Source organism: Streptomyces sp. NPDC015130 (assembly GCF_043080005.1).
Lineage (GTDB): Bacteria > Actinomycetota > Actinomycetes > Streptomycetales > Streptomycetaceae > Streptomyces.
The window spans coordinates 1-56,518 of the sequence record NZ_JBIBVC010000020.1; the positions used below are offsets into that span (position 1 = coordinate 1).

Below are 56,518 nucleotides of genomic sequence, written 5' to 3' on the forward strand. Positions count from 1 at the left end.
CGCCCGGTTACATTCCGAACCCGGAAGCTAAGCCTTTCAGCGCCGATGGTACTGCAGGGGGGACCCTGTGGGAGAGTAGGACGCCGCCGAACAATATTTCAGGACCCCTGGTCCCAGCGTTCACGCTGGGACCAGGGGTCCTTTTGTTTTTGCTTGATTTTCCCGATGCGCGGCTGAGTGCCGGCTGCGCGAGAATGACTGCAGTACCCGAAGACAGGAGTCACCCACATGTCCACCAACTCTCCCGACGGCCGTCCGGAGCGCGAGCCGCGTCGCAACGATGGTGGCGGTGGCGACCGGGGCGGCTTCCGTGGGCCGCGCCGTGACGACAACCGGGGCGGCGGTGGCGGCTTCCGTCGCGACGACCGGCCTTCGTACCAGCGCGATGACCGTCGGGACGACAACCGCGGTGGCGGCTTCCGCCGTGACGACCGTCGTGACGACAACCGCGGTGGCGATAGCCGCGGTGGCGGCTTCCGTCGTGACGACAACCGTGGCGGCGGTTCCGGTGGCGGGTTCCGTCGTGACGACAACCGCGGCGGTGGCTTCCGCCGCGACGACCGTGGTGGCGACAACCGTGGCGGTGGCTTCCGCCGTGACGACCGTGGTGGCGACAACCGCGGTGGCGGCTTCCGTCGCGATGACCGTCGTGATGACAGCCGTGGTGGCGACAACCGCGGTGGCGGCTTCCGTCGCGACGACCGGCCCTCGTACCAGCGTGACGACCGTCGTGACGACAACCGCGGTGGCGGCTTCCGCCGTGACGACCGTGGTGGCGACAACCGTGGCGGTGGCTTCCGTCGCGATGACCGTCGTGATGACAGCCGTGGTGGCGACAACCGTGGCGGTGGGTTCCGCCGTGACGACCGTCGTGATGAGCGTCCTTCGTTCCGTCGTGACGAGCGGCCCTCCTCGTACCAGCGTGACGACCGTCGGGACGACAACCGTGGCGGCGGCTTCCGCCGCGACGACCGTCGTGACGAGCGGCCTTCCTTCCGTCGTGACGACAACCGCGGTGGCGGCTTCCGCCGTGACGACCGCGGTGGCGGCTTCCGTCGCGACGAGCGGCCCTCCTCGTACCAGCGTGACGACCGTGGCGGCGACAACCGTGGCGGCGGCTTCCGCCGCGACGACCGTCGTGATGACAGCCGTGGTGGCGACAACCGCGGTGGCGGCTTCCGTCGCGACGACCGGCCTTCGTACCAGCGTGACGACCGTCGTGACGACAACCGCGGTGGCGGCTTCCGCCGTGACGACCGCGGTGGCGACAACCGCGGCGGTGGCTTCCGCCGTGACGACCGTCGTGATGAGCGGCCTTCGTTCCGTCGTGACGAGCGGCCCTCCTCGTACCAGCGTGACGACCGTCGGGACGACAACCGTGGCGGCGGCTTCCGCCGCGACGACCGTCGTGACGAGCGGCCTTCCTTCCGTCGTGACGACAACCGCGGTGGCGGCTTCCGCCGTGACGACCGCGGTGGCGACAACCGCGGTGGCGGCTTCCGTCGCGACGACCGGCGTGACGGTGGCGACCGCGGTGGGTTCCGCGGGCGGGACGACCGTGACCGGGACCGGGGCGACCGCGCGCCGATCAAGCGGCTGCCGATCCCGCCGGAGGTCACCGGTGACGAGATCGACGCGGACGTGCGTCAGGAGCTCATGAGCCTGCCCAAGGGGCTCGCCGAGGACGTCTCGCGCAACCTCGTCATGGTCGCCCAGCTGATCGACGAGGAGCCGGAGAAGGCCTACGAGTACTCCAGGGTCGCCCTGCGGCTCGCGTCGCGTGTCGCGGCCGTGCGCGAGGCCGCCGGCTTCGCCGCGTACGCCACGCAGAAGTACTCCGAGGCGCTGGCCGAGTTCCGTGCCGCGCGCCGGATGAGCGGTGGCGTCGAGCTGTGGCCCGTCATGGCCGACTGCGAGCGGGGCCTGGGCCGCCCCGAGCGTGCGCTGGCGATGGCCGGCGAGCCCGAGGTGCAGAAGCTGGACAAGGCCGGACAGGTCGAGATGCGGCTCGTGGCCGCCGGCGCCCGTCGTGACCTGGGCCAGCTGGATGCCGCCATCGTGACGCTGCAGAGCCCCGAGCTGGCGTCCGGCGCCGTTCACCCGTGGACCGCGCGCCTGCGGTACGCCTACGCCGACGCGCTGCTCGCCGCCGAGCGTGAGGGCGAGGCGCGGGACTGGTTCGCCAAGGCCCTGGAGGCCGACAAGGACGGCGTCACGGACGCCTCGGACCGGCTCGCCGAGCTGGACGGCATCGAGTTCGTGGACGCCTTCGACGACTCCGACGAGGACGAGGACGACCTCGAAGAGGGCGACGTCGAAGAGGGCGACTCGGATGTCGAGGACGCTGTGGACGTCGAGGACGACATCGACGACGTCGACGACGTCGAGGGCGACTCGGACGTCGAGGACGTCCAGGACGTCGACGGCGACGACCGTTGATCCTTTGAGGATGTGAGAAGGGCGGTACCCCTCGGGGTACCGCCCTTTCGCGTTTCCGGGATCAGTCCAGCGCGAGGCTTCTCAGGACCAGGCCTGTCGCGGGCTTCGGGCCGAACGAGGTCGACTTGCGGGGCATCGTCACGCCCTGCCGTGCCAGGTCCCGTACGACCTCCTCCCGTACCGGATGCATGAGGACGGCCGTACCGCCGCGGCGCTCCGCCTGGGCGACCGCGGCCTCGGTGTCGTGGATGTAGGCGATGTCCTCGGGCGCGTCCGGGATGTGCCAGAGCTGCTCCAGAAGAGTGGAGTGCAGGACCGTCGCGTCCAGGGTGCGCCAGGTCTCCGGGCGGTCCGCGCGGATCGTCCGGTCGAGGAGGGTGGGGTCCGGGCGGTCCAGGAGGTGGAAGGCGCCGTCACCCGCGAGGAGGAACGCGTTGCCTTCGGCCGCCGCGTCGGCCAGGGCCTCCAGCGCCATCGGCAGGGGGCGCTCGATCCGGCGGACCCGGAAGGAGTCGCCGAGGGCCGCCAGGGCGTCGGCGACCGGCAGGCGGTTGAGGAGGCGGTGGATGGCGCGGACCCGCAGGGGGTAGCGGGCGGTGTCGATGAGGAGGACCAGGCCGTAGTTCCAGGGGCCGGGAGCGGTGTGCTCCTCGCGCAGGCGCAGATAGGTCGCCCAGCGGTGGTGGCCGTCGGCGATGAGGGCCTGGTGGCGGCCGAGTTCCTCGGCGACGGCGGCCTGTTCGGCCGGGTCGGTGACCGCCCAGAGGCGGTGCTGGAAGCCGTCCTCCGTGGTGGTGGAGAGCAGGGGCTCGCGCTGCACGGCGCGCTCGATGACGGCGTCGGCGCCGCCGTCGTCCTCTCCGACGTAGGTGAGGAGCAGCGGTTCCAGATTGGCGGCCGTGGTCCGCATGAGGGCGGCGCGGTCCTCGACCACGTGCGGCATGACGTCCTCGTGGGGGAGGACCACGCCCTCGTCCGGGGTGGAGAGCTCCAGGGCGCCGATGATGCCGCGTTGGAGGATGCCGTCGCCGCTCTGCTCGTACACGTAGAGCGCGGGTTCGGGGTCCGGGGCGAGGACGCCGTCGGCGAGCCAGCGGTCGAGGGTGACGGCGGCCTTGCGGTGGCGGGTGCCGGCGGTGATGGCCTGCGGGAGGATCAGCCGGACGATGTTGTGGGGGTCGGCCGACTCCAGATGGAGGAGTCCGTCAGGTCGTACGACGACGTCGTAGGGAGGGGACGTCACGGCTGCGAGGCTGCCGACCCGCTCGGGGACGTAACGGAGTCCGCGGAACGGGGCCAGACGCAGTCCTGCGTCGTCGTCGCGGACAGCGTCGGCCGCGTGACCTGAGGTGTTCATCTCGACATCGTATGTGTGCGCGGGCATGAGCGATGATCGGGGGAGCGGGGCGGATTCACCCGGCGAGGCGAGGAGTGAGCGGTGACGGTGCGGAACGGCCAGGAGCGGCACGACGGTGGCGGCAGGAGGCTTCCGGGGAGCAGCGCGGTGGCGTTGGGCTCGGCGTACGACACGGCGCTCCTCGACCTGGACGGTGTCGTGTACGCGGGCGGGGAGGCCATCCCGTACGCCGTGGAGGCGCTCGGGGTGGCGCGCGAGGGCGGGATGCACCTGGCGTACGTCACCAACAACGCGCTGCGGACGCCGGAGGAGGTGGCGACGCACCTCACCGAGCTGGGCGTGCCCGCGGTGGCGGGGGACGTGGTCACCTCGGCGCAGGCGGTCGCTCGGCTGATCGCGGAGGAGGTGCCGCCGGGTTCGCGGGTGCTGGTCGTCGGGGGCGAGGGGCTGCGGGTGGCGCTGCGCGAGCGGGGTCTCGTGCCGGTGGAGTCGGCGGACTACGAGCCGGCGGCGGTCGTCCAGGGGTACGGGGGGCCGGAGCTGCCGTGGGGGCGGTTCGCCGAGGCGGCCTACGCGGTGCAGCGGGGGGTGCCGTGGTACGCCTCGAACACCGACCTGACGATTCCGGGCGCGCGGGGGATCGGGCCGGGGAACGGGGCCGCGGTGGAGGTTGTGCGGATCGCCTCCGGGGGCCGTGCGGAGCCGAAGGTCGCGGGGAAGCCGCTGCCGCCGATGCACCGGGAGACGGTGCTGCGGACGGGGGCCGCGCGGCCGCTGGTGGTGGGGGACCGGCTGGACACGGACATCGAGGGCGCGTTCAACGGTGGCGTGGACTCGCTGCTCGTCCTCACCGGGGTGACGGATGTGGCGCAGTTGCTGACGGCGGTGCCGGAGCACCGGCCGACGTATGTGGCGGCGGATCTGCGGGGGCTGCTGGTGGGTCAGCCGGAGGTTGTCGAGGGGGCGGGGGGAGTCGTGGTCTGCGGGGCGTGGCGGGCGTCGGTGAGCGGGGGCGAGCTGGTGCTGGAGTCGGTGCCCGGCGCGGGTGCGGACGTGACGGATGTGATGGACGGGGTGCGTGCCCTGTGCGGGGCCGCGTGGTCGGCCGCCGGGGACGGGGTGTGCGGGGCGGATGCGGGGAAGGCGCTCGCCCTGTTGGGGATGTGACGCGGGCGGGCCGGTGAGGGTGGGGTGCGGGTGCCGCTCCGGCGCGGGGCAGAAAATTGGGTAGGCTAACCTAACTCCGTGTTGGTTGAGAGTCCTTCCCGAGCGAGCGCGGATCCGACGCCCGCCGCCCCGACTCCTACGCGCCGGAATTCCGTGCGTGCCGTCGGGTTGGTGGTGGCCGTCGCGGTCCTGCTGCTGGTCTGTGTCCTGAGCATCATGATCGGTGCCAAGCCGGTGCCGCTCGGCGACGTGTGGCACGGGCTGTTCGAGAACAGCGGCGTGGGCAACGACGTCGTCATCCACGACGTCCGCGTCCCCCGCACCCTCCTCGGGCTGCTCGTCGGGCTCGCCCTCGGGCTGTCCGGGGCCGTGATGCAGGGGCTGACCCGTAATCCGCTCGCCGAGCCCGGACTGCTCGGGGTGAACGCGGGCGCCGCCGCGGCCGTCGTCTCGGCCATCGCGTTCTTCGGGGTCGTCGACGTCGAGGAGTACGTCTGGTTCGCCTTCGTGGGCGCCGCCGTCGTGGCCGTCGCCGTCTACCTGCTGGGGGGCAGCCGCAGCGCCACCCCCGTGCGGCTGGCGCTCGCCGGCACCGCCGCGACCGCCGCGCTCTACGGGTACGTCAACGCCGTCGAGCTGCTCAACTCCGCTGCCCTCGACCGGATGCGGTTCTGGACGGTCGGCTCGCTCGCCTCCGCCGACATGGCGACCATCCGTCAGGTCGCCCCCTTCATCCTGACCGGGGCCGTCCTCGCGCTCCTCATCGCGCGCCCCCTGAACGCGATGGAGATGGGCGACGACACCGCCCGGGCCCTCGGTGCGAACATCAACCGGACCCGGGTCGTCGCCATGGTGGCCGTCACCCTGATGTGCGGAGCCGCCACCGCGGCCTGCGGGCCCATCGTGTTCCTCGGGCTGATGGTCCCGTACATGGTGCGGGCGATCACCGGGCCCGACATGCGCTGGATCCTGCCGTACGCGGCCGTCCTCGCACCGGTCCTGCTGCTCGGCTCCGACGTCGTCGGGCGGCTCGTGGCCCGGCCCTCCGAGCTCCAGGTCGGCATCGTGACCGCCCTCATCGGCGGACCCGTCTTCATCCGACTCGTACGCCGCAAGAGGATGGCCCAGCTGTGACCACCAAGACCCTGCGGGCCGGCGGCGGGCTCTCCGTACGGTACGAGCCCCGGGCCGCGCTCTCCGTCCTCGGCCTGATCGTGCTCACCGTCGCCGTCGCCGTCGTCCTCATCGGCACCGGGGACTTCCCCATGACGCCCGCCGAGGTCGTCGACACGCTCCTGGGCAAGGGCACCGTCGTCCAGGAGTTCGCCGTCATGGACCTGCGGCTGCCGCGGGTCCTCGTCGCCGTCTTCGTCGGCGCGGCGCTCGCCGTCGGCGGGGCCGTCTTCCAGTCCGTCTCCCGCAACCCGCTGGGCAGCCCCGACGTCATCGGCTTCGGCCAGGGCGCCACCGTCGGCGCTCTCACCGTCATCGTCCTCTTCCAGGGCAGCGCCGCCGCAGCGGCCGGCGGGGCCGTCGTCGGCGGGCTCGTCACCGGTGTGACGATCTACCTGCTCGCCTGGAAGAAGGGGGTGCACGGCTACCGGCTCGTGCTCGTCGGCATCGGCGCCGCCGCCATGCTCACCTCCGTCATCCACTACCTGATCACCAAGGCCAACCTGGTGGACGCGACCCGCGCCACCGTGTGGATGACCGGCTCCCTCGACGGCCGTGACTGGTCCCGGTTCTGGCCGCTGTTCGCCGTCTGCTGCGTCCTGCTGCCGCTCGTCCTCGGCCACGGCCGGGCCCTGCGCATGCTGGAGATGGGCGACGACGCCGCGTACGCCCTCGGGGTGAAGGTCGAGCGGACCCGGATCGTCCTGATGGCCTCGGCCGTGGTGCTCGTCGCCGTCGCCACCTCCGCTGCCGGGCCGATCGTCTTCGTCTCGCTGAGCGCGCCCCAGCTGGCCCGCCGGCTGACCCGGGCGCCCGGCCCCAACCTCGCCGCCTCCGCCCTCATGGGCTCGGCACTGCTGCTCAGCGCCGACTGGGTCGCCACCAACGCCTTCGGCGAGCGCCAGCTCCCCGTCGGCGTCGTCACCGGCATCCTCGGCGGCTGCTATCTGCTCTGGCTGCTCGTCACCGAACGCAAGGCGGGCCGGATATGACCACGAACAAGGACAACAGGAGTACGGGAATGACCGGTCGGCAGAAGCAGCGTCTGAGCGCGGAATCGGTCACCCTCGCGTACGAGCAGCGGGTCATCGCCCGCGAGCTGTCCGTCGAGATCCCCGACAACTCCTTCACCGTCATCGTCGGGCCCAACGCCTGCGGCAAGTCGACCCTGCTGCGCGCCCTCTCCCGGATGCTCAAGCCCGCCGAGGGGCAGGTCCTGCTCGACGGCGCCTCGATCCACTCGCTGCCCGCCAAGAAGGTCGCCAAGACCCTCGGCCTGCTGCCCCAGTCCTCGATCGCGCCCGACGGCATCACCGTCGCCGACCTCGTCGCCCGCGGCCGCTACCCGCACCAGGGACTGCTGCGCCAGTGGTCGCCGGAGGACGAGCGGATCGTGCAGGAGTCGATGGCCTCGACCGGCGTCGCCGAACTGGCCGAGCGGTACGTCGACGAGCTCTCCGGCGGACAGCGCCAGCGCGTCTGGATCGCCATGGCGCTCGCCCAGCAGACGCCGCTGCTGCTCCTCGACGAGCCGACGACCTTCCTCGACATCCAGCACCAGATCGACGTCCTCGACCTCTGCGCCGAGCTGCACGAGACGCAGGGCCGGACGCTCGTCGCCGTCCTGCACGACCTCAACCACGCGGCCCGGTACGCGACCCACCTCATCGCCGTCCGCGGCGGCGAGGTCGTCGCCGAGGGCCCGCCGTCCGAGGTCGTCACCGCCGAGCTCGTCGAGCGGGTCTTCGGGCTGCGCTGCCAGGTCATCGAGGACCCGGAGACCGGTACGCCGCTCGTCGTGCCGGCCGGGCGCAAGGCGCGGGCCAAGCGGGCCGAGGCAGCCGAGGTGGCCGCGAGCCCGGCCTGACGGCAGGGCGCTCCCTACACTCCCTACAGGAGCGAGCGCAGTTTCAGCAGGTCGCGGAAGCCGGCCTCCAGCCTGACCCGGCCGGAGGCCCAGGCCTTCGCGAAGTTCAGCTCGCCGCCCACCATCGCCAGCAGGTCGTCGCCGGTCATCGCGAGCCGGATCTGCGCCTTCCACGGCGGCGGGCCCGGGACCGTGTCCACGACCTCGATCCGGCCGTCCGCGAGACGGCCGGTGAAGGTCGTGTCCAGGTCCGTGATGTGGCAGCTCAGGGTGCGGTCGAGCGCGGCCGCGCTCCGCACGTCGCCGTCCGCCCGCGCGAAGCTGTCCGAAAGTCTGTCGAGTGCGCCACGGCACTCAGTGATCGTCGCCATCGCCGTCGACCGTACCCCAGGGCTTCGCGATAGCGTCGGGGGATGAACGACGCGACGACCGAGCCGGGGCCCGACGAGCGAGAGCCCGCGCGGGCCGTCGAGGAGCGGGAGGCGGGGCCCGTCGAGGACCACGAGCCCGCCGCGCCCGCTCCGCTCGGCGTCGCCCGGGAGCTCACCGGCCACGCCGCCGTCGACGCCCACCTGGCGCGTCTCGCCGAGGTGGACCACCTCCCGGCCGACGGACACCTGGAGGTGTACGAGGATGTACACCGTGGACTGCGCGCCGAGCTGACCTCGCTCGACGCGCATCCCGCCCCCCGTCCGCACGACAACAGGAGCTGAACCGAACGTGGCAGGAGTGGCACGCCGCCGTCTCGACGCCGAGCTGGTACGGCGCAAACTCGCGCGCTCGCGCGAGCACGCCAGCCAGCTGATCGCCGCGGGCCGGGTGACCGTCGGCAAGACCGTTGCCACCAAGCCCGCCACCCAGGTCGAGACCGCCGCGGCCATCGTCGTCGTCCAGGACGACTCCGATCCCGACTACGTCTCGCGCGGCGGCCACAAGCTCGCCGGGGCCTTCGAGGCCTTCGTGCCCCAGGGCCTGCGGGTCGAGGGCCGGCGCGCCCTGGACGCCGGGGCCTCCACCGGCGGCTTCACCGACGTCCTGCTGCGCGCGGGCGCCGCCCATGTCGTCGCCGTCGACGTCGGCTACGGACAGCTCGCCTGGTCGCTGCAGAGCGACGAGCGCGTCACCGTGAAGGACCGGACGAACGTACGCGAGTTGACACTCGACGCCATCGACGGCGTCCCGGTCGACCTCGTCGTCGGCGACCTGTCGTTCATCCCGCTCGGCCTCGTCCTGCCCGCCCTCGCGGCGTGCACGGCCCCTGACGCGGACCTCGTCCTGATGGTGAAACCGCAGTTCGAGGTGGGTAAGGAGCGGCTCGGGACCGGCGGAGTCGTACGGAGCCCCGAACTCCGCGCCGACGCCGTGAAGAACGTGGCCCGGCGCGCCGCCGAGCTCGGACTCGGTGTCCTCGGCGTCACCGCCAGCCCGCTGCCCGGCCCCTCCGGGAACGTCGAGTACTTTCTGTGGCTGCGGGCAGGCGCGCCCGCGCTGGATCCGGCGGATGTGGACCGCGCCGTGGCGGAGGGACCTAGTTGAGCTCGACAGCAGCACCATCGGGAACATCACGCACCGTCTTCCTGCTCGCGCACACGGGCCGGCCCGCCGCCGTGCGCAGCGCCGAACTGGTCGTCCTGGGGCTGCTGCGCTGCGGCATCGGCGTCCGCGTCCTGGAGGCGGAGGCCTCGGACCTGCCGCTGCCGCCGTCCGTCGAGAAGGTCCCGGAGGCCTGCTCCGACGCCCTCGACGGCTGTGAGCTCCTCGTCGTCCTCGGCGGCGACGGCACGCTGCTGCGCGGCGCCGAGTTCTCCCGCGCCTCCGGGGTGCCGATGCTCGGCGTCAACCTGGGCCGGGTCGGCTTCCTCGCGGAGGCCGAGCGGGACGACCTCGACAAGGTCGTCGACCGGGTCGTGACGAAGGCGTACGAGGTCGAGGAGCGCATGACGCTCGACGTCGTCGTGTACGAGAACGGCGACGTCCTGCACCGCGACTGGGCGCTCAACGAGGCGGCCGTCCAGAAGGTCTCCCCGGAGCGGATGCTGGAGGTCGTCCTCGCGATCGACGGCCGCCCGGTGACCGGCTTCGGCTGCGACGGGGTGATCTGCGCGACACCGACCGGCTCCACGGCGTACGCCTTCTCGGCGGGCGGACCGGTCGTCTGGCCGGAGGTCGAGGCCCTGCTCATGGTCCCCATCGGAGCCCACGCGCTCTTCGCCAAACCACTCGTCACCACCCCCGAGTCGGTCCTCACCGTCGAGGTCGAGCCGCACACCCCGCACGGCGTGCTGTGGTGCGACGGGCGGCGGACCGTGGAGCTCCCGGCGGGTGCGCGGGTCGAGGTGCGGCGGGGCGCCGTGCCCGTCCGGCTGGCCCGGCTGCACCACGCCTCCTTCACGGACCGGCTGGTCGCCAAGTTCGCCCTCCCTGTGTCGGGCTGGCGGGGCGCTCCGCACTGATCGACCGCTCCCCGGTCCCTCCGGCGGTCCCGAACGATCGGCGCGCCGGAGAGTTACGGCCGGGGCGATGTCGCATCGGACCGGAGAAACCTCGTATGGTCTGGGGCGTGCTGGAGGAGATGCGGATACGGTCGCTCGGGGTCATCGACGACGCGGTGGTCGAGCTGTCGCCCGGCTTCACCGCGGTGACCGGTGAGACCGGCGCGGGCAAGACCATGGTCGTGACCAGTCTGGGCCTGCTGCTCGGTGGACGGGCCGACCCGGCCCTGGTGCGGATCGGCGCGGCCTCGGCCGTCGTCGAGGGACGGATCAGCGTGCCCGCGGGCGCGCCCGCCGCCGTACGCGCGGAGGAGGCTGGGGCGGAGCTCGACGAGGGCGTGCTCCTCGTCAGCCGCACCGTCTCGGCCGAAGGACGCTCACGGGCCCACCTCGGCGGGCGCTCCGTGCCCGTCGGGCTGCTCGCCGAGCTCGCCGACGAGCTCGTCGCCGTCCACGGCCAGACCGACCAGCAGGGCCTGCTCAAGCCCGCCCGGCAGCGCGGCGCGCTCGACCGGTACGCGGGTGAGGCCGTCGCCGTACCGCTCGCCGCCTACGGCGAGGCGTACAAGCGGCTGAGGGCCGTCACGGTCGAGCTGGAGGAGATCACCACCCGGGCCCGGGAACGGGCCCAGGAGGCCGATCTGCTGCGCTTCGGGCTGGGGGAGATCGAGGCCGTCGCCCCGCGCGCCGGGGAGGACGTCGAACTCGCCGCCGAGGCGGAACGGCTCGGGCACGCCGAGGCCCTCGCCTCCGCCGCCGCGCTCGCGCACGGCGCGCTCGCGGGCGATCCCGAGGACCCCGAGGCCGTCGACGCGACGACCCTCGTCGCGGGCGCGGGCCGGGCCCTGGAGGCCGTACGCTCCCACGACCAGGCGCTCGCCTCGCTCGCCGACCGGATGGGGGAGATCTCCATCCTGCTCGGCGACGTGGCCGGGGAGCTCGCCGGATACGCCGACGACCTGGACGCCGACCCGCTGCGGCTCGCCGCCGTCGAGGAGCGACGCGCGGTCCTCACCCAGCTCACCCGGAAGTACGGCCAGGACATCGCCGCCGTCCTCGCCTGGGCCGAGGAGAGCGCGGCCCGGCTCGGCGAGCTGGACGGCGACGACGACCGCGTCGACGAGCTGACCGCCGAGCGCGACCGGTTGCGCGACGAGCTGTCGGTGCTCGCACAGCGGCTCACCGACGCCCGTTCGGAGACGGCCGAACGGTTCGCCGCCGCGGTCACCGCCGAGCTCGCCTCGCTCGCCATGCCGCACGCGCGCGTGTCCTTCGCCATCGCCCAGACCGAGGACGAGGAGGGCGTGGAGGTCGGCGGCCGCCGGGTCGCCTACGGCCCGTCCGGGGCCGACGAGGTCGAGCTGCTGCTCGCCCCGCACCCCGGCGCGCCGCCGCGGCCCATCGCCAAGGGCGCGTCCGGCGGTGAGCTGTCCCGCGTGATGCTCGCCGTGGAGGTCGTCTTCGCCGGGGTCGACCCCGTGCCCACGTACCTCTTCGACGAGGTCGACGCGGGCGTCGGCGGCAAGGCGGCCGTGGAGATCGGGCGGCGGCTCGCCAAGCTCGCCAGGACGGCACAGGTCGTCGTCGTCACCCACCTTCCGCAGGTCGCGGCCTTCGCCGACCGGCAGCTGCTCGTCGAGAAGACCAACGACGGCTCCGTGACCCGGTCCGGTGTCACCGTCCTGGAGGGCGAGGAGCGGGTCCGGGAGCTGTCCCGGATGCTCGCCGGCCAGGAGGACTCCGAGACGGCCAGGGCGCACGCGGAGGAGCTGCTCGCGACGGCCCGGGCGGACGGGTGAGGCGTCTCGCCTCGTTCGGGACCGCCGCCGGGGTGACCCGGGCCGCGTACGAGGGGCTGCGCCGGGCGGTGGGCGGTTCCTCGCCGGCCGGTGGCCCGTGGACGCGGACCAACCACGCCGGGCGTGCCGTCGACCTGTACGCCGGGCCCGCCACCGCCCTCGGGGCGGCGGCCGGCAGCGGCAGCGGGCCCGTGGCGTTCGCCGTGCTGGCCGCCGCCGCGTGCGGCGCGTACGACGACGTGAGGGGCGATCACCGGCGCGGCTTCCGGGCGCACCTGGCGGCCCTGCGGGAGGGCGAGGTGACCAGCGGGTCCGTCAAGCTCCTCGGTATCGGCGCGGCCTCGCTGGCGGCCGGGGCGCTGCTCAAGGAGCGGCCCGTGGACAAGGTCCTCGCCGGGATCGTCATCGCCGGCACCGCCCACCTGGTGAACCTCGTGGACGTACGCCCCGGGCGGGCGGGCCTGGCCGTGCTCGCGCTCGGCGCGCCCGGGCTGCTCCGCGGGTCGAGCGCCGCCGCCCCGATGGGCGCCGCCGCGGCGGTCCTCGGGGACGATCTGGGGGAGCGCACCATGCTCGGTGACACCGGCGCGCACGCCCTCGGCGCGGCCGTCGGCGGCGCGATCGCCGCCGGTAACGGGCGGTTCGGGCTCGCCGCGCACGCCGTGGGACTGATGGCCGCCGCGGTGTGGGGGGAGCGCGAGGCCGCCTCGCGCGCTCACCCGGGAGGGTGAACCCTGGGGCGGGTCCGAACGGCGGACGCCCTCCGTACAAGGGAACGACGCCGTTTCGGGTGCCGGAACGTGCGTACGGTCGGCGGTACGGGCTGGCATCCTTGGGCGCGTGACACAGCTCCGTACGGTCCAAGTGCTGGGCGGCGGCAGCGCGGGCAGCAGCTCTCACGTCCGATCACTCGCCTCGGGGCTGGTGGCGAGGGGCGTGCGGGTGACCGTGTGCGCCCCGGCGGAACTCGACCGTCTCTACGACTACCTCGGCGCCGGGGCGCACTTCGTGCCCCTGCCGCGCCTCGGCGACCCCGCGACGGTCACCGCGCTCCGTAACGCCTGCATCGGCGCGGACGTGGTCCACGCGCACGGGCTCCAGGCCTCCGTCCGGGCCACGCTCGCGCTGTCCGCGCCGTCCTGCGGGGCCTCCTCCGGGGGGCTGGGGCCGGGGGGAACCGGCCTCGGCGGATCGGGCTTCGGCCGGCCCGGCTCCGGCGGCGGGCGCACCCCGCTCGTCACCACCTGGCACAGCCGGAACCACCTGGACGGGGCCCGGGGCGGGGTCCAGCGGCTCCTGGAGCGGAGGACCGTGCGGGCCGCGTCCGTCGTCCTCGGCACGTCGTCCGAGCTCGTCGACCGGGCGCGGCGGCGCGGGGCCCGGGACGCCCGGCTCGCGCCCGTCACCGTCCCGGCCGCGCGCGGGCCCGTCTGCCTCCACGACGGCAAGGCCCGGGCCGAACTGGGCGCGGTCGACCGGCCCTTGCTGATGGCCGTCGGAGCGCTCGAACGGGGGCGGGGGTACGGGACGCTGCTCGACGCGGCGCGCTCCTGGCGGGACCTCGACCCGCAGCCGCTGCTCGTCATCGCGGGCGAGGGGCGCGAACGGGCCGCGCTGCAGCGGCGGATCACCGCGGAGCGGCTCTCGGTGCGGCTGATCGGGCGGCGCGACGACGTCGCGGAGCTGCTGGCCGCCGCGGACGTCGCGGTCCTCCCCTCACGCCGGGAGGCCCGGTCCCTGCTCGCGCAGGAGGCGCTGCGGCTCGGTGTGCCGCTGGTCGCCACGGCGGTCGGCGGAGTGCCGGAACTCGTCGGGGACGCGGCGGAACTCGTGCCGTACGGGGACTCGGTGGCGCTCGCGCGGGCGGTGCGGGGGCTACTGGAGGACGCGGACCGGCGGATGGACCTCGCGGCGGCGGGGCGGGTGCAGGCGGGGACGTGGCCGACGGAGGACCAGACGATCGCGCATGTGCTGAGCGTGTACGACGAGTTGGCGGGGCGCAGGTAGGGAGGGCGGGGGGGTTTCCCCCATCCCGCCCCACCCCACCCCACCCCACCCCACTCCACCCCGCCCCTTCCCGAAACCCTGCCGGGGGCTGTGGGCCGGAGCGGGCCGGTGGTGGGCACGAACCGGCAGGGGTGCATGGACGGGTGGCCGCGAATCGGGTGGGGTGGACCCGGCTCCTACGTCGTGTGGCGGCGGGCTCTCAGGGCCAGGGAGAGGGCCAGGACCGTCTGGGGGTCGTCCAGGTCCGTGCCCAGGAGTTCGGAGATGCGGGCCAGGCGGTTGTAGAGGGTCTGCCGGTTGAGATGGAGCTCGCGGGCCGTCTCCGCCTTGCGGCCCGCGTGCGCCAGGTACGTCTCCAGGGTCGGGAGCAGCGGCGGGCGCGAGGCGCGGTCGTGGTCACGGAGCGGGCCGATCGCACGGTCCACGAAGGCCGCCAGGTCCGGATGGTCGCGCAGCCGCCACAGCAGCAGGTCGATGTCGAGGCGCCGCGCGTCGTACCAGGGCCGGTCCGAGAGGCCCTGCGCCGCCGTCGCCGTCTCCGCCGCGTGCCGCAGGCCCGCCGAGGCCGCCGCCCAGCTTCCGGCGACGCCCACGACGACCACGGGCGGGTGGACGCCCGCGCGCTCCAGGCCCGCTCGCTCCACGCCCGCGCGGAGCGCCGCCGCGACCCGGTCCGCGACGGCCGTGCGCTCCGACTCCGAGCGCAGGCCCAGGAGGAGCGGGACCCGCCCCTCGACCGGGCGGACGCCCAGGAGGACCGGGACTCCGACGGAGGAGAGCTCTTCGAGGACCGCCCGGGCGAGGAGCGCCCAGTTGCCCGAGGGGGAGAGTTCCGAGGCCAGGCGCATGACCACCGGCAGCAGCGGGCCCTCGCCCGGCTTGAAGCCGAGGACGCGGGCCTGGGCCGGTGCCGCCTCGGCCGTGATCCGGCCCTCCGCCAGGTCCGTCAGGAAGTCGCCCCGGCCGCGCGCGGCGAGTTCCTCCTCCTGACGCGCCTGCATGAGGACCACCGCGAGGATGCCCGCCGCCCGCTCGGCCGCCATCCGGTGGACGGGGGAGAGGGCGCCGGAGACCGCCAGGAGGACCAGCCGGGCCCGGACCGAACCCGTACCCGGCCCGCCGCCCGGCACGTCCACGAGGACCGTGCCGGTGGGCGGGCCGGACTCGCGGGCCGCGCGCTGGCCGCGCAGGCCGTCCCAGACCTGGAGCGGGTCGGCGGGGCCGGACTCGGTGCCCGCCGCGTACAGGAGCTGGCCGTCGGCGGTCTCCAGGAAGACCGGGTTCGCGGCGAAGTCGGAGAGGATGCGCAGGACCTGCGGGACCCCGCCGCCGCCGAGCAGGGCCTCCGTGCACTGCCGGTGGACCTCCTCGGCCTGCCGGAGGAGTGCGTAGTGGCCGTTGACGATCTCGGTGTGGATCTCCTCCGTGACGGCCACGAAGGGGACCTCCCGGTGCAGTTGCACCAGGGGCAGCCCGGCGGCCCGCGCGGTCTCCACTATCGTCGCCGGGAGGCGGGCGAAGCGCGGTCCGAGCTCCACGACGAGCGCCGCGATGCCCCGGTCCGCGAGCCGGCGGACGAAGGCCCGCTGCTCGGCCGGCCGGGTCCCGAGCCCGAGGCCCGTGGTCAGCAGCAGCTCGCCGCCCTTGAGGAGCGACGCGATGTTCGGCACCTCGCCCGCGTGCACCCAGCGCACCGTGCGGTGCAGCCGGTCCGCGCCGGCGACGACCTCCGGGAGCCCGCTGCGCAGCCCCGGGAGTTCGAGCGCCCGCTGCACGGTGATCCCGCCCTGATTGTCCATGGGGCCGGACGCTACCGCGCGTCCGTGTTCCGGTGACATCACCGCACGGTCACGGCACCGGACACTTCGTACATCGGGGCGACAACTCGTCGCCCCATGGCGGGAATTGTGCGACCCGATGTCGATTGTGGCCTGTGTCACACGCGAGGATGCTCTCGCGCCATGGCAGAGAACCCCACCCCAGAGGTCCACCGGCTGAAGGCCAACTCCGTCGGTCTCGTCGGCGTCGTCTTCATGGCCGTGGCCACCGCGGCCCCGATCACCGCGATGACCGGAAACCTTCCCATAGCCGTCGGCTTCGGCAACGGCACCGGCGCACCCGCCGGGTACCTGTTCGCGACGCTCGTCCTGACCGTCTTCTCCGTCGGCTACGTCGCCATGGCGAAGCGGATCACGGCCGCGGGTGCCTTCTACGGCTACATCTCGCACGGCCTCGGCCGGATCGCCGGCATGGCCTCCGGGATGCTCGCGGTCCTCGCGTACATCGTCTTCGAGGCCTCGATCGTCGGCGTCTTCGCGTACTTCGCCAAGACGACGGTCGCCGACCAGCTCGGCGTCGACATCCCCTGGATCCTGTACGCCGCCGTCATGCTGGCCGTGACGGCCGTCCTCTCGTACTTCGACATCAACCTGACGGCCAAGGCGCTCGGCGTGATGCTCATCGCGGAGATCGCCGTCCTCTTCGCGGTCGCCACCGCCGTCCTGATCGCCGGCGGCGGACCCGAGGGCATCCCGGTCGAGCCGATCAACCCCGTCAACGCCTTCACCGGCACCTCGGCGGGGCTCGGGCTCTTCTTCGCCTTCTGGTCCTGGGTCGGCTTCGAGTCGACGGCCATGTACGGGGAGGAGTCCCGCGACCCGAAGCGGGTCATCCCGCGCGCCACCCTCATCTCCGTCATCGGCGTCGGGCTCTTCTACATCTACGTGTCGTGGATGACGATCGCCGGGAACGGCCTCGCCGGCTCCGTGAAGCTGTCGGCGTCCGCCAGCCCGCTCGACCTGTTCTTCGCGCCCACCCAGTCCTTCATCGGCGCCTGGGCCGTCGACGCCTTCCAGTGGCTGCTGCTGACCGGCTCCTTCGCCTGCGGCATGGCCTTCCACCAGTGCGCCTCGCGCTATCTGTACGCGATCGGCCGCGAGGGATTCCTCCACCCGGCGCTCGGCCGCACCCACGCGCGGCACGGCTCGCCGTACATCGCCTCCTACGTGCAGAGCGCGATCGCCGTCGGTCTCGTCGGCGCCTTCTGGCTCACCGGCCAGGACCCCTACATCCACCTCTACACCCTGCTCGCGATCCTCGGCACGATGGCGATCCTCATCGTCCAGACCCTCTGCTCCTTCGCCGTCATCGGCTACTTCCGCAAGAACCACCCCGAGGACCGGCACTGGTTCAGGACCCTCACCGCACCGCTCCTCGGCGGCATCGGCATGATCGCCGTCGTCGTCCTGCTGATCGTCAACATGGAGACCGCGGCCGGGCTCGCCGCCGACTCCCTCTTCTTCAAGGCGATCCCGTGGATCGTCGGCCTGGTCTTCTTCGGCGGCCTCGGCCTCGGCTTCTACCTGAGGGCCAAGCGGCCCGAGCGCTACGAGATCATCGGCCGGATCGTCCTGGAGGACGCGGCCGAGCGCCCCGCCGAGGCGGCCCCCGCCCCCGCCGCCGTACCGCAGAGCTGAATCCCCGCCGTACCGGCCCCGGACCCGCACGTCCCTCGCACCACCGGCCCCGGACCCGCACGTCCCTCGCACCACCCCGGACCCCGCACTCCCGTCGTACCGCAGAGCCGATTCCCCTTACCCAAGGAGCGCTCCATGGCACGCACCAACCCGATGCACCTGCTGAAGCGCCTCGCCGCCGAGCACGCCCACGCCCGGCGCCTCGGCGTCCCCGTCGACGAGCTCAGAGGCATGAGGACCGACGCCCTCGGGCGCCGCGCCCTCCTCACGTACGCGGCCGCCGCCGGTGTCGCCGTCGGCGCCGCCGGTCTCGGCGGGGCCGCCACCGCCCGCGCCGCCACCCCGTCCCCGCCCGTCAAGACCACCGCCAGGGTCGCCGTCGTCGGCGCCGGGATCTCCGGCCTCACCGCCGCCCTCACCCTCCAGGACGCGGGCCTCAGCCCCGTCCTCTACGAGGCGAACCCCACGCGCGTCGGCGGCCGCATGTGGACCCAGCGCGGCCACTGGGCCTACGGCCAGACCTCCGAGATCGGCGGAGAGCTGATCGACACCAGCCACAAGAAGATCCTGGAACTCTGCCGCCGCTTCGACCTCGACGTCGAGGACTTCCTCGGCGGCGGACCCAACGGGGCCGAGGAGGTCCTCTGGTTCGACGGCGCCTACTACCCGCGCCACCAGGCCGACGAGGACTTCAACGCGGTCTACCAGTCGTTGCGCCGCGACCTCTCCGAGGCGGGCGAGGTCTTCTGGAACCAGACCACACCCACCGGCACCGCCCTCGACAACATGTCCGTGTACGAGTGGATCGAGACCCGGGTCCCCGGCGGCCACTCCTCACCGCTCGGCAAGTTCATCGACGTCGCCTACAACGTCGAGTACGGCGCCGAGACCACCGAGCAGTCCTCGCTCGCCCTCGTCCTCCTCATGGGCTACCAGACCAATCCGGGCAACTTCAACATCTGGGGCCTCTCCAACGAGCGCTACCACATCGTCGGCGGCAACGACCTGCTCCCGAACGCCATCGCCGGCGCCCTCACGGCCGGCACCCTGCGCCGCGGCTGGTCCCTCACCGCCGTACGGGCCAACGCCGACGGCACCCAGACGCTGACCTTCACCGAGGCCGGCGCCGTCCGGACCGTCACCGCGGACCACACGATCCTCTGCCTCCCGCTGCCGATCCTCCAGCAGCTCGACCTCTCGCTCGCCGGCTTCGACCCGCTCATGAGGAACCTCCTGCGGGACGCCCGCATGGGCCACTGCACCAAGCTCAACATGCAGTTCGGCACCCGCCCCTGGCGCGGCACCGGCCCCTGGCCCGGGGTCTCCGCCGGAGACTGTTTCACCGACTCCGAGGTCCAGCAGACCTGGGACACCACCAAGGTCCAGGGCGGCACCGGCGGCATCCTCATCCAGTACGGCGGCGGCAGCCTGGCCAGGAACCTGAACCCGGCCGGGCCGTTCTCCACCGAGTCCGACCCGTACGTACGGAACCTGGTCACCCGATACCTGGCCGGCATCGACGCCTTCTTCCCCGGCACCTCCGCCACGTACACGGGCCGCGCCCAGCTCTCCGCCTGGCACAAGAACCCCCACGCCCTCGGCGCGTACTCCTGCTGGCCCGTCGGCTACCTCCACCGGTACGCGGGATACGAGGGCAGGGCCCAGGGCAACGTCCACATCGGCGGCGAGCACTGCAGCTACGACTTCCAGGGCTTCATGGAGGGCGGGGCCACGGAGGGCGAGCGGGCGGCCAGGGAGGTGATCGCCGCCCTGCGGTGAACCTCAGTCGGCCGGCGCGATGTTGTGGTTGTGGCGGAAGACGTTGTCGGGGTCGTAGGAGGCCTTGACCCGGGCCAGGCGCCGGTAGTTCTCGGCGCCGAAGCCCTCGACGACCCGTCCCTCGCCCTCGGAGCCGATGAAGTTCAGGTACACGGCTCCGGTCGACCACGGCCTCATGTCGGCCCGCACGTCCCGCACCCACTGGATCGCCCGGTCGTCGTCGGCCGGGTCGACCCAGGTCGCGAAGGGGTGGACGCCCCAGGGCGCGGTACGCCACGGAATCGGGTGGTCGGACGGCCCGGCCGCCACGGCGCCGCCCAGCGGGAACAGCACGTGCTGGCAGGCGGTGGGCGGCGGGATCAGCTCCGCGCGGGCGCAGAAGGCGTCCACCGCGGGGTCCGGCAGCTCGTCGAGGTACTCGGCCGACCAGTAGTTCCGCAGGCCCGGCGGGTCGTCGAGCATGCACTGGAGGTCGGCGTACGGGAGGTCCGTGACCATCTCGATCACGGGCTTCAGCGCGAACAGCGGCGCCACGAGCTCCCGGACCTCGGCGACGGGACCCGCGTACGTGAAGAGGGTGCCGCAGAGCAGCTCGCCGACGAGGTGCTCGGGGACGAACGGTTCGGGCGGTGCGGGGAAGTAGATGACCCCGCCGCCCACGCCGTCGGGTGCGGACTCGACGAGGCGGCGGTAGGTCCGCACCACCTCGGCGGCCACCGCCGGCGGGAAGAACAGCATCGCCATGCTCATCTCCGGCAGCTCGTGCAGCCGCATCGTGAGCGAGGTCGCCACCCCGAAGTTGCCGCCGCCGCCGTGCAGCGCCCAGAACAGTTCGGGGTTCTCCTCCGCGTCCGCGTGGACGTGCTTGCCCTCGGCGGTGATGAGGTCGGCGGCGAGCAGGTTGTCGCTGGCCAGCCCGAACTTCCGCTCCAGCCAGCCCGAGCCGCCGCCCAGCGTGAAGCCGCCCACGCCGGTCGTGGACACCCGGCCACCGGTGGTCGCCACGTGGAACGGCTGGCACGCCCGGTCCAGGTGGGACATCGTCGCCCCGCCCTCGACCCGCACCGTCATGTCCTCCGGGTCCACGACCACGGCGTGCATCCGGCGGAGGTCGACGACCAGCGCGCCGTCGATCATCGAGGTCCCGGCGACGCTGTGCCCGCCGCCGCGCACCGCGATCGGCAGCTCGGCCTCGCGGCCGAACAGGATCGCGTTGGACACGTCGGCCTGGGTGGCGCACTGGGCGATCACCGACGGACGCCGGTCGATCATGCCGTTGTGCAGGGCACGCGCCTCGTCGTAACCCGGACCGCCGGGGGTGATCACCTCGCCGGCCAGGTCCTCGACCAGTCCGGCCAGGGCGCTTTCGGAGACATGGGGAGCCATGGGAGCCCCCCTTTCGTACGGGGGACAGGACCCTCTCAGGGTATTCCGGAGGGCCCTGCTCCGCGCTCCAGCCGCCGTGCTTCCGGCGGCCGGGGCTCAGCCGCCGTACGCCCCGCTGGCCGTCAGGCGCAGCGCGGTGTCGATCAGCGGGACGTGGCTGAAGGCCTGCGGGAAGTTGCCCACCTGGCGCTGGAGCCGCGGGTCCCACTCCTCGGCGAGCAGCCCGAGGTCGTTGCGGAGGGAGAGCAGCTTCTCGAAGAGCGTCCGGGCCTCGTCCACGCGGCCGATCATCGCCAGGTCGTCCGCGAGCCAGAAGGAGCAGGCGAGGAACGCGCCCTCGTCGCCCTCCAGGCCGTCGACGCCGGCCTCCTCGCCGGCCGTCGGGTAGCGCAGCACGAAGCCGTCCTCCGTGGACAGCTCCCGCTGGATCGCCTCGATCGTGCCGATGACCCGCTTGTCGTCCGGCGGCAGGAAGCCCATCTGCGGGATCAGCAGCAGCGAGGCGTCCAGCTCCTGGGAGCCGTACGACTGCGTGAAGGTGTTCCGCTCCTTGTCGTAGCCCTTCTCGCAGACGTCCCGGTGGATCTCGTCGCGCAGCTCGCGCCAGCGCTCCAGCGGGCCGTCGGCGTCCCCGGACTCGATGAGCTTGATCGTGCGGTCGACGGCCACCCAGGCCATCACCTTGGAGTGGGTGAAGTGGCGGCGCGGGCCGCGGACCTCCCAGATGCCCTCGTCGGGCTGGTCCCAGTGCTTCTCCAGGTAGTTGATCAGCTTGATCTGGAGGAGGGAGGCGTAGTCGTTGCGGGAGAGGCCCGTCATGTGCGCGAGGTGGAGGGCCTCGGTGACCTCGCCGTAGACGTCCAGCTGGAGCTGGTTGGCGGCGCCGTTGCCGACCCGGACCGGGCCGGAGTTCTCGTACCCCGGGAGCCAGTCGAGCTCCGCCTCGCCGAGCTCCCGCTCGCCCGCGATGCCGTACATGATCTGGAGGTTCTCCGGGTCGCCCGCGACCGCGCGGAGCAGCCAGTCCCGCCAGGCGCGGGCCTCCTCGCGGTAGCCGGTGCGCAGCATCGAGGAGAGGGTGATCGCCGCGTCCCGCAGCCAGGTGTAGCGGTAGTCCCAGTTGCGGACGCCGCCGATCTCCTCGGGCAGCGAGGTCGTCGGCGCGGCCACGATCCCGCCGGTCGGCGCGTACGTCAGCGCCTTCAGCGTGATCAGGGAGCGGACCACGGCCTCCCGGTAGGGGCCGTGGTAGGTGCAGTGGTCGACCCACTCGCTCCAGAACTCGGCGGTCGCCTCCAGCGAGCCCGCCGGGTCCGGCAGCGCGGGCGGCTCCTTGTGGGAGGGCTGCCAGGAGAGCGTGAAGGTGATGCGGTCGCCGGGGGAGACGGTGAACTCGGAGTACGTGGTGAGGGACTCGCCGTGGGTCTCCGCGTCCGCGTCGAGCCACACCGAGTCGGGACCGGCGACGGCGACCGTGCGCTCGCCGACCTTGTGGACCCAGGGCACGATGCGGCCGTAGCTGAAGCGCATCCGCAGCGCGGAGCGCATCGCGACCCGGCCGGAGACGCCCTCCACGATCCGGATGAGCTGCGGCGCGCCGTCGCGCGGGGGCATGAAGTCCGTCACCCGGACCGTGCCGCGCGGGGTGTCCCACTCGGACTCCAGGATCAGCGAGTCGCCCTTGTAGCGGCGCCGGTCGGCCGGGGGCGCCTCGGCGTCCTCGGCCACGGCGGGACCCACCCGCCAGAACCCGTGTTCCTCGGTGCCGAGCAGTCCCGCGAAGACGGCGTGGGAGTCGAAGCGTGGGAGGCACAGCCAGTCGACGCTGCCGTCCCGGCAGACCAGCGCGGCGGTCTGCATGTCTCCGATGAGTGCGTAATCCTCGATGCGCCCGGCCACGTGCTTCACTCCAGTCGAACGGCCATGTCCGCCCCGTGGGGCGCTTGCTCGGATGCGCCGGCTGGGTGTCAGCCGGGTCTGCTGGTGTCAGCGGTCAAGGGTTCGTCGACGAGCGCTCGGTCCGGTCGAGCCGGCGGGGTGGTGCCGATGGCCGGGCTGCTCGGCGGGCTGTGTCCGAGCAGAATACGTCGCACCCTAGTGACCCGGTGATCACGCGGGTAACGCCGCTGCTCCGATCGAGTGAAACATGCCCGTGACCACGTCGATCCCCCGTCGGACAGATCCCGCTCCCCCTTCCGTAGCCGTCCGTGAACACCCGACTGCCGCGTGTGGCCGGAAGCGGTCTCCCGATGTCGCTGATACCCTGGTACCCCGTGGACCGGTGGGAAACGGCGACAGCCGAGGACCCCGAAACCGCAGCGACGGCACCCCCCGATTCTTCCGGAGGGGACGCCGGTACGCACCTCCAGAACGCGACCACGGGAGCCCCCTCTTGGCGATGCCGCCCAACACCACGACGACCAAGCACATCTTCGTCACCGGGGGTGTCGCCTCCTCCCTCGGCAAGGGCCTCACCGCCTCCAGCCTGGGTGCGCTCCTCAAGGCCCGCGGTCTGCGGGTCACGATGCAGAAGCTCGACCCGTACCTGAACGTCGACCCGGGCACGATGAACCCCTTCCAGCACGGTGAGGTGTTCGTCACCAACGACGGCGCCGAGACCGACCTGGACATCGGCCACTACGAGCGCTTCCTCGACGTCGACCTCGACGGCTCGGCCAACGTCACCACCGGTCAGGTCTACTCGCAGGTCATCGCCAAGGAGCGGCGCGGCGAGTACCTGGGCGACACCGTGCAGGTCATCCCGCACATCACCAACGAGATCAAGTCCCGGATCCGCCGCATGGCGACGGACGACGTGGACGTCGTCATCACCGAGGTCGGCGGCACCGTCGGCGACATCGAGTCCCTGCCCTTCCTGGAGACCGTCCGCCAGGTCCGCCACGAGGTCGGCCGCGACAACGTCTTCGTCGTGCACATCTCGCTGCTGCCCTACATCGGCCCCTCCGGCGAGCTGAAGACCAAGCCGACCCAGCACTCGGTCGCCGCCCTCCGCAACATCGGCATCCAGCCGGACGCGATCGTCCTGCGCGCCGACCGCGAGGTCCCGACCGCCATCAAGCGCAAGATCTCGCTGATGTGCGACGTCGACGAGGCCGCGGTCGTCGCCGCCATCGACGCCAAGTCGATCTACGACATCCCGAAGGTCCTGCACACCGAGGGCCTGGACGCCTACGTCGTCCGCAAGCTCGACCTGCCCTTCCGTGACGTGGACTGGTCCACCTGGGACGACCTGCTGGACCGCGTCCACAACCCCGACCACGAGGTCACCGTCGCGCTCGTCGGCAAGTACATCGACCTGCCCGACGCCTACCTGTCGATCACCGAGGCCATGCGGGCCGGCGGCTTCGCCAACAAGGCCCGGGTCAAGGTCAAGTGGGTCACCTCCGACGAGTGCAAGACGCCGGCCGGCGCCAAGAAGCAGCTCGGTGACGTCGACGCGATCCTCATCCCCGGCGGCTTCGGCGACCGCGGTGTGAACGGCAAGATCGGCGCGATCCAGTACGCCCGCGAGAACAAGGTGCCGCTGCTCGGCATCTGCCTCGGCCTCCAGTGCATCGTCATCGAGGCCGCGCGGAACCTGGCGGACATCCCGGACGCCAACTCCACCGAGTTCGACCCGGCGACCGCGCACCCCGTCGTCTCCACGATGGAGGAGCAGCTCGCGTACGTCGAGGGCGCCGGCGACCTGGGCGGAACGATGCGCCTCGGTCTCTACCCGGCGAAGCTCGCCGAGGGCTCCGTCGTGCGCGAGGCCTACAGCGACGAGCCCTACGTCGAGGAGCGCCACCGTCACCGCTACGAGGTGAACAACTCGTACCGCGCGGAGCTGGAGAAGAAGGCCGGTCTGGTCTTCTCCGGCACCTCCCCGGACAACAAGCTCGTCGAGTTCGTCGAGTACCCGCGCGAGATCCACCCCTACCTGGTCGCCACCCAGGCGCACCCGGAGCTCAAGTCCCGCCCGACCCGCCCGCACCCGCTCTTCGCGGGCCTGGTCAAGGCGGCCGTCGAGCGCAAGACGGGCAAGCCCGCGAAGTAACCGGCGCTGTCGTCGGTCGGCGTTAACGTTGCCGGGGTACGGGTCCTTGCGGACGCGTACCCCGGTTTTCGTGTGTGCGCGTACGTGGGAGGACCCAGATGGAGCTGCAGGACACCCCGGAGGAGTGGCGGGTCGTCGCGACGACGACCCCCTTCCAGGGCAAGAAGACCAGTGTCCGCACGGACGACGTGGTGATGCCGGACGGCACGGTCGCCCGCCGCGACTACCAGGTCCACCCCGGCTCGGTGGCCGTCCTGGCCCTGGACGAGCAGGACCGGGTCCTGCTGCTCAAGCAGTACCGGCACCCGGTGCGGCAGAAGCTGTGGGAGATCCCCGCGGGACTCCTCGACGTGCCCGGGGAGAACCCGCTGCACGCCGCCCAGCGCGAGCTGTACGAGGAGGCCCACGTCAAGGCCGGGGACTGGCGGGTCCTGACCGACGTGTACACGACCCCGGGCGGCTGTGACGAGGCCGTACGGATCTTCCTCGCCCGGGACATCGCGGAGGCGGAGGGCGAGCGCTTCGAGGTCTCCGAGGAGGAGGCCGACATGGAGCTGGCGCGGGTCCCGCTCGCGGAGCTCGTGCGCGGGGTCCTCGCGGGTGAGCTGCACAACAACTGCCTGGTGGTGGGCGTCCTGTCGCTGGCCGCCGCGCGCGCGGGCGACGGCGTCGAGGCGCTGCGGCCGGCGGAGGCGCCCTGGCCGGCCCGCCCGTTCGCGTCCTGACCGCGCCTCCGCGTTCCGGCGGGACCCGGGGGGTGAACGGCGGTGTGACCATCGGCTGATCCGATCGGGCGATGTGTCCGCCGTGCTCCGCGGGGTCCGTGCCGCGGCCTGAACTACGCTCGGAATCGCCCGTGCGGAGCCCCCCGCGGGATCGGCTCGTGCGCAGGTGGACGGGAGCGTGGCCCGTGACGGATCAGGCGGTGGCGGCGGCCGTGGGCCGGCGGTTCTTCGGCCGGCAGCGGGAGCTGAAGGCTCTGCGCGCCGACATCGAACGGACGGGCCTCGACACCCTCACGGGCCGCAAGGCACCCCGCGCCCGGGTCCTGCTCGTCGCCGGCAAGCCCGGCTCCGGGCGCACCGCCCTCGCCGAGGAGCTCGCCGAGGGGCTCGCCGAGCGCTACCCCGACGGGGTGTTCCGCGCCCGGCTCACCGAGCCCGGCGGCGACCCCGTCCCCACCGCCCGCGTCGCCCAGGAGCTGCTGGCCGCGCTCGGCGTGGCCGAGCCGCCCGGCGCCGGCGAGGACGAGCTGACCGAACTGGTCCGCCGCGCCTTCGCCGGCCGCCGGGCCGTCCTGATCCTCGACGACGCCGTCGACGCCGAGCAGGCCGACCCGCTGATCCCCGACGACCCCGCCACCCTGGTCGTCGGCGTGTCGCGCGGCCCGCTCACCGGCATCCCCGACGTACGGCCCTGCACCCTCGGCGGGCTCGACCCCAAGTCGGCCATCGAGCTCCTCACCGCCTTCACCGGCTCCGTCCGCATCACCGTCGACCCGCAGGCCGCCGAGACGCTCGTCGAGGAGTGCGGGGGGATGCCCGGCGCCGTCGTCCTCGCCGGGGGCTGGCTCGCGGCCCGCCCCAAGGCCTCCGTCGCCGACCTCGCGAAGCAGCTGCGCGGGCTGACCGGTGACCCGCTCACCCGGACCTTCGTGCTGGCACACGAGGCGCTGCCCGCGACCGCCGCCCGGATACTGCGATTCCTCTCCCTGGCCCCGCTCGGCCGGGCCGACGCCCACACCGCCTCCGCCCTGGCCGGCTGCTCGGTCTCCGCGGCGGCCACCACCCTGACCGACTTCGCCGCCCTGGGGCTCGTCTCCGACGCGGGCGACGGGCAGTACGAGGTCCCCGGCCACCTCGTTCCCCTCCTTCGCGCCCAGCTGGAGGAGCGCGACCGGCCCGCCGAGGTGCAGCTCGCCCGGGCCCGGATGCTGGAGCGGACCGTACGGCTCCTCCAGTCGTGCCGTGCGGTCACCGAACCCGAGGGCTCGGCCGCCCGGCGGAAGCTCGCCGGTCTGCCGCGCGCCCTGCGCTTCCCCAGCAGGGAGGCGGGGGCCGACTGGCTGCGCTCCCGGCAGCCCGCCCTGCTCGCCTCCGCCCGCCTCGCGGTCGCCGACGGGGAGCTCGACACCCTGGCCCGCCGCCTGATCGCCTCCTTCGTCCGGGCGCTCGCCGCGCACCGGGGCGCCGAGGCCGCCGCGCCCGAGCTGTACGGCCTGCACCGGCTGGTCCTGGACGTGGCCGAGCGGCGCGGGCTGCACCGAGAGCGGGCGGCCGCCCTGCTGAACCTCGCCGACCTGGACGCCCGGACCGGACGGACACAGGAGGCTCTGCTGCGATATCGGTTGGCTTTGGATGCCGGAAGGGCGGCAAATGATCCGTACGCCACCGGTCGCGCAATGGAATCCGTAGGTGGCTCGTATCAGGAGCTCGGGGACTGGCAGCGGGCCGGGGACTGGTACGGGCGGGCGCTCGCCCAGCGCCTCGCCCGGGACGAGCGCGCCGACCAGGCCCGGCTGTACGGACGCCTCGGCGCCGTGCAGACCTACGCCGGGCGGTACGGGGAGGCCCTGCGGAACTGGCGGGCCGCCGCGGCCGGCTACCGCAGGCTCGCCGATCTCCCGGGCCACGCGCGGGCGTTGAGCGAGGCGGCCCGGGTCCAGGAGTACGCGGGACGGCCCGAGGAGTCGCTGCGGACCTGCGAGGAGGCGGTGGAGTGGGCCCGCCGCGCGCAGGACACCCGGCTCCAGGCGGCCCTCCAGCTCCGGCTCGCCGACACGCTCGACCGGCTCGGGGACCCCGCCGCGGCCGGGCTGCACAGGGCCGCAGCGGAACGATTGCTGGAATCACGCGCGGCAGCCTGCGAAATCCGCAGTGGGTTCGAGAAAGATTAGTACTTTGAAAGGCTAGACACCGGGAACTCCTTCATTAGACTGGGTCCGCCGCGTTCGAACGTGGTCTGCCCCGGTGCGCCGCAGTGCATCCGGGTATGTATCGCAGTACCCCAGTTGTCCCCCCAGATTCAAGGACCGTGATCGACGATGAAGGTCGGCATCCCCCGCGAGGTCAAGAACAACGAGTTCCGCGTGGCCATCACCCCTGCGGGTGTCCACGAGCTCGTCCGCAACGGCCACCAGGTCTTCATCGAGCAGAACGCCGGTGTCGGCTCCTCGATCACGGATGAGGAGTACGTCGCCGCCGGCGCCGAGATCCTCCCCACCGCCGACGAGGTCTGGGCCATCGCCGACCTGCTGCTCAAGGTCAAGGAGCCCATCGCGGAGGAGTACCACCGCCTCCGCAAGGACCAGACCCTCTTCACGTACCTGCACCTCGCCGCCTCCCGCGAGTGCACGGACGCGCTGCTGGAGTCCGGCACCACCGCCATCGCCTACGAGACCGTCGAGACCGCGAACCGCGCCCTGCCGCTGCTCGCCCCGATGTCCGAGGTCGCGGGCCGCCTGGCCCCGCAGGTCGGCGCGTACCACCTGATGCGCTCGGTCGGCGGCCGTGGCGTCCTCCCCGGCGGCGTCCCCGGCACCCACGCCGGCGAGTGCGTGGTCATCGGCGGCGGCGTCTCCGGCTGGAACGCCACGCAGATCGCCGTCGGCATGGGCTTCCACGTGACCCTGCTCGACCGCGACATCAACAAGCTCCGCGAGGCCGACAAGATCTTCGGCACCAAGGTGAAGACGATCGTCTCCAACGCCTACGAGCTGGAGAAGGCCGTCGTCGAGGCCGACCTCGTCATCGGCGCCGTCCTCATCCCGGGTGCCAAGGCCCCGAAGCTGGTCACCAACGAGCTCGTCGCCAAGATGAAGCCCGGAAGTGTCCTTGTCGACATTGCGATCGACCAGGGCGGCTGCTTCGAGGACTCCCACGCGACCACCCACGCCGAGCCGACCTTCCAGGTCCACAACTCGGTCTTCTACTGCGTCGCCAACATGCCGGGCGCCGTCCCGAACACCTCCACCTACGCCCTCACCAACGCCACGCTGCCCTACATCGTGTCGCTGGCGAACAACGGCTGGGTCGAGGCGCTGCGCCGCGACGCCGCCCTCGGTCTGGGCCTCAACACCCATGACGGCAAGGTGGTTTACAAGGAGGTCGCCGAGGCGCACGGCCTCGACCACGTCGAGCTGAGCACCCTCCTGGGCTGACCCCCGACGCACCGCCGTCAACCGGTGCCGTCAATGCCACACACCCGGCCGGACCTTGTTCGACAAGGTCCGGCCGGCTGTGCGTCCGGCCACGTCCGGGGCCCGAGCAACTCGCCTCGAACGTAACCCTTTAACCGTTTCGCGCACCCCTGAAACGTGTGGATGCATGCCTGCGCACCCTTGACAGAGACGTGTTCGGTTGCCGACACATCCGGCCGGGTCCGGCGGATTGTGTTGCTGCGGAGCGGTGACACGCCATAGAGTCGCCAACCGTCGGCATGGTGCCACGCTGACCTATCGATAAATGTTCCTGGTGACATCCAAGGAGGTAAGACGACTTGTGAATGAGTCGACAATTACTCCCGGGAGCGGTGCGCCAGGTGCTCCGATCGGCTCCGTCGCGGTGCGGACCTTCGCGACGCACCAGCCCATGACGACAGCCCACACGATGAAGACGATGGACGGCCTACACGTGAACGCCACGGCCGGCAACGAGATGGGCCGAGAGTCCACCCACTTCGCCGCCTTTGACGAGGTGCCCGAGGGGCACTTCTACGACCCCGACGCCGAGTACGAGCCCGACCCGGAGTACGCGGCCACCCTCGCACCCGACGCTGCCCGCCAGCGCCGCGAGCGGATCGGCCCCACCGGACGGCCCCTGCCGTACTTCCCGATCCCGGGTCCCCTGACCGACCACGGACCCGCCAAGATCATCGCGATGTGCAACCAGAAGGGCGGCGTCGGCAAGACCACGTCGACCATCAACCTGGGTGCCGCGCTCGCCGAGTACGGACGACGGGTGCTGCTCGTCGACTTCGACCCGCAGGGAGCCCTGTCGGTCGGCCTCGGCGTGAACCCGATGGAGCTCGACCTCACCGTCTACAACCTGCTCATGGAGCGGGGCATGTCGGCGGACGAGGTGCTCCTCAAGACCGCGGTCCCCAACATGGACCTGCTGCCGAGCAACATCGACCTCTCGGCGGCCGAAGTCCAGCTCGTCAGCGAGGTCGCGCGCGAGTCCACGCTCCAGCGCGCCCTGAAGCCGCTGATGAACGACTACGACTACATCGTGATCGACTGTCAGCCCTCGCTCGGCCTGCTGACCGTGAACGCCCTGACGGCGGCTCACAAGGTCATCGTGCCGCTGGAATGCGAGTTCTTCGCCCTGCGCGGAGTGGCCCTGCTGACCGAGACCATCGAGAAGGTCCAGGAGCGGCTCAACCCCGAGCTGGAGCTCGACGGCATCCTCGCCACGATGTACGACTCGCGGACCGTGCACAGCCGTGAGGTCCTCGCGCGCGTCGTCGAGGCCTTCGACGACCACGTGTACCACACGGTCATCGGGCGGACCGTGCGCTTCCCGGAGACCACGGTCGCCGGCGAGCCCATCACCACCTACGCCTCGAACTCCGTGGGTGCCGCCGCCTACCGTCAGCTCGCCAGGGAGGTGCTCGCCCGGTGTCACGCCGAGTGAGTCTGCCCGGCGCCGACGAACTCTTCCGTACGACCGGGGGTACGGCGCTCCAGTCGTCCTCACCCCGACGGGCCGTCCCGGCCCCGGCGGGCGAGAGCGACACGGCGGCGGCCGAGGGCTCCGCGGAACACACGGCCGCGGACTCCGAGGCGGCCGAGCCCCGGGCCCGCACGGCGGAGCCGGAAGGCCCCGCCGCAGCGAAGCCCGCGGCCCCCGCCGCGGTCCCGGCCCCGGCGGCCGCCCGGCGGCGCGGCGGCCGTACCCCGAACAGGCGGCCCAGCGGCCGTGAGCGCCACGACGAGAAGATCACGGTCTACGTCTCCGCCGAGGAGCTCATGGACCTGGAGCACGCCCGGCTGGTGCTCCGCGGTGAGCACGGGCTCGCCGTCGACCGGGGCAGGATCGTCCGGGAGGCCGTCGCCGTCGTGCTGGCGGACCTGGAGTCCCGCGGCGACGCGAGCATCCTCGTGCGCCGCCTGCGCGGCCGCTGACGGTAGCCTGCGGGCTGCTGCCGAGCTCTCCGTTCCCCCTGGACCCCCATGCACCACGCCTCTGACGAAACGTCCCGCCCGCCGGGCCGCCGCCCCCTGGGCCGCGGCCCGGTCGGGCTGCGGGGGCCTGCCGCCCCCGAGGCGGAGACGGCCCCGGGCGGGGCGGAGGCGGCCGAGCCGGTGGCCCCGGCCGTGGCGGAGCAAGCGGCGGAGGCCGCGTCAGGGCCCCTGACCGAGCCTGCGGCCGAGCGCGTGACGGAGGCGGAGACGGGGGTCGAGGCTCAGCCTGTCGACGAGCCCGTGGCGGGGGCGGAGACGGGGTCTCCAGGCGAGTCCGTGGCCGTGCCTGTGGCCGAGTCCGTGGCTGCGGCCGTAGCCGTGCCCGTGGCCGGGTCCGTCGACGATTCCGCGGCGGGGCCCCCGGCCGGTGCTCCTGGTGGCGGTGAGGTCGGTGACGGGCGGTTCACCGTGCGGCTCGCGAACTTCGAGGGGCCCTTCGACCTGCTCCTCCAGCTCATCACCAAGCACAAGCTCGACGTCACCGAGGTCGCCCTCTCCCAGGTCACCGACGAGTTCATGGCGCACCTCCGCGCCCTCGGCCCCGACGGCGACCTCGACCAGACCACCGAGTTCCTCGTCGTCGCCGCCACCCTGCTCGACCTCAAGGCCGCCCGGCTGCTGCCCGTCGCCGAGGTGGAGGACGAGGCCGACCTCGCCCTCCTGGAGGCGCGCGACCTCCTCTTCGCCCGGCTCCTCCAGTACCGCGCGTACAAGCGGATCGCGGAGATCTTCCAGGACCGCTGGGAGGCCGAGGGCCGCCGCCACCCCCGTACCGTCGGGCTCGAACCGCACCACGCCGAGCTGCTCCCCGAGGTCGTCATCTCCATCGGTGCCGAGGGCTTCGCCAAGCTCGCCGTCAAGGCCATGCAGCCCAAGGCCGAACCCCAGGTCTACGTCGACCACATCCACGCCCCGCTCGTCAGCGTCCGGGAACAGGCCGCCGTGGTCGTGGCGCTCCTGCGCGAGCGCGGGACGGCGGCCTTCCGCGAGCTGATCGAGGACGCCGGCGACACCCTCACCGTCGTCGCCCGCTTCCTCGCCCTCCTGGAGCTCTACCGGGAGAAGGCCGTCGGCCTCGACCAGGAGACGGCCCTCGGGGAGCTCACCGTCACCTGGGCCGGCGGCGACCGGGACGCCCGCGTCACCGACGAGTTCGACCGGGAACCCGACCCCGACCGGGACTCCGACCCCGACCCCGACCCCGTGTCCGCCCCAGAAACGGAGGCCCCGGAGTGAGCGACCTCAAGCCCTCCCTCGAAGCCGTCCTGATGGTCGTCGACGAGCCCGCCACCGAGCAGCACCTCGCCAAGGTCCTGGACCGGACCCCGCGCGAGGTGGCCGACGCCCTGCACGAGCTGGCCGACGAGTACACCGCCCAGGGCCGCGGCTTCGAGCTGCGACGGGTGGCCGGCGGCTGGCGCTACTACACCCGGGCGGCCCACGCCGCCGCCGTCGAGGCCTTCGTGCTCGACGGGCAGCAGGCCCGGCTCACCCAGGCGGCCCTGGAGACCCTCGCGGTCGTCGCGTACCGCCAGCCGGTCAGCCGTTCCCGGGTCTCCGCGGTCCGCGGGGTCAACTGCGACGGGGTCATGCGGACCCTCCTCCAGCGGGGTCTGGTGGAGGAGGCGGGCGCGGAACCCGAAACAGGTGCGATCCTGTACAGGACGACGAACTACTTCCTGGAGCGGATGGGCCTGCGCGGCCTGGACGAACTCCCCGAGCTCGCGCCTTTCCTCCCCGAGGCCGAGGCGGTCGAGCCGGACTCCCTGGAAGGCGTCCCGTCGTTCGATCCGGACGCAGACGTAGACGATAAGACGGAAATTTGATGCGAAGCAGCAGCGGCAGGAACAGCAGCGGAAACAACGGCGGGAGCCGTGGTGGCAACAGCGGCGGCCGCGGCGGCAGCGGCGGTGGCCGCGGCGGCAGCAGCAGCGGTGGCGGCGGCTACCGCGGCGGCGGCAGCGGCGGCGGCGCCGGGCGTGGTGGCAGCGGCGGTGGTCGCGGCGGCAGCGGCGGTGGCGGTGGCTACCGCGGCGCCGGCGGCGGCCGCGACGACCGGCAGGGCGGCGGCAGCAGCCGGCCGCGCAACCCGCGTCCGGAGGAGCGCCAGTACGACGTCCCCGGCCTCGCCGGCTCCGACGGCCCCAAGCGCGGTCGCGGCTCCGCGGCGCGCGGCGGCGCCAAGGGCGGCCCCCGGCAGTCCCCGCAGCGCGGTGGCGGCCGTACGACCCCGTCCCGCTCGCGCGAGTACGACGCCCGCACGGAGGAGCGCAACCGGGAGCGGTACGCCGGCAAGCCGGAGATCAAGACCCCGAAGACCTTCCCCGGCGCCGAGCAGGAGGGCGAGCGTCTGCAGAAGGTCCTCGCCCGTGCCGGCATGGGCTCCCGCCGTGCCTGCGAGGAGCTCATCGAGCAGGCCCGCGTCGAGGTCAACGGCCAGATCGTGCTCGAGCAGGGCATGCGCGTCGACCCGGAGAAGGACGAGATCAAGGTGGACGGGCTGACCGTCGCCACCCAGTCCTACCTGTTCTTCGCGCTGAACAAGCCCTCCGGCGTCGTCTCCACGATGGAGGACCCGGAAGGCCGCCAGTGCCTGGGCGACTACGTCAACAACCGTGAGACCCGGCTCTTCCACGTCGGCCGGCTCGACACGGAGACCGAGGGCATCATCCTGCTCACCAACCACGGTGAGCTGGCCCACCGCCTCACGCACCCCAAGTACGGCGTGAAGAAGACCTACCTCGCCGCGATCACCGGCCCGCTGCCCCGCGAGGTCGGCCGCATGCTCAAGGACGGCATCGAGCTGGAGGACGGGTACGCCCGCGCCGACCACTTCCGTGTCGTCGAGCAGACCGGCAAGAACTACCTGGTCGAGGTCACCCTGCACGAGGGCCGCAAGCACATCGTGCGCCGGATGCTGGCCGAGGCCGGCTTCCCGGTCGACAAGCTGGTCCGTACGGCCTTCGGCCCGATCGCCCTGGGCGACCAGAAGTCGGGCTGGCTGCGCCGTCTGACCAACACCGAGGTCGGCATGCTGATGAAGGAAGTCGGGATGTAGTTCCCGCCCCCTCGCCGAAGGAGGCCCGTGACCGCGCGTCGGTCACGGGCCTCCTTCGCGCTTGTGGCCAGGACGCGTCAGCATTTATAGTCAAGGTGACTCTTAAGGGTGCAGTGACGCGCCCGCGTTCGTCTCCATCGCCCTCGCCGTGTGCGGCCGGCGGACCTGGACCCACGGGGGTGGACCAGGCCTCCGGCCGCGGCGGGGGAGGTGGACGCAGGAGTTCCGACGAGGGGAGGTCCGGCATGGGGCCCTACGGGACGCGGTCCGAGGGCGGTCCGGAGCGGTACGGGCACGGCCTCGTCGTCGGCGGCTTCTGTCCGCCGCACACCGGCCACCACCACCTCGTCCGCACCGCGGCCGACCGGTGCGAGCGCCTCACCGTGCTCGTCCGCGCCTCCTCGGACGACGGCCTGCCCCTGACCGAGCGCGTCGCCTGGATGCGCGAGATCCACCCCGACGCCTTCGTCGTCGGAGCCGTCGACGAGCTGCCCGTCGACCTCCGGGCGGTGGTGCCCGAGCGCGTCGACGCCGTCTTCACCTCGGAGCCGTACGGGTGCGGGGAGGAGCTCGGCCGCCGCTTCGGCGCGGAGTCCGTGCGCGTCACCCCCGACGCCACCCGCTTCCCCGTCTCCGACGCCGCCGTCCGCGCCTGCCTCGCCGGCTCCTGGGACTTCCTGGAGCCACCGGTCCGCGCCGCGCTCACCCGGCGTGTCGTCGTCCTCGGCGCCGCGTCCACCGGCGTCACCACCCTGGCACTCGCCCTCACCGACCACTACCGGCGGCGCGGCGGCGTCTGGACCCGCACCCGGTGCGTACCCGCGTACGCGCACGAGTACCGCGAACGCCGGCTCGCCGGCCTCGGAGCCGAGCACCCCGACGCCACCCGGTCCGACCTCGCACTCCGCTCCTCCGACTTCCCCGTCATCGCGCAGCGCCAGGCCGAACTCGAGGAGGAGGCGGCCCGCGACGGCTCGCCCGTCCTCTTCTGCGACACCGACGCCTTCGCCACCACCATCCGGCACGAGCGGTACCTCGGCACCGCCAGCGCGGAGACCGGGGAGATCGCCGCCCGCGGCCGGCAGCACCTCTGGCTGCTCACCGACCACCGGGGCGTCGGCCGGGAGGACGACGAGCTGCGCCCCTGGATGACCGCGCGCCTCCTCACCCAGCTCGCCCGCACCGGCCGCCGCACGGCCGTCCTCAGCGGCCCGCACGAGGAACGGCTCGCGACGGCCGTCGCCGCCGTCGACGCGCTGCTGGCCGAGGGCGGACACCTCGCCGATCGCACCCCGGAGCGCCGATGAGCACCCCCAGGGCACCCGAGGGCTACGACAGGTACGCCTTCGAACCCTTCGCCGTCACCGTCGACCTCGCGGTCCTCACCGTCCGCGAGGAACGCCTGCACGTCCTCCTCGTCCAGCGCGGCCAGGAACCCCACGCGGGGGAGTGGGCGCTGCCCGGCGGCTTCGTCCTGCCCCGCGAGTCCGCCGAGACGGCCGCCCGCCGCGAGCTCGCGGAGGAGACCGGGCTGCCGACGGCCGTCGTCGAGGGCCTCCACCTCGAACAGCTCCGGACCTACAGCGAACCCGACCGGGACCCCCGGATGCGGGTGGTCTCCGTCGCCTTCACCGCGCTCGTCCCGGGCCTGCCCGAGCCGCGCGGCGGCGGCGACGCGGCCGAGGCGCGGTGGCTGCCCTACGGCTCGCACGGGCCGCTGGCCTTCGACCACGACCGGATCCTCGCCGACGCCCGCGAACGGGTCGGCGCCAAGCTCGAGTACTCGTGTCTCGCCACCGCCTTCTGCCCGCCGGAGTTCACCCTCGGCGAGCTGCGGCAGGTGTACGAGACGGTCTGGGGCGTCGAACTCGACCGCCCCAACTTCCGGCGCAAGGTCCTCACCACAACCGGCTTCGTCCGGGCCGTGGAAGGCCCGCCGCGCCGTACCGGCGGACGGGGGAAACCGGCCGCGCTCTACCGGGCGGGAGAGGCCACGGCCCTCCACCCGCCGCTGCTCCGACCGGAAGGACGATCCACATGACGCGGCAGACCGCCAAGAAGGCCGCCACCGGCTCGCTGATCGGGCTGGCGCTCGGCGACGCGCTGGGCTTCCCCACCGAGTTCAACGACGTGCCGTCGATCCTCGCGAAGTACGGGCCCTGGCGGAGGGCGCAGCTGCCGGTGACGCGCGGCACGGCGTACGTCACCGACGACACCCAGATGACCCTCGCCCTCGCCCGGGCCCTCAGGGCCTGCGACGAGCGGGGCGTGGCGGGCCCCGAGCGTCTCGCCGACACCATCCGCCGGGAGTACGTCCGCTGGTACCACTCGCCGGACAACAACCGCGCCCCCGGCAACACCTGCCTGCGCGCCTGCGCCCTCCTCGACGGCGACGGCCTCTGGCAGGACGCCAGCCAGATCCACTCCAAGGGCTGCGGCGCCAACATGCGGGTCGCCCCGCTGGGACTCCGGCCCGTGTACGACGAGCAGGTCGCCGGTGCCGCCCAGCTCCAGGCCGCCCTCACCCACGGCCACCCCACCGCCCTCGCCGCCTCCGACCTCACCGCCCGCGCCGTGTGGCTGCTCGCCCAGGGCGTGGACCCGACCGGGCTCGTCGGACAGCTGCGCTCGTACGCGTACGAGAACCGGGACCGCTACCACGAGCGCTGGCTCGGCGACCTCTGGACCCGCTCGCAGGACCCCGACGCCGGGCACTTCATCCGGCGCGGCTGGGACGAGTGCCTGGCCGTCCTGGAGCGCCTCGACGCCGTCCAGCGCACGGCCGACCCGGAGCTAGACCCCTGCGAGTACACCGGCGACGGCTGGATCGCCGAGGAGGCCTTCGCGACCGGCCTGCTGTGCTTCCTGCTCTTCCCCGCCGAGCCCCTCACCGCTCTGCGCCGGGCGGCCTGCACCCGTGGCGACTCCGACTCGATCGCCGCCCTCGCGGGCGCCTTCGCCGGCGCGCACCTGGGCGCCGACGCCTGGCCGGCGGAGTGGGCGGACCGCATCGAGTACCGGAGCGAACTGCTGGCCTTCGGGACGCTCTGGGACGCCTGAGCGGACCCGGCGGCCCTGGCCGAGCGGGGCGGCGGCCGGGAGGAGGTCAGAGCGAGGCGCGGCGGGCCCGGATCAGGAAGTCCTGGACGCGGGCGTGGTCCGGGGCGGCCGGGAGCGGGCTGGTGTCGTGGGCCCGGTCCGCCTCGTCCTGGAGGCGGTTCATCCAGGTCTCGACCTCCTGCCACGACACCTCGCCGCGCTTGACCGCGAGGAAGCGGTCGCGCTCCTCGCCGACGTCGACGCGGAGCTCGCCCGTGCGCAGCAGATCGCGGCAGCTCGTCAGCAGCCGCAGCAGGTGCATCGCGTGCTTCCAGCGCGGCTCCCCGTGCCGGCGGACGTCCGCGTCCAGCTTGCGGCGCTGGCCGTCGGCGTACCGGACGAAGGTCTGGTGGGCCTGCCGGGACAGGAACGCCCCGCGCAGGGAGAGCAGTTCGTGCCCGAACCCGTCGACGTGCTCGACGACGGGGGAGTGCAGGCACTCCAGGGTGTTCGGGTTGTTGCGCAGGGCCAGCTCGCAGAAGCGCTCCAGCTCCCAGCTGAACTGGTCCTCGCCCGGGCCCTCCACATGGGCCGGGGGCTTGTCGAACCGCCAGAAGAGCGGCGTCGGGGCGAGGTACACGCCTCGCACGTCGGTGTCGCTGCCCTCGGTCGCCAGCCCGAAGGCGTGCGAGCCCATCACGCAGGAGTAGATCGTGTGGTCGCGCACCAGCTCGTCCGGAGTCATGGCGGTGAGATTACGCGAGGGTGATCGAATCCCCCGAGACAATAATCTGCTCGGCCGGGAGGGGGCGGGTGGCCGGGCCGTGCGCCACCGAACCGTCGGCGATGCGGTACTTGGAGCCGTGGCAGGGGCAGTCGATGGTGCCGTCCGCGACCTTGTTCACCAGACAGCCCTGGTGGGTGCAGACCGCGGAGAAGGCCTTGAACTCCCCGGCGGTGGGCTGCGTGACGACCACCTTCTCCTCGGTGAAGACCGTGCCGCCGCCGACCGGGATCCCGGAGGTCCTGGCCAGCGGGGCGGCGCCGGTCGCTGTGGCCGAGGTCGCGGGCGCCTCGGGGGTGGCGGACGTCGCGGGGGCGCTCGGCGCGGCCGAGGTCTCGGAAGTGGCCGGGGCGGTGGTCTCCGTACCGCCGTCGCCCCCGCCGTCCGAGCCGCAGCCCGTCGTCACGGCCGCGGCGGCGATCAGGACGGTACGGCGGTTCGTGGCGCGTGAAGTCATGGGCCCAGCTTGGCGGCGCCCCGCGCCCGGGGTCCCGCAACACGCCTACGGGCGGGGCGCCAGCTCCCTCGCACGGCCGTCCGCGTCCCGCCGGACCTCCAGGACCTCCGTCACCGCGGCCCGCTCGATCGCTCCGTACACATGCGGGTAGAGCCGGCCCCCGGAGTCCTCCCAGCGGACCTCGCCGGCCAGCCGGGACTCGTCGATCACCAGGACGAGGAGCGGGCCCGTCACGGACCGGTAGGGGCCGTCGGCGATCGCCAGGGCCGCGGCCTCGTCGGCCGAGCAGTGGACGAAGCCCTCGGCGGCGAGCGACGCCGGGGCGTAGGGGGCGGCGGGGTCGGCGGACCAGTCGGCCAGCGGTACGACGTGCAGCAGCATGCCGACCGTTCTACCGCCCAGCGCGCCCCCTGTGTACACCGAGTGGCGGAACGCACCGGTATGGGTGGGATCGAGCGTGTTCCGTACCGGACGAAAGGCAGAACCCGGCGTCCGTCCTCCGTCTCGGAAGGCGGGCGCCGCGGCGCGTCCGCCCCGCCGCTGACTAGGCTGAACGGAGCACTTGACGCAGGCGAAGGAGCACGACGTGGCGGTACGAGCGGTCCGAGGAGCCGTCCAGCTGGAGCGGGACGAGGCCGGACACATGCGCGAGCAGGTCGAGGAGCTGCTCACCGCCGTCCTCGCGCGCAACGAACTCACCGCCGACGACCTCATCAGCATCTGGTTCACGGCCACCCCCGATCTGCACAGCGACTTCCCCGCCGCCGCTGCCCGGGATCTGGGAATCGTCGACGTCCCCCTCATCTGCGCCCAGGAACTCGACATAGAGGGCGCCATGCCGAGGGTCGTCCGGCTCCTCGCCCACGTCGAGACCGAACTGCCCAAGTCCCGGATCGCGCACGTCTACCTCGGTGCCGCGGCCGCCCTGCGCAAGGACATCGCCCAGTGAGAACAGCGCTCGTCATCGGCACCGGACTGATCGGCACCTCCGCCGCCATCGCCCTCGCGGGCCGCGGCGTCACGGTCCACCTCCGCGACCACGACCCGGCGCGCGCCCGGACGGCCGCCGCGCTCGGCGCGGGCACCGACGAGGCGCCCGAGGGCCGCGTGGACCTCGCGATCGTCGCCGTACCCCCGGCGCACGTCGCCACGACCCTCGCCGAGGCGATGTCGGCCGGCCTCGCCCGCGCCTACCTCGACGTGGCGAGCGTCAAGGGCGGGCCGAAGCGGGAGCTGGAGGCCCTCGGCCTCGACCTCACCGCGTACATCGGTTCGCACCCGATGTCCGGCAAGGAGCGCTCGGGCCCGCTCGCGGCGACCGCGGACCTCTTCGAGGGGCGGCCCTGGGTCCTCACGCCCACCCGCGACACCGACACCGAGGTCCTCAACCTCGCCCTGGAGCTCGTCGCCCTCTGCCGGGCCGTGCCCGTCGTCATGGACGCCGACGCCCACGACCGGGCCGTCGCCCTCGTCTCCCACACCCCGCAGCTGGTGTCGTCGATGGTCGCCGCGCGCCTGGAGGAGGCCGACGAGTCGGCCGTACGACTCTGCGGACAGGGCATCCGGGACGTCACCCGGATCGCCGCCTCCGACCCTCGCATGTGGATCGAGATCCTCTCCGCGAACCCCGGCCCCGTCGCCGACGTCCTCTCGGGCGTCGCCGCCGACCTCGACGAGACGGTCCGCGCCCTGCGCTCCCTCCAGTCCGCCGACGAGGACAAGCGCCGGGACGGGGCGTCGGGCGTCGAGGACGTCCTGCGGCGCGGGAACGCCGGGCGGGCCCGCGTCCCCGGCAAGCACGGTGCCGCCCCCACGGCCTACGAGACCGTCGCGGTCCTCATCAGCGACCAGCCGGGCGAGCTGGCCCGGATCTTCGCGGACGCGGGGCGGGCGGGGGTCAACATCGAGGACGTCCGCATCGAGCACGCGACCGGGCAGCAGGCGGGTCTGGTCCAGCTGATGGTCGACCCGGCGGCGGCGCCGGTGCTGGGCGCGGCCCTCCAGGACCGGGGATGGGCCCTCCGCACGAGCTGAGACCGCGGCGGCCGGGTGCCGAGGCGGTGTCGTGCCGATCAGGCCGGGCTCGCGGCCTGATCGACAAGACCCCCAGGCGGTGGTGGGGCCGAACGGGTGCCGGGGACTCGGTAACCTTGTGGAGGTGCCCGCATCTCGGCGAGGCCCTGTCACTCCCCCAGGAAGGTGTTCCCACCGTGGATTCCGTGATCGTCGCCATCGACGGACCGTCCGGCACGGGCAAGTCGAGCACGTCGAAGGCGGTCGCCGCCAAGCTGGGGCTGAGCTACCTCGACACCGGCGCCCAGTACCGGGCGATCACCTGGTGGATGATCAGCAACGGCGTCGACGTGACCGACGCCGAGGCTGTCGCCAACGCCGCCTCGAAGCCGGTCATCGTCTCCGGCACGGACCCGGGCCGCCCCACCATCACGGTGGACGGTGCCGACGCCGCCGGTCCCATCCGCACCGAGGAGGTCACCTCCAAGGTCAGCGCCGTCAGCGCCGTCCCCGAGGTGCGGAGCCTGATCACGGAGCTCCAGCGGTCCATCGCCCGCAGCGCCGAGCACGGCATCGTCGTCGAGGGCCGGGACATCGGCACCACCGTCCTGCCGGACGCCGACCTGAAGATCTTCCTCACCGCCTCGCCCGAGGCCCGTGCCGCCCGCCGCTCCGGCGAGCTCAAGGGCGCCGACGTGCACGCGACGAAGGAAGCCCTGATCAAGCGGGACGCGGCCGACTCCAGCCGCAAGACCTCCCCGCTCGCGAAGGCCGGCGACGCCGTCGAGGTCGACACCACCGACCTCACCCTGGACCAGGTCATCGAGTGCGTCGTCACCCTCGTGGACGAGAAGCGGACGGCCGCCAAGTGACCGTGCCCTCCCAGAGGGGCGCCGCCGTCGGGAGACGCATCGGCATCGGCCTGATGTACGGCTTCTGGAAGCCGCGTGTCCTCGGCGCCTGGCGGGTGCCGGCCTCCGGCCCCGTCATCCTCGCCGTCAACCACGCGCACAACATCGACGGTCCCATGCTCATGGGCACCGCACCGCGCCCGGTGCACTTCCTCATCAAGAAGGAAGCGTTCGTCGGGCCCCTCGGGTCCTTCCTGGAGGGCATCGGGCAGGTCAAGGTCGACCGCGACAGCACCGACCGGAACGCGATAGGCAACGCCCTGGGCGTCCTGGACCAGGGCGGCGTCCTCGGGATCTTCCCCGAGGGCACCCGCGGCGAGGGCGACTTCGCCTCGCTGCGCGCAGGCCTCGCGTACTTCGCCGTCCGCAGCGGCGCCCCGATCGTCCCGGTCGCCGTCCTGGGAAGCACCGAGCGCCGCGGACGGTTGGTCAAGGCACTGCCTCCGCTGCGCGGCCGCGTCGACGTCGTCTTCGGCGACGCCTTCGACGCGGGCGACGGCTCGGGCCGCCGCACCCGCAAGGCCCTCGACGAGGCCACCGTACGGATCCAGGGGCAGCTCACCACGCACCTGGAAAACGCCAGGCGCCTCACCGGGCGCTGAGCGAGACTTTCAGTAGTGGGCCCCGCGGCCCGGGGACCCACCGACCACGAATGATCAAGGAACGGACTTCATGAACGACCAGCACGACCACGGGGCGCTTGGCGACGCCGAGTACACGGAGTTCATGGAGCTCGCCGCGGAAGAGGGCTTCGACGCGGAGGACGTCGAGGGCGCGATCGAGGAGGCCGGGCACGGCCCGCTCCCCGTCCTCGCCGTCGTCGGCCGTCCGAACGTCGGCAAGTCGACCCTGGTGAACCGCATCATCGGCCGCCGCGAGGCCGTCGTCGAGGACAAGCCGGGCGTCACCCGTGACCGCGTCACCTACGAGGCCGAGTGGGCCGGGCGCCGCTTCAAGGTCGTCGACACCGGCGGCTGGGAGCAGGACGTCCTCGGCATCGACGCCTCCGTCGCCGCCCAGGCCGAGTTCGCCATCGAGGCCGCCGACGCCTGTCTCTTCGTCGTGGACGCCACCGTCGGCGCCACCGACACCGACGAGGCCGTCGTCAAGCTGCTCCGCCGCGCCGGCAAGCCGGTCGTCCTCGCCGCCAACAAGGTCGACGGGCAGTCCGGCGAGGCCGACGCCGCCACGCTCTGGTCCCTGGGCCTCGGCGAGCCGTTCCCCGTCTCCTCGCTGCACGGCCGCGGCACCGGCGACCTCCTCGACGAGGTCCTGAGGAAGCTGCCCGAGGCCCCCGAGCAGCGCTTCGGCAACGCCGTCGGCGGCCCGCGCCGCATCGCCCTCATCGGCCGTCCGAACGTCGGCAAGTCCTCGCTGCTCAACAAGGTGGCGAACGAGGACCGCGTCGTCGTCAACGAGCTGGCCGGCACCACCCGCGACCCGGTCGACGAGCTCATCGAGCTCGGCGGCGTGACGTGGAAGTTCGTCGACACCGCCGGCATCCGCAAGAAGGTCCACCTCCAGTCGGGCGCGGACTACTACGCCTCCCTGCGGACCGCGGCCGCCATCGAGAAGGCGGAGGTGGCCGTCATCCTCATCGACACCACCGACAAGATCTCGGTCCAGGACCAGCGCATCATCACGATGGCGGTCGAGTCGGGCCGCGCCATCGTCATCGCCTACAACAAGTGGGACGAGCTCGACGAGGAGCGCCGCTACTACCTCGAGCGCGAGATCGAGACCGAGATGCAGCAGGTCGTCTGGGCGCCCCGGGTCAACGTCTCCGCCAAGACCGGCCGCCACATGGACAAGCTGGTCCCGGCCATCGAGACCGCCCTCGCCGGCTGGGAGACCCGTGTCCCCACCGGCCGGCTGAACGCCTTCCTCGGTGAGATCGTCGCGGCCCACCCGCACCCGATCCGCGGCGGCAAGCAGCCCCGCATCCTCTTCGGCACGCAGGCGGGCACCAAGCCCCCGCGCTTCGTGCTCTTCGCCTCGGGCTTCCTGGAGGCCGGCTACCGGCGCTTCATCGAGCGCCGTCTGCGCGAGGAGTTCGGCTTCGAGGGCACCCCGATCCACATCTCTGTGCGCGTCCGCGAGAAGCGCAGCCGCAAGAAGTAGTGCGCGGCAAGCAGTGACGGGTACGGCCGAGGGCCGGGGCGATCGCCCCGGCCCTCGGCCGTACCCGGATGTCTCAGATGCCCCTGCGGGGCCCCGGCGGGAGGGCCGCCGGGGTGTGGTGCTGCTGCGCCGGCCAGACCGGCGGGTAGGCGGAGGCGTACCGGTGACCGCTGCCGTGTCCCTGCACGGCTGCGTATCCCTGGGAGTTCCCGTACAGACCCGTGCTCGTGGGCGTGCCGAAGGCGCGGAAGGCCACGTCCTCCTCGCCGCTGCGGTCACCCGGCAGCGTACGGAACGACCGGCGGTACTCCGAGAGCAGGGCGTCGTAGATCGGCGTGGCCGACTGGCCCGCCGCGACGTCCTGCGCCGGGCGCATGGAGGGGATCTGGCTCGGATACGGCTGGAGGAAAGGGTCGTATGGGTGCACGTACGTGCCAACGACCCCGCCGCCGGTCGGATGCGGGCGGCTCTCCGAAAGAGACGCACGCCGGGGCCGCGGCACGGTCGGAACCTCCGGCACCGCCGCTCCTCCCGTGCTCCTCGCTCCGGCCGCGCCCGGGGCGGCGCCCGTCGACGGACCGACGGGCGCCGCCGGTCCACCGGCACCGGTGAACCCGGCGGCGCCGACGGACCGGCCGGCACCGGTGAAACCGCCGGCACCGGCGGACCGGCCGGTGCGCACCGGTGCACCGGCACCCACCGGTCCGGCTGCTCCCGTCGAACCGCCGGTCGCCGTCAGTCCGCCGGTTCCCGTCAGTCCTGTCAGCCGGCCCGGCTCTCCCGGCCCTCCCGGCGGCGGTGGGGGTCCCACCGGTCCGCCCGGGGCCCTCGGGGGCCTTATGCCGGGCCGGCCGTCGTCCATCAGGTCCCGGCCAGCGGCATCGCCGCCGCCACCAGGCGCCCGTTCGCCGCGGCCTTCTCCAGGGCGTCGCGCAGCAGGTCCTCGCGCGGCTGCTGGCCGATGGAGCCCACCGGGGCGGCGAAGACCAGGACCGTGTGCGACTTGTTGGCCGCCGCGCGCCAGCCCTCGGTGACCTGGAGCGGCTGGTGCGCCTGCCACCAGGCGGCCTGTCCGGCGCCGTTCGGCCCCGGCTGGAGGACGGAGTGCAGCTGGCCCATGGCGACCAGGACCGACCAGCCCGGCAGCTGCGCGGGCTTCTCGTCGAGATCGGTGACGGGCCGGAAGCCCTGCTCCGCGAGGAGCGGCAGGAACTCGTCGACGAGACCGTCCGTGCCCGGGCGGGCGACGGGCGCGGTCGGCTCCACGACCAGTGCCGGGTGCAGCTCGCCCTCGATCAGGACGAGACCGCTGGTGACGCCGAGCACGGCCTGCTCGGGATGGGCGGCGGACAGCGCGTCGGCGGCGTCCGACGCGGTGATCGAGGCGACGGCTCCCTGGAGCTGCGCCTCGGCGACCTTGACGACCTGGGACGGGATGCAGCTGGCGTGGGCGAACGCGAGGACCGCGGTCTCCTCACCGACGAACAGCACCGTGCTGGTGCGCTCCTGCTCGGAGTCCCCCGGCGTGCGGCAGGAGGTGCAGTCGTAGCTGCCCGGGGCGTTGTCGCCGGCAAGCAGCCGGTCGGCTTCTTCGTCGCCGATCTCGGCGCGTACGTCCTCGCTGACGTCGAGCATGCGCGGCACGGGGGGCTCCCTGGACTCGGTACGGGGGGACGCCGGGCCGATCCCGGGCGTCTCATGCCGAGTTCAACGGGTCAGGATCGGCCGGGGTCACGCGTGGAAGCGAGGCAACTTGCCGGTGGCTCGTGCGGCGGGGCCCGTGACTCCGACCGGGTGGGGTGTGAACAGCGTTCCGCGCGGCACGGGCCGGGGGCGCCGGGCGCCTGCCTAGCCTGCGGCGATGTCGAAGATCCGATTTTGGACGGCCGGTCCCGCGGTGGCCGCGGCGGCGGCACTGATCGCCCTGACGCCCGTCGCCGCGCACGCCCGGGACGCGTCCGAGGGGCCGCGGGGCACCGCCGCCGCGCCGGCGGGGACGGCCGAGGGGACGGGGCCCGCTCCGGAGGACGTACCGGGTGCGGTGGGCGGCGAGGTGGCCGACCTGGTGGACGAGCTGGTCTCCGACGCCGTCTCGTCCACCGCCGACGCCGTGCGCGCGACGGGCGCGGTGCCCGGCTACGCCTGCGCCGTCGACCAGTGGCCGTGGGGCTGCGTCGCCGAGTGCGAGAGCAGCGGCCGCTGGCACATCAACACCGGCAACGGCTTCTACGGCGGGCTCCAGTTCTGGCAGCCGACCTGGGTCGAGCACGGCGGCACGAGGTTCGCCCCGCGCGCCGACCTGGCCACCCGCCCGCAGCAGATCACGATCGCGGAGGAGGTGCTCCGTACCCAGGGCTGGGGTGCGTGGCCCGTCTGCTCCAAGCGGTACGGACTGAGCGGCCGCGTCCACACCGTCCAGCCGGGCGACACCCTCGGCTCGATCACCCGGCGCTTCGCCGTCAAGGGGGGCTGGCAGGCGCTGTACGCGGCGAACCGGAGCCTCATCGGGCCCGACCCGAACCGGATCGTCGTCGGCACCATGCTCCGGATCGCACCGCTCTGAGGTCAGCGCGGTGCGCCCCGGGCGTACTCGTGCGGCTCCCCGCTCGACGCGCGGGAGCCGCGGCGCAGCTCGTGCACGAGCGAGCCGCGCGGCAGCCCCTCCGGGACGCGCTGCTCGGCGAGGACCACGGCCGCCCCGTGTTCCTCGGCGAGCGCCGCCAGCAGCCCGTACGTCCGGGCCGCGACCGGCGGGGCCATCCCGAGCGACGGCTCGTCGACCAGCACCACGCGCGACGGCCGCAGCAGGGCACGGGACAGGGCCAGCATCCGGCGCTCCCCGCCGGAAAGGGTCCCGGCGGCCCGGGACAGCAGGGGTACGAGCTCGGGGTACGGGGCGGGGGCCCCGGCAGGACCGGAGAGCGCGAGGTTCTCGGCGACGGTGAGCCCCTCGTACACCGCCCGCAGGTCCGGTACGAAGCAGAGCCCGCGGCGCGCCCGCGCGTGCGGCGGCAGCCGGGTCACGTCGGCCCCGCGCCACAGGACCCGGCCGGCGGTGAGCCCCACCGTGCCGGCGAGGGCCCGCAGGGCCGTGGTGCGGCCCGCGCCGTTGCGCCCCAGGAGCACGGTGACGGTGCCGGCGGGCACGGGCAGGTCGAGGCCGTGCAGGGCCTCCAGGGGGCCGTAGCGGACCCGGGCCGCGCGCAGTTCGATCTCGACGCTCATGACAGGATCCGGCCGCCCTCCATGGTGTGCACGGTGTGGGCGATCCCGGCGACGAGGTCCGGGTCGTGCTCGACGACCAGGACCGTCAGGCCGTCGGCGGCGAGTGCGGCGAGGATCCGGGCGAGCGCGGCGGTCTCGTCGGCGTCGAGGCCTGCGGCGGGTTCGTCGAGGAGGAGCGTGTGCGGCCGCCCCGCGAGCGCCCGGGCCAGCTCGACCCGGCGCAGCGTCCCGGTCGGCAGGCCGGCGGCGGCGCGGTGCCGTGCGGGGCCGGCGAGGCCGACGAGCCGCAGGCTCCGCTCGACCGCGGCGGGGTCGCCGCGGACCCGGCCGCGTTCCGCGCCGATGCGGACGTTCTCCTCGACGGACAGCGAGGGGAACACGGCGAGCCGCTGGAAGGTCCGGGCGATCCCGAGACGCGTCCGGGCGTGCGCCGGGACGGCGGTGATGTCGGTGCCGCCGAGCGTGATCCGGCCTCGGCGGGGGTGGAGCGTCCCCGCCAGGCAGTCGAAGAGGGTGCTCTTGCCCGCCCCGTTCGGGCCGACGAGGGCGGTGACGCGGGCGGGGGCGAGGGCGAGGGTGACGTGGGAGAGGGCGGTGATGCCGCCGGGGTAGGTGAGGGTGAGGTCGTCCGCGCGGAGCTCCGGGGCGGGGGGAGCGGCCGGCGGTGCGGGTGCGCGTGCGGGTGAGGGGGTGCGTGCGTGGCCCGGTGCGGGCCGGTGGGGATGCGTCCGGCCTTCGGTCGGACCCGTGCGGGTCGCCGCGACGGGTGCGGGTCTTCTCGTGGGGGGTTCGGTGCCGGCGGTGGCCGGCGGGCCCTCGGGGTGTCTCCGGGCCTTGACCGGGGTCGCCTTGGGGAGCAGCAGGGTGGTCAGCGGGGGGAGGCGGCCCGACTGGGTCGCCAGAAGGCCTGTCAGGGCTGCTGCCATGCCCGCTTGGGGGCCCGCGTCCAGGGTGATCAGGAGGGTCGCCCCCACCAGGGGCGTGAGGAGGCTGTCGGCGCCCAGGACCAGGACCGCCGCGAACCAGAGCAGGCCGCGTACCGGGTCGTACGCCTCCGGGTCGAAGGCGCGCAGGCCCATGCCCAGGAGGCCGCCGCCGAGGGCCGCCAGGGCCGCGCCCAGGACGAACGCGAGGAGCTTGAGGGCGGGGACCGGGACGCCCGCCGCCTCCGCGCCCGGTTCGTGGTCCCGCAGGGCGGCCAGTGCGCGGCCCGTGCGGCCCCGGCGCAGCGCCGCCACGAGGGCCAGGCAGCCGGCCAGCAGGACCAGCTCCAGGGCGTAGAAGGCGCGGTCGTCGGCGAAGCCCGCCGGGCGGCCCAGGGACAGGCCCGCCGTCGCGTACGGCTGGGTGAGGACGAAGCGGCTCACCGCCACACCGGTCGCCAGCGTGGCCAGGGCGAGCGCCAGACCGTGGCGGCGGATCGCGGGCCAGGCCGTCACCAGGCCCACCAGGGCGACCATCGGCACCGCGAGGGCCAGCGCCACGAGGGCCGGGACGCCCGCCGTCGCCAGCAGGGCCGTCAGCAGCGCGCCCAGGCCCGCGTACGCCGCCTGGCCCAGGGCGATCTGGCCGCCCCGGCCCGCCACCACGACGAGGGACAGCAGGATCAGCGCCAGCGCCGGGACCTGCACCGCCGTGTGCAGGTCGGAGCCCGCGAAGCCGAGGGGGAGGAGGAAGAGGACGCCGATGACCGGCCAGAGCGGGGCGGGGACGGGACGGGTGCGGGGCGGTGGGGGCAGGGCGTCCCGGCCCTTGCCGCCCACGCCCGGCAGGACCAGCGCCGCCACCAGGAGCGCCACCACGAACAGGTTCGCCCCGAGCGCCTGCACCAGCGGACCCGCCCACCCCTCCGGGTGCAGCCGCGTCATCTGCGCCTGCGCCACTCCGATCGCGACCGCCGCCACGATCGCGACCGTCAGCGACCGCATCCGGGCGATCACCGCGACCGCGATCACCTCGATGACGAGCAGGGGCATCCCGTACGGGTCGAGACGTACGTACGGGGCGAGGAGCACGCCCGTCAGCCCCGCGGTGAACGAGCCGAACGCCCAGCCCGCCGCCGCCACCCGGTCCGCGTGCACCCCCGACAGGACGGCGAGCGGACGGTTGTCGACCACCGCCCTCAGCTCCCGGCCGAACCGGGTCCAGCGGGTCACCGCCGTCACCAGGCAGGCCAGCGCCACCACCGCCGCCAGCTGCGCCCACGGGTCGTCGCCGAGCAGCACCGGCGCGTCGTCCCGCGCCCCGCCGCCCCACAGCAGCGCCGCCCCGCCCACGAGCAGCACGAAGACGCCGATGGAGGCCACCAGGGTCTGCGCCGGGTTCGAGCCGAGGAGGGCGAGCGGGCGGAAGACGCCCCGGTCCAGGACGAGGCCGATGCCGGGGGCCACCACCAGGAGCGTGACCAGGGCGCCCAGGGGCAGCGGCCAGTCCCACACGACGACGAGCTGCCGGAGGACGTACGCGCAGATCATGGCGACGGCGCCGTGCGCCAGGTTCAGCACCCCCGTCGCCCGGTAGGTGACGATCAGCCCGATCCCGGTGAGCGCGGCGGCGCTGCCGACCGCGAGGCCGGCGAGCGTCAGCTCGTACGTCAGGGACGCCATGGCTCACACACCGGGCAGGGGTCCAGGTCCGCGTCGCCCGCCTCCGTCGCCTCCGCCCTGCCCGCCACCAGCGGGCAGTCCGGGCGGTGGGCCAGGGTGCCGCCGGGGACGCGCAGCGGCGGGCCGTCCGAGGACGGCGGCCCGGTCTCCGCGGTGTCGGCCGGGTCCGGGTCCGGCTCCGCCGGGGCCGCGGGGAGCAGGAGCGACGCCGCGACCAGGACCGCGCCCGCCACGATCAGCGCCGCACCCGGCACCGTGCACGAGGCCAGATAGGGGAGCTGCCGCTCGGCGAAGCGCTCGCCGGAGATCGCGTACCAGCCGAGCGCGCACAGCACCGCGCCCACGGCGGCCGCCGTGACACCGCCCCACAGCAGGATCCGGGATCTCCGCACAGGCCTCCTTCGTCTCTCCCTTTCCTTGCACTATGCCCCGGTTCGCCCCACCCTGGAAGCAGCAGGCCGTACGGCCTGGAGACACCCGGTGGTGAGCCTGATGGTTCTGGAACGACTCGGCGGACGTCCCCGGCTCGTCGCCCTCGCGGCCGCCGCCCTCCTGGCCCTCGCCCCCGCCGTCGCGGGCTGCTCCGACGACTCCTCGTCCGGCAACGAGGTGTCGGAGTCCGTGCCGCCCGGGACGACGGCCGAGCCGCCGGGGGAGGACGAACCCGCGGACCCGGCCGCCGCCGAGGAAGAGGTCACCGAGAACTGGACGGCCTTCTTCGACCCGAAGGTCCCGACGTCCGAGAAGGTGGAGCTCCTGGAGAACGGCGAGGTGATGCGGCCGGTCCTCGCCGCCTTCGCCGGCGACCGGAACGCCGCCATGACCTCGGCGAAGGTCACGGACGTCGAGTTCACCTCGGCCACCGACGCCGAGGTCACCTACGACCTGCTCGTCGGCGGGAACGCCGCCCTGCCCGACTCCCAGGGCACCTCGATCCTCCAGGACGGCACCTGGAAGGTCTCCGTGAAGACCCTCTGCGGCCTGGTCGAGCTGAGCGGTGTCACCGTTCCGGGCTGCTGAGGCGGTCGCGGCGCTGCTCCTGGCCGTGCTGCTCGCGCTCCTCGCGGGCTGCGGCAGCCGGCTCCCGGAGCGGGCCTTCGAGACGCGGCCCACCGCCAACCCCTCCGGCGGTGAGCCGCTCCGCGTCGGGATCATCACCAGCGCCACGAGCCCGGTCGGCGGGCAGGCCCTCACCGGCCCGCGCGACGGAGCCCGCGCCTACTTCGACGCGCTCAACGCCCGCGGCGGCCTCGACGGACGCCGGATCGAGGTCGAGACCTGCGACGACGGCGGCAGCGGCGTCGGCAACAACGCGTGCGTGCACCGGCTGCTCGACGAGCGCCGGGTCTTCGCGCTCGTCGCCACCACCGCCCTGAACTACGCGGGCGCGCCGCTCGTCGCCAAGGCCGGCGTCCCCGACATCGGCGGCCAGCCCCTCACCCCCGCCTACGACACGTATCCGCACCTCTACGGGATCTACGGCAGCTCCGCCCCGCGCACCGGAGGGAAGCCCGGCTGGGACGGCACCCTGTACGGCGGGACCGAGGTCTACCACTGGTTCGAGCGGCAGCGGGGGGCGCGGACCGCCGCCGTCGTCTCGTACAACCAGGCCGCTTCCGCCTCGTACGCCCGGCTGGTCTCCGACGGGCTGCGCGCCGAGGGCTACCGGGTCGTCGACGAGCAGGTCGACTTCGCCCTGCCCAACTTCCGCGCGGTCGCCGCCGATCTGCGGGACCAGGACGTCGACCTCCTCTTCGACGCGATGGACACCCACGGGAACGTCCGGCTGTGCGAGGCGATGGAGGCGCTCGGGGTACGCGTCGACGCCAAGGTCACCAACGTCCAGAACTGGTCCTCGTCCGTCGCCCGGGACTACGCCCGCGCGCCCGGCTGCCGGAACGCCCTGTGGGTGACCGGAGCCAGCCGCAACCACCAGGACACCGGCCACCCCGCGGTCCGCGAGTTCCGTGCGGCCATGGGGGAACGGCCGCTCTCCCAGTGGCAGCTGGAGGGCTGGGCGGCGGCCATGTGGTTCACCGACGCGGCCCGGTCCTGCCTGTCCGGGGCCGGGCTCACCCGGGGCTGCGTCGAGGACTACCTGAACCGGCCGGAGCCGTACACCGCGCGCGGACTGCTGCTGCCCGTCGGCTTCGAGCACCTCGCGAAGCCGCCCGAGACCCGGTACACCTGTCTGTCCGTGGCCCGTTGGGAGGACGGACGGGGCTGGGTGACGCAGGGCGACATGACGGACAACTGCGCGACCGTACCCATGGTGGGCTATCGCCCGTGAAGCGGAGGGTACGTCCCGGCGATGCGGAGGCACGTCCCGGCAGTACAGTCGGCCCGACCGACCCGACATCACTGACCGGGGGGACCGGCAGCGCGATGCGTATCTCCTTTCTGCTCCACAACGGTTACCACTACGGCGGCACGATCCGGACGACGTTCACGCTCGCCGAGCAACTGGCCACCCGTCACGAGGTGGAGATCGTCTCGGTGTTCCGCCACCGCGACCGGCCGATCCTGGACCTCCCCGCGAACGTGACGCTCCGTCATCTCGTGGATCTGCGCGAGGACGGTCCGGACGGCGACCGGGGCCACCCCGACCTCCGCAGGCCCGCCGCGGTCTTCCCGCGCGGCGACGGTCGCTGGAAGCAGTACAGCGCGCTCACCGACGCCCGGATCGGGGAGTACCTGCGGGGTGTCGAGGCCGACGTCCTGGTCGCCACCCGCCCCGGGCTCAACGTGCACCTGGCCCGGCAGGCCCGGCGGGGACCGGTCCTCGTCGGCCAGGAGCACCTGGTCCTGGCCGGCCACAGCCGGCGGCTCCGGCGGGACATCCGGCACGAGTACCGGCTCCTGGACGCCGTCACGACGGTCACCGAGGCCGACGCCCGCGCCTACCGGGGACTGGGGCTTCCCGGCGTACGGATCGAGGCCGTGCCCAACAGCGTGCCCGCGCCCGCCCTGCCGCCCGCCGACCCCACGGCGAGGATCGTCGTGGCGGCGGGCCGGCTGACCCGGGTCAAGCGGTACGACGTGCTCATCGACGCCTTCGCCGAGGTCGCCGCGGACCACCCGGACTGGAGCCTGCGGATCTACGGGACGGGCGACGCGGTCGAGGACCTCGGAGGGGCGCTGGCCCGGCAGATCGCCGAGCGGGGCCTCGGCGGGCAGGTCCTCCTCATGGGCGCCGCCCATCCGATGGAACCGGAGTGGGCCAAGGGCTCGATCGCCGCGGTGACCTCGCGGCGGGAGTCCTTCGGCATGGCGATCGTGGAGGCGATGCGCTGCGGGCTGCCGGTGGTGTCGACCGACTGCCCGAACGGGCCGCGCGAGATCATCGAGGACGGGGTCGACGGGCGGCTCGTGCCGGTCGACGACGTGGCCGCGGTCGCGGGAGCCCTGCGCGGTCTGGTCGAGGACGACGAACTGCGCGCGAAGACCGCGCGGGCGGCGCTGGCCTCCTCCGAACGCTTCGACCCCGTCCGGATCGCGGCCCGGCACGAGGCGCTCTGGACGGAGCTCGTCGACCGGGGCGCGAGCCGGCGCACCCACCCGGCGGGGCGCGCGAAACGGCACCACCAGGTCGGCCGGGCCGTCGACGCGCTCTACCTCCTGAGGTCCAGGGCCGCCCGACCGGTGCGCGACCTGCTCCGCCGCCTCCGCTGAGGAGGCGGTCCGCCCGTGCTGCTCCCGGTCCGCCCGTGCTGCTCCCGGTCCGCCCGTGCTGCTCCCGGTCCGCCCGTCCTGCTCTTCGGCAGGCCGGGATTCGGGCCCTCGCGGTCGCATCGAGGACCGTGGCTGTCCGCGAGGGCTGACAGACTCGGGGGCATGTTGGAGACCTCCGCACGGCTGCTGCGTCTGCTCTCGCTGCTCCAGGCCCACCGGGAGTGGTCCGGTGCCGATCTCGCCGAACGGCTCGGGGTGACCTCGCGCACGGTACGGCGCGACGTCGACCGGCTGCGCGAACTCGGCTACCCGGTGCACGCCAGCCCCGGCACCGGCGGCGGCTACCAGCTCGGGGCCGGGGCCGAGCTGCCGCCGCTGCTCCTCGACGACGAGGAGGCCGTGGCGGTCGCGGTCGGCCTGCGCACCGCGGCGGGCCAGGGCGTCGAGGGCATCGGCGAGACCTCCGTACGGGCCCTCGCCAAGCTGGAGCAGGTCCTGCCCGCCCGGCTGCGGCGGCGGGTCGGCGCGCTCACCGACTTCACCGTGCCGATGCTCCGTACCCCTCGGGAACGGGTGGACCCGGAGGTGCTCACCGAGCTGGCCAACGCCTGCCGGGACAGCGAGCGGCTCCGCTTCGAGTACCGCGACCACGGCGGCACCGCCACCCGCAGGACCGTGGAACCGCACCGGCTGGTCTGCACCGAGCGGCGCTGGTACCTCGTCGCCTGGGACCTGGACCGCGACGGGTGGCGGACCTTCCGGGCCGACCGGATCGAGCCCAGGCCGCCGCACGGCCCGCGCTTCCCGCCCCGCGAGCCGCCCGCCGAGGACCTCGCCGCGTACGTGTCGAAGGGGGTGTCCGGCGCGGCGTACGCGACGGAGGTCACCGTCCGGCTCTTCGTCCCGCTCGCCGAGGCCGCCGGAACCGTCGGGCCGATGGACGGGGTCCTGGAGCCCGAGAGCGAAGGGACCTGCCTGCTGCGCGCGGGGGCGCACAGCCTCCAGGTCGCGGTGGTGCACGTGGTGCTCCTCGGGCTCGACTTCGAGGTGGTCGAGCCGCCGGAGCTGACGGAGCGGGTCCGCGAGCTCAGGGACCGTCTGTCCCGCGCTCTGGACCGGACGGCGGCGGCGTCGCCGGAGGGCTCGTGATCCGCATCCGCTCGTAGTCCGCGAACTCCGGGTGGTGCAGGTCGAAGGCCGGCGACTCGGAGCGGATCCGCGGCACGGCGTCGAAGTTGTGCCGGGGCGGCGGGCACGAGGTCGCCCACTCCAGCGAGCGCCCGAAGCCCCACGGGTCGTCCACCTCGACCTTCGCGCCGTACCGGTGGGTCCACCACACGTTGTAGAGGAACGGCAGCGTGGACACGCCCAGCAGGAAGGCGCCGATCGTCGACACCGTGTTGAGCGCCGTGAAGCCGTCCGCGTCCAGGTAGTCGGCGTACCGCCGGGGCATGCCCTCCGCACCGAGCCAGTGCTGCACCAGGAAGGTGAGGTGGAAGCCGACGAACAGCGTCCAGAAGTGCATCCTGCCGAGCCGCTCGTCGAGCATCCGGCCGGTGAACTTGGGCCACCAGAAGTAGAAGCCGGCGAAGGTCGCGAAGACGACCGTGCCGAAGACCGTGTAGTGGAAGTGGGCCACCACGAAGTACGAGTCGGTGACGGGGAAGTCCATCGGGGGCGAGGCGAGGATGACCCCGGTGAGCCCGCCGAAGAGGAACGACACGAGGAAGCCGACCGACCAGAGCATCGGCGTCTCGAAGGAGAGCGAGCCCCGCAGCATGGTCCCGGTCCAGTTGAAGAACTTCACCCCGGTCGGCACCGCGATCAGGAAGGACAGCAGCGAGAAGAACGGCAGCAGCACCGCGCCCGTCGCGAACATGTGGTGCGCCCAGACCACCGCCGACAGGCCGGTGATCGCCATGGTGGCCGCGACGAGCGTCGTGTAGCCGAAGATCGGCTTGCGGGAGAAGACCGGGATGATCTCGCTGACGATCCCGAAGAACGGCAGCGCGATGATGTAGACCTCGGGGTGCCCGAAGAACCAGAAGAGGTGCTGCCAGAGCAGCGCCCCTCCGTTCTCCGGAAGGAAGACCACGGAGCCGAGCCGCCGGTCCGCCTCCAGGACGAGCAGCGCCGCCGCGAGGACGGGGAAGGCGATGAGCACCAGGACCGCCGTGAAGAGCACGTTCCAGGTGAAGATCGGCATCCGGAACATGGTCATGCCGGGGGCCCGCATCCCGATGATGGTGGCGAGGAAGTTCACCGAGGTGAGGATCGTGCCGAAGCCCGAGAGCGCGAGCCCCATGATCCACAGGTCGACGCCGACGCCCGGTGACCGCTCCAGGCTGTTGAGCGGGGCGTAGGCGGTCCAGCCGAAGGCGGCGGGGCCGCTCGGGGTGAGCAGCGAACCGATCACCATCAGGCCGCCGAAGAGGAACAGCCAGTACGAGAACATGTTCAGCCGCGGGAAGGCGACGTCGGGGGAGCCGATCTGGAGCGGCACCAGCTCGTTGGCGAAGCCGGCGAAGGTGGGCGTGGCGAAGAGCAGCAGCATGATCGTGCCGTGCAGCGTGAAGGCCTGGTTGAACGTCATGTTCGACACGAGCTGGAGCCCCGGGCGGGCCAGCTCGGCCCGCATCAGCATGGCCATGAGCCCGGCCAGCAGGAAGAAGAGGAACGAGGTCACCAGGTACAGGTGGCCGATCTTCTTGTGGTCGGTCGTGGTGACCCAGTCGATCATGACGCGGCCGTGCCGGTGGCGGGCCGATTCGACGGCCGCGGTCGCTGTCTCGGTGCCCATCGCTGCATGATGCGGGCGCCGGGGCGGCGGGGGAGTCAGGCGGCGGGGCGGCTGCTCCGTTCGGCGGACACCCGCCGGGCGGAGCCGTCGTAAGCGTTGTGTAAGGGAAACGTGTGGGCGGCGCGTGCGAGGCCCGGGCAATTCGTCGTGTCATCCCGGCGGGAACGGGGAATTCCCCGGTAATCGCCGGGGCTGTGATCCCTTCGTGCGAAGCGCCGGAGGTTCTTCGGAATTGCTGGAGAATCGACCCGGAACTGTCCCGACGGGTGATGGTCGGCGTGTCAAACATATGTCGAGAACTTGTGACACAAGCGTGACCGCGAAGAGGCTAACGTGAGGCCCATGTCACCCACATCGCGCACTCCCGAACCGCCCCGCGACGCTCCCGAGTCCTATGTGGGACTGGACGCGGACGGTGCCGAGCAGCTCGCCAGGGCACGGGGCTGGAAGGTCGTCAGGTCCCTGCCGCCCGGCTCGATCATCACCATGGAATACCTCTCCGGGCGCATCAACTTCGAGGTCGAGGACGGCGCCGTCACCCGCTGCTGGGTGGGCTGAGCGGCGGGGGGAGGAGGCCGAAGGACACGGGCGAGGACACGGGAAGGGCCCCGGCCGAGATCGGTCGGGGCCCTTCCCGTGTCTGTCGGGT

At 73.3% G+C, this 56,518-nt stretch carries 51 protein-coding genes and 1 rRNA gene; 38 read left to right on the top strand and 14 right to left on the bottom strand.

The window, feature by feature from the left end; all coding sequences use genetic code 11:
* The 3 genes from rrf to ACF08F_RS31835 form a co-directional block, all read left to right on the top strand.
* A 5S ribosomal RNA gene (rrf, locus tag ACF08F_RS31825) occupies window positions 1-92 on the top strand; the annotation flags it as partial.
* A gap of 197 nt (window positions 93-289) precedes the next feature.
* A complete protein-coding gene (locus ACF08F_RS31830; RefSeq protein WP_392301991.1) occupies window positions 290-1,660 on the top strand; it encodes a hypothetical protein in 1,371 nt (456 codons plus the stop codon).
* Window positions 1,642-2,439 (top strand): hypothetical protein, encoded by a 798-nt coding sequence (locus ACF08F_RS31835; protein ID WP_392301992.1) that lies wholly within the window; start codon window positions 1,642-1,644, stop codon window positions 2,437-2,439. Before ACF08F_RS31830 ends, ACF08F_RS31835 begins: the two co-directional genes overlap by 19 nt.
* Window positions 2,440-2,500: 61 nt before the next feature.
* Here the strand turns inward: ACF08F_RS31835 and ACF08F_RS31840 are convergent, their stop codons facing one another.
* Window positions 2,501-3,796, bottom strand: coding sequence for a DUF1015 domain-containing protein (locus ACF08F_RS31840; RefSeq protein ID WP_392301993.1), 1,296 nt, complete (start codon window positions 3,794-3,796; stop codon window positions 2,501-2,503).
* 81 nt (window positions 3,797-3,877) lie between these two features.
* On the opposite strand from ACF08F_RS31840, the gene ACF08F_RS31845 reads away from it, so the two are divergent.
* The 4 genes from ACF08F_RS31845 to ACF08F_RS31860 all read left to right on the top strand — a co-directional run bounded on the left by ACF08F_RS31845 (window position 3,878) and on the right by ACF08F_RS31860 (window position 8,003).
* On the top strand, window positions 3,878-4,963 hold the full coding sequence (locus tag ACF08F_RS31845) for an HAD hydrolase-like protein (protein WP_392301994.1): 1,086 nt from the start codon (window positions 3,878-3,880) through the stop codon (window positions 4,961-4,963).
* A 174-nt stretch (window positions 4,964-5,137) separates the two neighbouring features.
* Window positions 5,138-6,097, top strand: coding sequence for an iron chelate uptake ABC transporter family permease subunit (locus ACF08F_RS31850; protein ID WP_392302122.1), 960 nt, complete (start codon window positions 5,138-5,140; stop codon window positions 6,095-6,097).
* A complete protein-coding gene (locus ACF08F_RS31855; RefSeq protein WP_392301995.1) occupies window positions 6,094-7,128 on the top strand; it encodes a FecCD family ABC transporter permease in 1,035 nt (344 codons plus the stop codon). Before ACF08F_RS31850 ends, ACF08F_RS31855 begins: the two co-directional genes overlap by 4 nt.
* Window positions 7,129-7,157: 29 nt before the next feature.
* On the top strand, window positions 7,158-8,003 hold the full coding sequence (locus ACF08F_RS31860) for an ABC transporter ATP-binding protein (RefSeq protein ID WP_392301996.1): 846 nt from the start codon (window positions 7,158-7,160) through the stop codon (window positions 8,001-8,003).
* A gap of 23 nt (window positions 8,004-8,026) precedes the next feature.
* Here the strand turns inward: ACF08F_RS31860 and ACF08F_RS31865 are convergent, their stop codons facing one another.
* Window positions 8,027-8,374 (bottom strand): SCP2 sterol-binding domain-containing protein, encoded by a 348-nt coding sequence (locus tag ACF08F_RS31865; RefSeq protein WP_392301997.1) that lies wholly within the window; start codon window positions 8,372-8,374, stop codon window positions 8,027-8,029.
* 42 nt (window positions 8,375-8,416) lie between these two features.
* On the opposite strand from ACF08F_RS31865, the gene ACF08F_RS31870 reads away from it, so the two are divergent.
* From ACF08F_RS31870 to ACF08F_RS31895, 6 genes are all read left to right on the top strand, one after another.
* Entirely contained in the window at window positions 8,417-8,716 is a 300-nt protein-coding gene (locus tag ACF08F_RS31870) for a hypothetical protein (RefSeq protein ID WP_392301998.1), read from the top strand.
* Between the two features lie 7 nt (window positions 8,717-8,723).
* Complete coding sequence (locus ACF08F_RS31875) at window positions 8,724-9,539, top strand: TlyA family RNA methyltransferase (RefSeq protein WP_189509537.1); 816 nt, start codon at window positions 8,724-8,726, stop codon at window positions 9,537-9,539.
* Complete coding sequence (locus ACF08F_RS31880) at window positions 9,536-10,456, top strand: NAD kinase (RefSeq protein ID WP_141297291.1); 921 nt, start codon at window positions 9,536-9,538, stop codon at window positions 10,454-10,456. The genes ACF08F_RS31875 and ACF08F_RS31880 overlap by 4 nt, the downstream gene beginning before the upstream one ends.
* Before the next feature lie 95 nt (window positions 10,457-10,551).
* Window positions 10,552-12,294: a DNA repair protein RecN gene (recN, locus tag ACF08F_RS31885; RefSeq protein WP_392301999.1), complete on the top strand. Its 1,743-nt coding sequence runs from the start codon at window positions 10,552-10,554 to the stop codon at window positions 12,292-12,294.
* On the top strand, window positions 12,291-13,025 hold the full coding sequence (locus ACF08F_RS31890) for a hypothetical protein (RefSeq protein WP_392302000.1): 735 nt from the start codon (window positions 12,291-12,293) through the stop codon (window positions 13,023-13,025). The genes recN and ACF08F_RS31890 overlap by 4 nt, the downstream gene beginning before the upstream one ends.
* Before the next feature lie 109 nt (window positions 13,026-13,134).
* Window positions 13,135-14,301, top strand: coding sequence for a glycosyltransferase family 4 protein (locus ACF08F_RS31895; RefSeq protein WP_392302001.1), 1,167 nt, complete (start codon window positions 13,135-13,137; stop codon window positions 14,299-14,301).
* A 176-nt stretch (window positions 14,302-14,477) separates the two neighbouring features.
* Here ACF08F_RS31895 and ACF08F_RS31900 read toward each other — a convergent pair whose 3' ends face one another.
* The gene (locus tag ACF08F_RS31900) at window positions 14,478-16,100 is read right to left on the bottom strand and encodes a PucR family transcriptional regulator (RefSeq protein WP_392302002.1); all 1,623 of its coding nucleotides are present in this window, start codon (window positions 16,098-16,100) and stop codon (window positions 14,478-14,480) included.
* 162 nt (window positions 16,101-16,262) lie between these two features.
* On the opposite strand from ACF08F_RS31900, the gene ACF08F_RS31905 reads away from it, so the two are divergent.
* Both ACF08F_RS31905 and ACF08F_RS31910 read left to right on the top strand, forming a co-directional pair.
* A complete protein-coding gene (locus tag ACF08F_RS31905) occupies window positions 16,263-17,777 on the top strand; it encodes an APC family permease (protein ID WP_392302003.1) in 1,515 nt (504 codons plus the stop codon).
* A 135-nt stretch (window positions 17,778-17,912) separates the two neighbouring features.
* Window positions 17,913-19,556, top strand: coding sequence for a flavin monoamine oxidase family protein (locus ACF08F_RS31910; protein WP_392302004.1), 1,644 nt, complete (start codon window positions 17,913-17,915; stop codon window positions 19,554-19,556).
* Window positions 19,557-19,559: 3 nt separating this feature from the next.
* On the opposite strand, the gene ACF08F_RS31915 is transcribed toward ACF08F_RS31910, so the two are convergent.
* Together ACF08F_RS31915 and ACF08F_RS31920 are read right to left on the bottom strand one after the other, a co-directional pair.
* Window positions 19,560-20,942, bottom strand: coding sequence for an FAD-binding oxidoreductase (locus ACF08F_RS31915; protein ID WP_392302005.1), 1,383 nt, complete (start codon window positions 20,940-20,942; stop codon window positions 19,560-19,562).
* Window positions 20,943-21,038: 96 nt separating this feature from the next.
* A complete protein-coding gene (locus ACF08F_RS31920) occupies window positions 21,039-22,841 on the bottom strand; it encodes a glycoside hydrolase family 15 protein (RefSeq protein ID WP_392302006.1) in 1,803 nt (600 codons plus the stop codon).
* 499 nt (window positions 22,842-23,340) lie between these two features.
* Between ACF08F_RS31920 and ACF08F_RS31925 the strand changes: the two genes are divergently transcribed.
* The 12 genes from ACF08F_RS31925 to ACF08F_RS31980 all read left to right on the top strand — a co-directional run bounded on the left by ACF08F_RS31925 (window position 23,341) and on the right by ACF08F_RS31980 (window position 37,301).
* Window positions 23,341-24,999: a CTP synthase gene (locus tag ACF08F_RS31925; RefSeq protein WP_392302123.1), complete on the top strand. Its 1,659-nt coding sequence runs from the start codon at window positions 23,341-23,343 to the stop codon at window positions 24,997-24,999.
* A 98-nt stretch (window positions 25,000-25,097) separates the two neighbouring features.
* Complete coding sequence (locus ACF08F_RS31930; RefSeq protein WP_392302007.1) at window positions 25,098-25,724, top strand: NUDIX domain-containing protein; 627 nt, start codon at window positions 25,098-25,100, stop codon at window positions 25,722-25,724.
* Between the two features lie 185 nt (window positions 25,725-25,909).
* Complete coding sequence (locus ACF08F_RS31935) at window positions 25,910-27,895, top strand: tetratricopeptide repeat protein (RefSeq protein WP_392302008.1); 1,986 nt, start codon at window positions 25,910-25,912, stop codon at window positions 27,893-27,895.
* A 147-nt stretch (window positions 27,896-28,042) separates the two neighbouring features.
* Window positions 28,043-29,158: an alanine dehydrogenase gene (gene ald / locus ACF08F_RS31940; RefSeq protein ID WP_392302009.1), complete on the top strand. Its 1,116-nt coding sequence runs from the start codon at window positions 28,043-28,045 to the stop codon at window positions 29,156-29,158.
* 448 nt (window positions 29,159-29,606) lie between these two features.
* Entirely contained in the window at window positions 29,607-30,632 is a 1,026-nt protein-coding gene (locus tag ACF08F_RS31945) for a ParA family protein (RefSeq protein WP_037637819.1), read from the top strand.
* The gene (locus ACF08F_RS31950) at window positions 30,617-31,123 is read left to right on the top strand and encodes a hypothetical protein (protein ID WP_392302010.1); all 507 of its coding nucleotides are present in this window, start codon (window positions 30,617-30,619) and stop codon (window positions 31,121-31,123) included. Before ACF08F_RS31945 ends, ACF08F_RS31950 begins: the two co-directional genes overlap by 16 nt.
* 48 nt (window positions 31,124-31,171) lie before the next feature.
* Complete coding sequence (locus tag ACF08F_RS31955; protein WP_392302011.1) at window positions 31,172-32,419, top strand: segregation and condensation protein A; 1,248 nt, start codon at window positions 31,172-31,174, stop codon at window positions 32,417-32,419.
* Window positions 32,420-32,451: 32 nt separating this feature from the next.
* The gene (gene scpB, locus ACF08F_RS31960) at window positions 32,452-33,009 is read left to right on the top strand and encodes an SMC-Scp complex subunit ScpB (protein WP_055646406.1); all 558 of its coding nucleotides are present in this window, start codon (window positions 32,452-32,454) and stop codon (window positions 33,007-33,009) included.
* A complete protein-coding gene (locus ACF08F_RS31965) occupies window positions 33,009-34,241 on the top strand; it encodes a pseudouridine synthase (protein WP_392302012.1) in 1,233 nt (410 codons plus the stop codon). The genes scpB and ACF08F_RS31965 overlap by 1 nt, the downstream gene beginning before the upstream one ends.
* 245 nt (window positions 34,242-34,486) lie before the next feature.
* Complete coding sequence (locus tag ACF08F_RS31970; RefSeq protein ID WP_392302013.1) at window positions 34,487-35,548, top strand: AAA family ATPase; 1,062 nt, start codon at window positions 34,487-34,489, stop codon at window positions 35,546-35,548.
* Window positions 35,545-36,282: an NUDIX domain-containing protein gene (locus tag ACF08F_RS31975; protein WP_392302014.1), complete on the top strand. Its 738-nt coding sequence runs from the start codon at window positions 35,545-35,547 to the stop codon at window positions 36,280-36,282. The genes ACF08F_RS31970 and ACF08F_RS31975 overlap by 4 nt, the downstream gene beginning before the upstream one ends.
* Window positions 36,279-37,301 (top strand): ADP-ribosylglycohydrolase family protein, encoded by a 1,023-nt coding sequence (locus ACF08F_RS31980; RefSeq protein ID WP_392302015.1) that lies wholly within the window; start codon window positions 36,279-36,281, stop codon window positions 37,299-37,301. The genes ACF08F_RS31975 and ACF08F_RS31980 overlap by 4 nt, the downstream gene beginning before the upstream one ends.
* 46 nt (window positions 37,302-37,347) lie before the next feature.
* Here the strand turns inward: ACF08F_RS31980 and ACF08F_RS31985 are convergent, their stop codons facing one another.
* Genes ACF08F_RS31985 through ACF08F_RS31995 form a run of 3 tightly spaced genes read right to left on the bottom strand, consistent with a single transcriptional unit; the run spans window position 37,348 to window position 38,902 of the window.
* Window positions 37,348-38,025 (bottom strand): DNA polymerase beta superfamily protein, encoded by a 678-nt coding sequence (locus ACF08F_RS31985; protein WP_392302016.1) that lies wholly within the window; start codon window positions 38,023-38,025, stop codon window positions 37,348-37,350.
* 10 nt (window positions 38,026-38,035) lie between these two features.
* Window positions 38,036-38,521, bottom strand: coding sequence for a Rieske (2Fe-2S) protein (locus ACF08F_RS31990; RefSeq protein WP_392302017.1), 486 nt, complete (start codon window positions 38,519-38,521; stop codon window positions 38,036-38,038).
* A 45-nt stretch (window positions 38,522-38,566) separates the two neighbouring features.
* Window positions 38,567-38,902 (bottom strand): DUF952 domain-containing protein, encoded by a 336-nt coding sequence (locus ACF08F_RS31995; protein ID WP_392302018.1) that lies wholly within the window; start codon window positions 38,900-38,902, stop codon window positions 38,567-38,569.
* A gap of 205 nt (window positions 38,903-39,107) precedes the next feature.
* Between ACF08F_RS31995 and aroH the strand changes: the two genes are divergently transcribed.
* The 5 genes from aroH to der all read left to right on the top strand — a co-directional run bounded on the left by aroH (window position 39,108) and on the right by der (window position 43,566).
* The gene (gene aroH / locus ACF08F_RS32000; RefSeq protein WP_150271687.1) at window positions 39,108-39,470 is read left to right on the top strand and encodes a chorismate mutase; all 363 of its coding nucleotides are present in this window, start codon (window positions 39,108-39,110) and stop codon (window positions 39,468-39,470) included.
* Window positions 39,467-40,555 (top strand): prephenate dehydrogenase, encoded by a 1,089-nt coding sequence (locus ACF08F_RS32005; RefSeq protein WP_392302019.1) that lies wholly within the window; start codon window positions 39,467-39,469, stop codon window positions 40,553-40,555. The genes aroH and ACF08F_RS32005 overlap by 4 nt, the downstream gene beginning before the upstream one ends.
* 146 nt (window positions 40,556-40,701) lie before the next feature.
* Complete coding sequence (cmk, locus tag ACF08F_RS32010; protein ID WP_392302124.1) at window positions 40,702-41,406, top strand: (d)CMP kinase; 705 nt, start codon at window positions 40,702-40,704, stop codon at window positions 41,404-41,406.
* A 53-nt stretch (window positions 41,407-41,459) separates the two neighbouring features.
* Complete coding sequence (locus ACF08F_RS32015) at window positions 41,460-42,047, top strand: lysophospholipid acyltransferase family protein (protein ID WP_392302125.1); 588 nt, start codon at window positions 41,460-41,462, stop codon at window positions 42,045-42,047.
* 70 nt (window positions 42,048-42,117) lie between these two features.
* Window positions 42,118-43,566 carry a ribosome biogenesis GTPase Der gene (der, locus tag ACF08F_RS32020; RefSeq protein WP_392302020.1) on the top strand — a complete coding sequence of 483 codons (1,449 nt, stop codon included), beginning with the start codon at window positions 42,118-42,120 and terminating at the stop codon, window positions 43,564-43,566.
* Between the two features lie 73 nt (window positions 43,567-43,639).
* On the opposite strand, the gene ACF08F_RS32025 is transcribed toward der, so the two are convergent.
* Together ACF08F_RS32025 and ACF08F_RS32030 are read right to left on the bottom strand one after the other, a co-directional pair.
* On the bottom strand, window positions 43,640-43,942 hold the full coding sequence (locus tag ACF08F_RS32025) for a hypothetical protein (RefSeq protein ID WP_392302021.1): 303 nt from the start codon (window positions 43,940-43,942) through the stop codon (window positions 43,640-43,642).
* Window positions 43,943-44,427: 485 nt separating this feature from the next.
* Entirely contained in the window at window positions 44,428-45,210 is a 783-nt protein-coding gene (locus ACF08F_RS32030) for a hypothetical protein (protein ID WP_392302022.1), read from the bottom strand.
* A gap of 217 nt (window positions 45,211-45,427) precedes the next feature.
* Between ACF08F_RS32030 and ACF08F_RS32035 the strand changes: the two genes are divergently transcribed.
* Window positions 45,428-46,129 (top strand): transglycosylase family protein, encoded by a 702-nt coding sequence (locus ACF08F_RS32035; RefSeq protein WP_392302023.1) that lies wholly within the window; start codon window positions 45,428-45,430, stop codon window positions 46,127-46,129.
* 2 nt (window positions 46,130-46,131) lie between these two features.
* Here ACF08F_RS32035 and ACF08F_RS32040 read toward each other — a convergent pair whose 3' ends face one another.
* Genes ACF08F_RS32040 through ACF08F_RS32050 form a run of 3 tightly spaced genes read right to left on the bottom strand, consistent with a single transcriptional unit; the run spans window position 46,132 to window position 49,789 of the window.
* Complete coding sequence (locus tag ACF08F_RS32040) at window positions 46,132-46,791, bottom strand: ATP-binding cassette domain-containing protein (RefSeq protein WP_392302024.1); 660 nt, start codon at window positions 46,789-46,791, stop codon at window positions 46,132-46,134.
* Window positions 46,788-49,397: an ATP-binding cassette domain-containing protein gene (locus ACF08F_RS32045; RefSeq protein WP_392302025.1), complete on the bottom strand. Its 2,610-nt coding sequence runs from the start codon at window positions 49,395-49,397 to the stop codon at window positions 46,788-46,790. Before ACF08F_RS32045 ends, ACF08F_RS32040 begins: the two co-directional genes overlap by 4 nt.
* Complete coding sequence (locus tag ACF08F_RS32050) at window positions 49,385-49,789, bottom strand: hypothetical protein (protein WP_392302026.1); 405 nt, start codon at window positions 49,787-49,789, stop codon at window positions 49,385-49,387. Before ACF08F_RS32050 ends, ACF08F_RS32045 begins: the two co-directional genes overlap by 13 nt.
* Before the next feature lie 100 nt (window positions 49,790-49,889).
* Between ACF08F_RS32050 and ACF08F_RS32055 the strand changes: the two genes are divergently transcribed.
* The 4 genes from ACF08F_RS32055 (at window position 49,890) to ACF08F_RS32070 (ending at window position 54,218) form a co-directional block, all read left to right on the top strand.
* Entirely contained in the window at window positions 49,890-50,417 is a 528-nt protein-coding gene (locus ACF08F_RS32055) for a hypothetical protein (RefSeq protein WP_392302027.1), read from the top strand.
* Window positions 50,395-51,687, top strand: coding sequence for an ABC transporter substrate-binding protein (locus ACF08F_RS32060; RefSeq protein WP_392302028.1), 1,293 nt, complete (start codon window positions 50,395-50,397; stop codon window positions 51,685-51,687). The genes ACF08F_RS32055 and ACF08F_RS32060 overlap by 23 nt, the downstream gene beginning before the upstream one ends.
* 95 nt (window positions 51,688-51,782) lie before the next feature.
* The gene (locus ACF08F_RS32065) at window positions 51,783-53,069 is read left to right on the top strand and encodes a glycosyltransferase (protein WP_392302029.1); all 1,287 of its coding nucleotides are present in this window, start codon (window positions 51,783-51,785) and stop codon (window positions 53,067-53,069) included.
* Between the two features lie 162 nt (window positions 53,070-53,231).
* A complete protein-coding gene (locus tag ACF08F_RS32070) occupies window positions 53,232-54,218 on the top strand; it encodes a helix-turn-helix transcriptional regulator (protein WP_392302030.1) in 987 nt (328 codons plus the stop codon).
* On the opposite strand, the gene ctaD is transcribed toward ACF08F_RS32070, so the two are convergent.
* Window positions 54,157-55,869, bottom strand: coding sequence for a cytochrome c oxidase subunit I (gene ctaD, locus ACF08F_RS32075; RefSeq protein ID WP_392302031.1), 1,713 nt, complete (start codon window positions 55,867-55,869; stop codon window positions 54,157-54,159). The two genes, ACF08F_RS32070 and ctaD, sit on opposite strands and share 62 nt — an antisense overlap.
* 342 nt (window positions 55,870-56,211) lie before the next feature.
* Here ctaD and ACF08F_RS32080 point away from each other — a divergent pair, with 342 nt between their 5' ends.
* Window positions 56,212-56,427 carry an I78 family peptidase inhibitor gene (locus ACF08F_RS32080; RefSeq protein ID WP_361975843.1) on the top strand — a complete coding sequence of 72 codons (216 nt, stop codon included), beginning with the start codon at window positions 56,212-56,214 and terminating at the stop codon, window positions 56,425-56,427.
* Window positions 56,428-56,518 lie beyond the last annotated feature (91 nt).

What these genes read in the sequence shown, in the direction of transcription:
- ACF08F_RS31840 (WP_392301993.1), bottom strand. Translation starts at nt 3,796, where the DNA reads ATGAACACCTCAGGTCACGCGGCCGACGCTGTCCGCGACGACGACGCA.
- ACF08F_RS31860 (WP_392301996.1), top strand. Translation starts at nt 7,158, where the DNA reads ATGACCGGTCGGCAGAAGCAGCGTCTGAGCGCGGAATCGGTCACCCTC.
- ACF08F_RS31865 (WP_392301997.1), bottom strand. Translation starts at nt 8,374, where the DNA reads ATGGCGACGATCACTGAGTGCCGTGGCGCACTCGACAGACTTTCGGAC.
- ACF08F_RS31870 (WP_392301998.1), top strand. Translation starts at nt 8,417, where the DNA reads ATGAACGACGCGACGACCGAGCCGGGGCCCGACGAGCGAGAGCCCGCG.
- recN (WP_392301999.1), top strand. Translation starts at nt 10,552, where the DNA reads ATGGTCTGGGGCGTGCTGGAGGAGATGCGGATACGGTCGCTCGGGGTC.
- ACF08F_RS31900 (WP_392302002.1), bottom strand. Translation starts at nt 16,100, where the DNA reads ATGGACAATCAGGGCGGGATCACCGTGCAGCGGGCGCTCGAACTCCCG.
- ACF08F_RS31905 (WP_392302003.1), top strand. Translation starts at nt 16,263, where the DNA reads ATGGCAGAGAACCCCACCCCAGAGGTCCACCGGCTGAAGGCCAACTCC.
- ACF08F_RS31910 (WP_392302004.1), top strand. Translation starts at nt 17,913, where the DNA reads ATGGCACGCACCAACCCGATGCACCTGCTGAAGCGCCTCGCCGCCGAG.
- ACF08F_RS31915 (WP_392302005.1), bottom strand. Translation starts at nt 20,942, where the DNA reads ATGGCTCCCCATGTCTCCGAAAGCGCCCTGGCCGGACTGGTCGAGGAC.
- ACF08F_RS31925 (WP_392302123.1), top strand. Translation starts at nt 23,341, where the DNA reads ATGCCGCCCAACACCACGACGACCAAGCACATCTTCGTCACCGGGGGT.
- ACF08F_RS31930 (WP_392302007.1), top strand. Translation starts at nt 25,098, where the DNA reads ATGGAGCTGCAGGACACCCCGGAGGAGTGGCGGGTCGTCGCGACGACG.
- ald (WP_392302009.1), top strand. Translation starts at nt 28,043, where the DNA reads ATGAAGGTCGGCATCCCCCGCGAGGTCAAGAACAACGAGTTCCGCGTG.
- ACF08F_RS31945 (WP_037637819.1), top strand. Translation starts at nt 29,607, where the DNA reads ATGAAGACGATGGACGGCCTACACGTGAACGCCACGGCCGGCAACGAG.
- ACF08F_RS31955 (WP_392302011.1), top strand. Translation starts at nt 31,172, where the DNA reads ATGCACCACGCCTCTGACGAAACGTCCCGCCCGCCGGGCCGCCGCCCC.
- scpB (WP_055646406.1), top strand. Translation starts at nt 32,452, where the DNA reads ATGGTCGTCGACGAGCCCGCCACCGAGCAGCACCTCGCCAAGGTCCTG.
- ACF08F_RS31965 (WP_392302012.1), top strand. Translation starts at nt 33,009, where the DNA reads ATGCGAAGCAGCAGCGGCAGGAACAGCAGCGGAAACAACGGCGGGAGC.
- ACF08F_RS31970 (WP_392302013.1), top strand. Translation starts at nt 34,487, where the DNA reads ATGGGGCCCTACGGGACGCGGTCCGAGGGCGGTCCGGAGCGGTACGGG.
- ACF08F_RS31975 (WP_392302014.1), top strand. Translation starts at nt 35,545, where the DNA reads ATGAGCACCCCCAGGGCACCCGAGGGCTACGACAGGTACGCCTTCGAA.
- ACF08F_RS31980 (WP_392302015.1), top strand. Translation starts at nt 36,279, where the DNA reads ATGACGCGGCAGACCGCCAAGAAGGCCGCCACCGGCTCGCTGATCGGG.
- ACF08F_RS31985 (WP_392302016.1), bottom strand. Translation starts at nt 38,025, where the DNA reads ATGACTCCGGACGAGCTGGTGCGCGACCACACGATCTACTCCTGCGTG.
- ACF08F_RS31990 (WP_392302017.1), bottom strand. Translation starts at nt 38,521, where the DNA reads ATGACTTCACGCGCCACGAACCGCCGTACCGTCCTGATCGCCGCCGCG.
- ACF08F_RS31995 (WP_392302018.1), bottom strand. Translation starts at nt 38,902, where the DNA reads ATGCTGCTGCACGTCGTACCGCTGGCCGACTGGTCCGCCGACCCCGCC.
- ACF08F_RS32015 (WP_392302125.1), top strand. Translation starts at nt 41,460, where the DNA reads ATGTACGGCTTCTGGAAGCCGCGTGTCCTCGGCGCCTGGCGGGTGCCG.
- der (WP_392302020.1), top strand. Translation starts at nt 42,118, where the DNA reads ATGAACGACCAGCACGACCACGGGGCGCTTGGCGACGCCGAGTACACG.
- ACF08F_RS32025 (WP_392302021.1), bottom strand. Translation starts at nt 43,942, where the DNA reads ATGCGCCCGGCGCAGGACGTCGCGGCGGGCCAGTCGGCCACGCCGATC.
- ACF08F_RS32035 (WP_392302023.1), top strand. Translation starts at nt 45,428, where the DNA reads ATGTCGAAGATCCGATTTTGGACGGCCGGTCCCGCGGTGGCCGCGGCG.
- ACF08F_RS32040 (WP_392302024.1), bottom strand. Translation starts at nt 46,791, where the DNA reads ATGAGCGTCGAGATCGAACTGCGCGCGGCCCGGGTCCGCTACGGCCCC.
- ACF08F_RS32045 (WP_392302025.1), bottom strand. Translation starts at nt 49,397, where the DNA reads ATGGCGTCCCTGACGTACGAGCTGACGCTCGCCGGCCTCGCGGTCGGC.
- ACF08F_RS32055 (WP_392302027.1), top strand. Translation starts at nt 49,890, where the DNA reads ATGGTTCTGGAACGACTCGGCGGACGTCCCCGGCTCGTCGCCCTCGCG.
- ACF08F_RS32065 (WP_392302029.1), top strand. Translation starts at nt 51,783, where the DNA reads ATGCGTATCTCCTTTCTGCTCCACAACGGTTACCACTACGGCGGCACG.
- ACF08F_RS32070 (WP_392302030.1), top strand. Translation starts at nt 53,232, where the DNA reads ATGTTGGAGACCTCCGCACGGCTGCTGCGTCTGCTCTCGCTGCTCCAG.
- ctaD (WP_392302031.1), bottom strand. Translation starts at nt 55,869, where the DNA reads ATGGGCACCGAGACAGCGACCGCGGCCGTCGAATCGGCCCGCCACCGG.
- ACF08F_RS32080 (WP_361975843.1), top strand. Translation starts at nt 56,212, where the DNA reads ATGTCACCCACATCGCGCACTCCCGAACCGCCCCGCGACGCTCCCGAG.